The organism is Aliinostoc maniaoense (genome assembly GCF_058172895.1).
On sequence record NZ_CP187952.1, the window covers coordinates 5,073,064 to 5,130,734 of the forward strand.

The window sequence follows — 57,671 nt, forward strand, 5'->3', positions numbered from 1 at the left end:
CCTCAACACCAGCCCTTCCCAAATTGCCTGGATGATGGGTTTTTTAGCCGCTTTGATGAGCATTACTTATGCCTTTAAAGGTAAGCTCAAACTCGATCTCAGTTGGCCTCTCAAGCTAGTCTTTGTACCACTCTTTTTCTATGCTGTTTGGTTGCTTGCTCCTGAAGGTAGCCTTCCTTACATCTACTTTGATTTTTAATTATAATTAAATCTTATTATTTAAGATTTATACATAAGAAATTTAATCGAAAAAATCGCGTAAATTCATGTAAAGTTTATGAGCAGGCGTAAATTTTACACGCCTCCTTAATTCAAAAATCAAAGCAATCATAAAAAAATGACCACAACCTTACAACAGCGTCAAAACGCGAACGTATGGGAGCGGTTCTGTGAGTGGATCACCAGCACCGAAAACCGGATTTATGTCGGTTGGTTCGGCGTATTAATGATCCCCACCTTGCTAGCCGCAACCACCTGCTTCATCATCGCTTTCATCGCTGCACCTCCAGTAGACATCGATGGTATCCGCGAACCCGTAGCAGGTTCATTAATCTACGGAAACAACATCATCTCTGGTGCAGTTGTTCCTTCTTCCAACGCGATCGGTTTACACTTCTACCCCATCTGGGAAGCAGCTTCCTTAGATGAGTGGTTGTACAACGGTGGCCCTTACCAATTGGTAATTTTCCACTTCTTGATCGGATGCGCTTGCTACCTAGGTCGTCAGTGGGAATTATCCTACCGCTTGGGAATGCGTCCTTGGATCTGCGTAGCATACTCTGCGCCTTTGGCATCTGCAACCGCAGTATTCTTGATCTACCCCATCGGACAAGGTTCATTCTCTGACGGTATGCCCTTGGGTATCTCCGGTACATTCAACTTCATGATCGTGTTCCAAGCAGAACACAACATCCTGATGCACCCCTTCCATATGTTAGGTGTGGCTGGTGTATTCGGTGGTAGCTTGTTCTCTGCAATGCACGGTTCATTGGTAACTTCCTCCTTGGTGCGTGAAACCACCGAAACCGAATCTCAAAACTACGGTTACAAATTCGGACAAGAAGAAGAAACCTACAACATCGTTGCAGCACACGGTTACTTCGGTCGCTTAATCTTCCAATACGCGTCCTTCAACAACAGCCGCTCCTTGCACTTCTTCTTGGCAGCATGGCCTGTAGTTGGTATCTGGTTCACCGCATTGGGCATCAGCACAATGGCGTTCAACCTCAACGGTTTCAACTTCAACCAATCCATCATTGATTCTCAAGGTCGCGTTATTGCTACCTGGGCTGACGTAATCAACCGCGCTAACTTAGGTATGGAAGTAATGCACGAGCGTAACGCTCACAACTTCCCCTTAGACTTAGCTGCTGGTGAAGTTGCTCCTGTTGCTATCAGCGCACCTGCTATCAACGGTTAATCTTCTAGCTTCTAGCTAACTAAAAAGCGTTCCTCCTTGCGAGGGACGCTTTTTGCTTTTGACTAAGTTCGTAGTCAGGACTTTAGTCCTGAAAAGCATGAGGACTAAAGTCCTGACTACAAACTCGGCTAAAAATGGCATCATAGTTAAGGTGAGAATATACAGGAGATAAAGCTACGGTTTACGCACGTCCTTTAGCAAGATTAATTGAACAGTTGCAACGCCTGCCCGGAGTCGGCCCTAAATCTGCTCAAAGACTGGCTTTGCACATTTTGAAGCGTCCAGAATCTGAAGTAGAGGCTTTAGCACAAGCTTTGATTGATGCGAAAAAACAGGTAGGTTTATGTTCTGTTTGTTTTCATCTGTCGGCTGAACCTGTTTGTGAAATTTGTCGTAATCCCAACCGGGATAATCAGACTATCTGTGTAGTAGCTGATTCTCGTGATGTGATTGCACTAGAAAAAACCCGTGAATATAGAGGTAAGTATCACGTTTTAGGGGGAGTTATTTCTCCTATAGATGGTATTGGCCCAGAACAGTTAAATGTGCAAGCTTTGGTAAGGCGGGTAAGTCAACAAAAACCCCAAGAAGTAATTATGGCAATTAGTCCTAGTGTAGAGGGAGAAACTACAACTCTGTATCTAGGGCAACTACTCAAACCCTTTACTAAAGTGACGCGCATTGCCTTTGGTTTGCCTGTGGGTGGGGATTTGGAATACGCCGATGAAGTTACATTAGCAAGAGCCTTAGAAGGGCGACGGGAGTTAGATTAACCACAGGAATTTCAAAATAATTCACGTTTAAGCATCTGTTCCAGCTAAATCCACTGTGGAGTGAGCGTCAATATTACCAATTAGTCCAGCACCTTGAGCTTCAGAACGAGCTTCAACATCGAGATTGTCAACAATTGCTGCCACCGTCAGCGTTCTTGCTTCTAAGCGTGTATTACTCTTAACATCCGTCCGATTAGTGCTATCGATGTAAAATTCGCCATTAGCATCCGCATCAGCATAAAGTCCTACACCACTAGCTTTCACTTTGACCTTACCCTTGGTATTACTAGAAGAGCGAACTGCAAGGTCATCGTTAGCGATGATACTAGCATTGTCGTTAATAGAGGTGATGGTGTTTTGGGTGAGACGTACTACTACATCTGCATCCGCGAAAGTGATCAAAGAGCCAGCCCCACCGGAAGCGGAAATCTTAATATCATTATCTGAGTGAGAGTCAATAGTAACATTACCTTCAGCTTTGATGCTCGCAGAATTACCGACATAGGTATTGTTGTTATTTGTCACCGTCAGATTGATTTTGGATGCTCCCACAGCGATCGCGCCACCTGTTTCAGAAGTAGTTCCCCCTGATACCTCAATGTTAGATGTGGAGTTTACCGTGACATTTTCTGTGGCGGTTACAGACGCATTATTACCTATATAGGTATTAAAGGTAGGAATAATATTGATGTTGGTTTTTGTACCCGTACCTCCGACTAACGCCCCGGCTGAAGCTTGAGAATATGCAGAGAATACATTGTCACCTTGGCTGGGTAAAACTATGGATGCTCCTGATGATAACAGGTGTTTACTTCCCGTAGCCGTTCCGTTTTCCAAATCGATATGTAAATTGTGCGCTCCCGTACTGGTGCTAGTTAAATCGATTACCGATTGTTTGACAAAGATATGATTTGCACCTGTACCGGTTAATCCTGACGTATCGAGAGCCATCGCTGCACCACCCTTGGTTTTTGACAATTGGAAACTGGTGTATGTCCTATTGATAACGTAATAAGTTACACCTTCTTCTAATTCATTACCAATGACTGTCAGTAAACGTGTGCCAGCAGCAGCAGTTAGAGAAATTTCCGTACCACCAATACTAGAAGCAAGCTTAAAGTTGTTGCTATCAACATTAATTACATAGTAGTAGTCCACCAGAGTAATTTTGACAGGTAGTATTCTAAGTGAGAACATAGTCTAAAAACACTTAAGACACTATGCCAGTTAAATATACTGTTAACCTGACTCAAGAAGAACATAAACAGTTGGTTGATTTAACCAAGAAAGGAAAAAATTCAGCTCGTGTTTTAAAACGAGCGCAGATTCTACTGTTGGCAGATCAAGGTTATCAAGACGAGGCGATAGCTTCAATGCTAATGGTAGGAGAATCAACAGTTCACCGTACACGTCAAAGATATGTAGAAGAAGGAATCGAGTTAGCCTTAAGCGAACGGCCGCGTAAGGGGAGAGAGAAAAAATTAACTCCAGAAGCTGAAGTTTTTTTGATTGCAACAGCCTGTAGTGACCCACCATCTGGACGTGAGAGTTGGACAATGCAACTATTAGCTGACAAGCTGGTTAGCTTGGAAATAATTGACAGCATTTCGGACGAAACAGTACGTACAACACTTAAAAAAACAAGATAAAACCTTGGCTGAAACAGGAATGGTGTATTGGCGAAATAAATGCTGAATATATATATAGAATGGAAAACTTACTATACTTATATGCTGAGTATTTTACGCCGTTTAATCCGATTGTTTGTTTTGATGAAAGACCCTACCAATTATTGGCTGATATTGTAGAACCATTACCTTGTCAACCAGACCAACCACCACGCATAGATTATCAATAATCTCGTGAAGGAACTTGTAACTTATTCGTATTTTATGCTCCGCATTATGATTGGCGACACGTAGAGGTCACTTCATCAAGAACCAAAAAAGATTTCGCCCACCAAATGAGAGATTTGGTAGATACTTCCAAGCATGGTAGTTGGCTTAATCAAGTAGAAATTGAAATCTCTGTTCTCTCACGTCAATGCCTAGACCGTCGCCTTAGAGATATTGAGACTTTACGCCAAGAAATCAAAGCTTGGGAACAAGAGCGTAATCACCGAAAAGTAAAAATTGATTGGCGTTTTGTTGCTTCAGATGCCAGAGTTAAATTTCAACGATTGTATCCTACTTTAAACCTGTCATAATTTTCTTGGTACACTACTAGTAGTCAGTGTTGGACAGGTCAATGGTGTCAACCGTGCCTAAGTATTCGTAGACACTACCTGTAATTTGCCTGTGCCTGCTGGAGTTGTTTTTATGAGATGATAATCGTTATCAATATCATCCTTATTTTGATTATGACAGTGCAAGAATCCCTAGTCAAAACTGACAACCTAGTACATCGCCCTCGTCGTCTGCGTCGTACAGCTGCTTTAAGGCGGATGGTGCAAGAGACAACACTGAGTGTTAACGACTTGATTTATCCAGTTTTCGTGATGGAGGGAGAAGGGCAGAAAGTGGAAATCTCGTCAATGCCAGGATGTTATCGCTATACGTTAGATTTGTTACTAGAAGAAATTAAGCAGGCATTTGATTTAGGGATTAATGCGATCGCACTTTTTCCAGTCATATCAGAATCACTCAAAGACGACACAGGCACAGAAAGCTATAACCCAGATGGTTTAGTACAGCGTAGTGTCAAAGCTATTAAACAAGCAGTTCCAGAAATTGTAGTAATTACCGATATAGCTCTTGATCCTTTTACTACCCACGGACATGACGGTTTAGTTGATGAGCAAGGGACTATTCTCAATGATCCTACCGTCGAAATCTTAGTCAAAATGGCCTTAACACAAGCTGAGGCTGGGGCTGATTTTGTTGCACCTTCAGATATGATGGATGGTAGAGTCGGGGCTATTCGTCGAGCCTTAGATGCAGCAGGTTATATTCATGTAGGGATTTTGGCTTATTCGGCAAAATACGCCTCCGCTTATTACGGGCCTTTCCGAGATGCTTTAGATTCAGCCCCAAAGTTCGGCGATAAAAAAACCTATCAAATGGATGCAGCTAACGCCAGAGAAGCTTTAAAAGAAGTAAATTTAGATATTGCTGAAGGTGCAGATATTGTTATGGTAAAACCTGCCCTAGCTTATCTTGATATTATTCATCTCATCCGTAATCATACACAACTACCGATCGCGGCATATAACGTCAGTGGTGAATATGCCATGATTAAAGCTGCTGCCCAGATGGGTTGGATCGATGAGAAAAAGATTATTTTAGAAACTTTAACCAGCATGAAACGAGCAGGGGCTGATTTAATTTTGACCTACTTTGCTAAAGAAGTAGCTCTAATACTAAGTAGGTAGGGTTCATCAACAGCCCAAAGTTGAAAGTACAAGCCCCTTCTTTTAAGAATGGGGTTTTCCCTATTGCCTGTTCCCTCTTAAGAATTACGAATTACGAATTACGAATTACGAATTACTATAAAGCTCGACTTTTGGCGAATAGTTTTAGTGTGACAGATGAGCGTAAATTACCGTAAACACGCTTGTCAGCATTGACTTACCATGCCAGAACTCAATCAAAATCAGCATCGTAGTCATTTAGGCACGGGCTGGTCTTTTCCACTCAGGGTAAATGTCCAGGGAGGTTTACAACTCAGTACCAAGGAACGCAACATTGAGGAGTCGATTATGCTCATTTTGCGTACTGACTTGGGTGAGAGAGTGTATCGGCCTAATTTTGGTTCACGGTTGTCTGAGTTGACGTTTGCACCGATGAACACCCAAACTTTATTACTGTTGCGCCTACACGTTCAAGAAGCTTTGGAGATGTGGGAGCCTCGGATTGTTTTAGATGCAATATTTACAGAAGCTGATCCGTTACGAGGTCGGGTAGATATTCATATTCAGTATCATCCAAAAGATACCCATGATTCTCGTAGTTTAGTTTTCCCATTTTATCTCAACGGGGCAAATATTAACAGTTAACAGTCATTACCCCTGCCCAAAGTTCTCTAATTTTGAATTTTGAATTTTGAATTAATTAAACCCCTACCCTGGTTATCTATTGTGGAATTTGATTTTTTACCGAAGCTACCAAAGTCAAATCTTGACGATCGCACATTTAAAGATTTGGTCGATGAATGTGTGCTGCGGATTCCTCGTTATTGTCCTGAATGGACAAACTACAACCCCAGTGATCCTGGGATTACGCTGATTGAATTATTTGCTTGGTTGACTGACCAAATGTTACTACGGTTCAACCAAGTACCAAAGCGGAATTATATTACTTTTTTAGAATTATTAGGGGTGCGATTGCAAGCACCTGCACCAGCTTTAGCAGATATTACTTTTTATTTAAGTGCGGCTTTACCAGAAACTTATACAATTCCTGCTGGTGTGCAGGTGGCGACGGTACGCACAGAAACCGAAGCAGCGATCGCATTTACTACAGATAAAGATTTAATTATTGATAAACCCCTGATTCGTCATTTTCTCTCTGCCCAAACCACGGAAACTAAACCAACAATTTTACGCGATCGCTGGACTAATTTTTGGGCTGTGAATCCTGATGAGCAGTGGTACGGTAGGGAATTAAGTTTTTTTGATGAGCAACCAGAACCAGGTAATAGTTTTTATATAGTTATTGATGGTAATTGTCAGTGTGCAGGCAATGTTTTAGCACTGCAATTTAAAGGAGAAGCTGCCACCAGTACAGGGATTAACCCTGATGCCCCTCCCCGACGGTGGGAAGCTTGGAATGGTATGGAATGGGTATCAGTTTTACTGCAAGAATCTGATGATAGTACGAAGGGATTTAGTTTTAGTGAGTTGGCGGCTCAAGGTGCTAATCCCCTCCAAGGTGCAGATGTCGTCCTGCATTTACCCTCATCTTGGCCTGTGGAAACTTTTACTGCTTTCCAAGGGCGTTGGTTAAGGTGCATTTACACTACCCCCCAACTTAATCAGCCGGGGTTTAGCTGTTCTCCCCGGATTGTCGGTTTATCGGTGCGTGCCATTGGTGGGACAGTGGTAGCTAGTCAAAGTGAGTTAATTCATGATGAAATTTTAGGTGAAAGTGAGGGTACACCGGGGCAGACTTTTCAGTTACAACAATTCCCTGTGTTAAATCGTCAGGAAAATGAACATATAGAAGTATTACCTCCAGGAAGTTTATCTTCGCAGAGATGGTATGAAGTCAGCGATTTTGCTAATTCTGGCCCTTTAGATCGTCACTACACGATTGACTCCCGAACAGGTTTAGTTCAGTTTGGCCCCTTAATTCGTGAACCTGCCCAAATCCAACAACAGACGGAGTGGAGGAAGATATTAGGGGCTGAGAATCTTCCCCAAATCTCTAGTTCCCAGTCACTCATCCCTAATGCTGAGGAATTAGAGCGTCAATATGGGGCTGTACCTCCCCGTGGGGCAGTGATTCGGATGGTAGCTTATCGCACAGGGGGAGGACGGAAAGGAAATGTGCAGAAGGGAACGATTACTGTAGCAAAAACGGCTGTACCTTATGTTTCCCGTGTGATTAATCATGTACCGGCTCGCAATGGCGCAGATGCGGAATCTTTGGAAGATGCGGTGATCCGAGTTCCGGCGATGCTGCGTACACGCGATCGCGCCGTTACTCCCGAAGATTTTGAAGTCTTAACGCTGCAAGCTGGTGCTGGTGCGGTGGCGCGGGTGCGTTGTTTACCCCCTAATTCCACTAAAGAAGCTGGGACAGTCAGGTTATTAGTTGTACCATCTGCTAACACCAATGTGATTAATCGTGGTGAAGGTATCGATCCCGAATTATTAAGACTGACTCCCCAACTTTGCACCCAGATATTAGCTTATTTAGATGAACGGCGGTTATTGGGGGTGCAAGTGAAACTACAAGCACCAGAATATGTAGGTGTAGCAGTACAAACCGAAGTCGCCCTAGAACCAGAATACAATCATCCCGCCGCCCAACAAGAAATTTTAGGAAAATTGCGAGTTGCTCTTTACCGTTTCTTGAATCCTATCACGGGCGGACATGACGGCAAAGGCTGGCCGTTTGGTCGTCCTGTATATCCTTCTGATATTGTGACTCTATTCCAACAATTCCCGGCTGTGCGTTATTTAGGAGTTGTACAACTATTTGAACTACGTTACATCAGAGATCATTGGGAGCGATCGCTTCCCCAAAACCCCGTAATTGATCCAGGCAACTTAGGCTTAATTTGCTCCTGGCAAAATACTCAATTACGTTCCAGCCACGTTGTTAACTTAATACAATAGATTCCCCAAATCAAAAAAACTCAACCCGCCCAATTACGAATTACGAATTACGAATTACGAATTATTTATTATGCCTGGCTTAAGTTTACAATTAACTCCGATGCAACAGTCAGATGGCTTGCAACCATCGACAGCAAGCGCATCTCAAAATACGAGTTTAGTGCCGTTTAATTTGGCGACGAATACTAAACTTTCCGGGTGTGATGTAGTTATTTATCCCAGAGAACCCAGTGAAATATTATTGCAGTTAGAAAATTTAGGCGATCGCAGCTTAGATTTAAAGGTGCAAATTGAAGGTAATTTTCCCTTAGAGTGGTGTTCTATTCATAAAGAACCGGATAGACAAGGGCCTTATGCTTTTGATCCCCGCGCCCAGATGAATGTGGTACTGTGCTTTCACATTCCTGAAGACTTTTTTGAACAAGAAATGGCTGTCACACATCATCATCCTTTGATGTTGGATTTTCACAGCCGGATTCATGTTTATTACCAAGAGCAAGGCACAGGTAAGCAATTTGTAGAAACTGGGGCTTTGAATTTATATGTACGTCCCCGGAGTTTATATCTTAATTTTATACCTAGTTTATATCGGGAAGTAGATTTTATTGGTCGCTTCCTCAAAATTTTTGAACAGGCTTTTGAACCTGCGGTGCAAACATTAGATGTGCTTTGGGCATATCTAGATCCCATGACTGCACCCTCGGCTTTGTTACCTTTTCTCGCCCATTGGGTAGGCTGGCCACTTGATCAACGTTGGACTTTAGCTAGACAACGGTTTTTAATTCGTTCGGCTGTAGAACTCTATCGTTGGCGGGGAACAAGACGGGGTTTAAGACTTTATTTACATCTTTATACAGATTTGCCTTTAGATGATCATATTCCTCAAGAAACTGATAAACATATTTGTATTGAGGAAATTCGCGGTGAAGGTTTTGTATTAGGTAACACTCACCTAGGAGAAGATGCCATGATTGGCGGTGGTTTTCCCTATCACTTTATTGTCCGTCTACGTCCCCAACATCCCCAGCAAATAGATCAATATTTAGTCCGTCAAATTATCGAACAAGAAAAACCAGCCTTCTGCACCTACGAATTGTACATAGAGAATGAAAGTTACCAGTAATAAGGAATAGTCATTAGTTTTCCCCCTGCTCCCTGCCCCCTGCCCCCTGCTCCCTGCCCCCTGCCCCCCAATCCCCAGTTATGCACGAAATCCAACCCCTAGAACGATTAAAAGTACAAGACGGTTTGTTGATTAATGCTGAAAAATGGCAGCGATCGCATAATTATCACCGTCAGAGGCAAAATATACATTATCAGTCCCTCAATCAGCCAGGGATTGTTTATGGTTTGGGTGTGTGTTTAATTCCTGCACCCCAAGGGGTGTCTTCACAATATGACGATAAACGATGGTTACAAATTCAGCCAGGATTAGCCATTGATACTCATGGCAATCCGATTATTGTTCCCGAAGCTATTGAGTTTCATATAGCGGCTGATATTGCCGAAGATCAACCACGGTTGATTTATCTAGTCATCAGTTATGTAGATCCTGATGAGTTGCAACGTCAAACATCTGGGGAATTTGAACAGGAAACCTTTCGTCTAGAAGAAAAAACCACGCCACCAGATATTTATGAGGTGGAATTGTGTCGCATTTTATTACAACCGGGATTAATGCCTTTACAAAATCCCCAAGATGTGTTTCAGCCTGAGTTGAATAACTTAGACTATCGTTATCGTCCCATAGCGCGATCGCGTCATAGTGCAGTTGTCCGGGTAGCTTATCTAGAAACGACTGCACCGGAAGTTATTAATAGTTTTGAAAATCTCGGTTATTTACTCAAATCTGCTGAACATCTCAGCCAGACTATGCAAGGGTTTGAGACTGTGGATCGCATACAAAATATTAATCAGGCAAATATTTATGACTTGTTATTTACCACAGGCGAACAACCATTATCTTTAAGTACACAAGAATTAACTAATTTGAAAAACTATTTAGATGCTGGTGGCGTGTTATTAGTTGAATCGCCTACTGATGCTCTAGACAGATTAGAAAGCATTGTTGATATTGCCGATAAATTTAACACATCTTTAGAAGATTTACGCAAACTAGACCGCAATCACCCCATGCGGACACACCCATTTTTATTTGCAGCTTTACCTGTGATTAATCACAAGCCTATTCAAATCTTAATTGCAGGGGGCATTGTTTTAGTAATTGGGGATTTATCATCGGCTTGGGGATTAGATGAAAAACTCACATTACCCCGTGAAACAATTCGCACTGCCCAAGAATTAGGCATCAATATTTTACATTTTGCTTGGTCTAAAAAACAAATGACACAATTACAAAAACAACCAATTTTACCAACGCCAACTACACAATCTCTATCATCTAAACCCGATCCATTGCAAAGTGTATTCAAAAAACTTGGGGAATAAAAAATAAAATTTTCAGTTCGTATTCAGGACTTTAGTCCTGATTCCCCAAGCACGAAAGTGCTTACTATAAACCCTTATTTTTTATTATGCCTATTAAACTAGTCAACGCCAAGATTTCTACTCAAGTAATTACTTTTAAACCCGGTGGTGCGCCAGCATCCTTTGAGGTTACTGTTGTTAATGACAGTAATCAGTTTGCTTCTTTTCAATTAGAAATTGTGGCAGCTGGTGGTAGCTCAACTTTAAGTAATAACTGGTACAGTATCACACCTGCTTTTAGTGCCAAAAATCCACCAGGTGATAGCGTAACTTTTTGCGTGACTATTACTGATACTCCTCTGCCTGGTTTTATCGGCAAAATGAATTTAATAGTCCGCGTCTTTTCTGTAGAATTGCGCGAGGAAGATAGACAAGTTTTACGTTTAAATGTCGAAGCTGGAACTAATGCTATTCCTGTACAACTTGATTTACCCCAAAGAGAGTTGTCCGCTCAACCCCAAGGAGCAATTGACATTCGGGTGCGTGTCCGAAATCCTAGTCAATCACCTACTACTGTCACCCTGAGAATCATCGGAATAGAATCAAAATGGCTCTCAGGTAATCAGGAAAGATTATTAACAGTTAAGGGTGGGGATGAAGCAGAAACTGCTTTTGCTTGTCAATTACCTGTTCCCACAGAAGTCCCTAGTCAAGCATACCCTTTTAAGATAGAAGCTACCCACCTTAATGCTTTACCTTCCCGCAGTCCTGAAGGGATAATTAAAGTTACACCAGGGGGATTTGTAGATTTTCGCTGTATACCAGAAAAGCAACAAATTCCGGCTGATCGAATTTGGATTCCGCAATGGAAAAATCATTCTACAACATACCAACTCGAATGTTATAATGCCAGCAATTTAACTCAAACAGCACATATTGATATTCAACCAGGTCAGGAAAAACAACCGCAATGTTTTCTTGAAGTTCAACCAGAAAATGTTGAATTAATCCCTGGAGAAACTCAGCAATTACAACTGTTAGTAAGGAAGCGCAGACATTGGTTTGGGTTATCGAAAAAATTATTATTTATCGCTAAAGCAATTATATCAGATCAACGAGTTAATGTTACTAACGAAAAGCAATTTTTACAACTAACTATTCATCCTGTACTTCATCCCTGGTTACAGTTAGTTTTAGCAATATTACTGTTATATTTACTCTGGGCAATATCTTGGCTAAATCCTGATAACCCTTTATTTGGTCATACTCTGCCGGTGAGTTTTGTGCAGTTTAACGGTGTGGGTGATAAAGCTGTTAGTGGTTCTCAAGACCAAAGTATTATTCGCTGGAACGTAGCTGGTTTTAGGAATCTTTTGATTAATCCACATGATGGCAGAATCTCGAAAAATACAAGTAAGTCTGTGCGAGTTGTGCGCTATAAACCTGTAGAAAATGATGTGGTAGCAGCAGGTTTAGAAAATGGGGAAATTCAAATTTGGGATGTCTTAGGTCGTACTGGTAAGCCTAAAGCAACTTTCTCCTTTAATCAAGCTGATCGCGTTTTAAATTTAGCATTTAGTGAAGACTCCAGATTTTTATTTACTGCACATGGTAGCGGTTTATTGTTACAGTGGGATGTTTACAATGCTTTTTTAGGTAATCTTGATAGTTTGAAGAAACCTGTAAAAATACAGGATGTAAAATTTTCAGCTTATGGTTTAGCACTTGTAGGAGATGATAAACGCAAACTAGCCATTGGTGGCAGATATAATAAGTTAGCAATTTGGAATTTTGAGCAAGATAAATTGTGGGAAATTAAGCATAATTTCCCAGGTAGTCAAAATGATTATATTGTGAGTTTAGCTACTGCCGCTCACAAACCAAATCTCTTGGCAACGGCTGATACTATGGGACAAATTACTTTATGGGATATGAAGCAATGTATTAGTCAAAATAATCAAAAATGTGAAGTTATTGAACAATGGCCTGATGGACATGGGGGTAAACCTGTACGCTCAGTAGCACTTAGTAGAAACGGCTGTTATTTAGTGAGTGGTGGTGATGATAGTCGTGTGATGTTGTGGCCTTTAACAAAAGATGGCAGACGGGCTTTAGTTAATGGTAAACAAGTACGCTCTAATTCCCAAAAATTTAATAGTGTTGATATTAAAGTTGTGAGAAATCAAATTTTAATTATTAGTGGTAATGATGATAATCGCGTGAGGTTGAATGTGATTCCTACTAAGGATTATCAGGAGAATAGTGATTGTCAGGAGTAGGGAAGGGGCAGGGGGGAGGGAGTAGGGGGAGACAGGAGAGACAAGGGAGACAAGGGAGACAAGGGAAATGGGCTAAGAACTAATAAGTAGAACGACTTGAAAAAACCAAACTATGTAAAGTAATGTAAAAAACTTGAATTTAGTTCGTAGTAAGGACTTTAGTCCTCTCTTAAGGACTAAAGTCCTCACTACAAACCTTTAATTATTTACACCGTTCTACTTATCTAAATAATTAATATCTATGAAAATTATATTTGATTTCTGAAAAAACTCAGTACACTTTTATTGCTTCTAACCCCGTTCCCCCAACCCCGTTCCCTATTTAAATAAGTATTTTCAATAATCAAGTCGGATTCCTATAATATCTAATAAATTATGACTTTAACAAATTCTCGTAATAAAAAATCTCAAGTTGGTTTGACGATGGCAGATATGATCAATCTGTCAGAACCGCAGCGTAGGCTTGTGCAGTGGATGCTGAAAAATAAACCTGATGGTGTGACTTTATCGGAAGCTGCATATCATCTGGATTTAAATCAACAAGATACCTTAGCTTTATTAGATGAATTGCTGGAGCAAAATTTTGTCCAGACAATTTTGACTCGTGATGATGATCTTAAATATCGAGTTTATCTTGCGCCTAAACTGGGTATTCAACAGCAACATCTGCAACAAACTTTATCGCCTGGTAGTCCTTTAGCAGTAATTTATAATCCTTCTGGAGATTGTGCTGTACAAGCTGGTTCTCAGTTTGAAATTAATATTACTGTTACTAATAAAGGTACAGAAAGCGCATTAATAGATGTTTTTATTGATGATTTATCACCACAGTTAATTCAATGGTGTAATGCACCTCATCAAAGGTTAGCGTTAAGCCCTAACTCGATGGGTGAGGTACTATTTGAATTTAATGTGCCGGTGAATGCAATTCCTAGCACCTATAACTATGTGATAGTTGTAGATGCACCGATGCACTATCCAGAGGATACGCCAATTCGTCACAGGGCGAAACTTCAGGTATTACCAGCAATTGAAACTGTTGTTAGAGTTAGTGATCCTACCTTTAATGTTATTCCTGGGAGTAGTTCCCGATCGCCTGCACAAATTCCTCCCGGTGGTATACTACAGCTAAGTGTCAATGTCCATAACCGTTCTGAGAGAGTAGACAGGTTTCGGCTGACTTGTGCCGACTGCCCAGAAAGTTGGTATACTATCCGCTATCCTGAAGGCTTAGAAACAGTGGGGTTAATCATTCCCAATATGGGTTTGAACCTCAACCCTGGAGAAATAGGACAAATCTTACTACAATTTCACCCGCCATTAGGTGTAACGGCTGGAGTTTACTATCCCACTCTGCGTTTATACTCTGCTAACAATCCTGATTTAGTATTGTTGGATGTGGTGTATGTAGAAATTTTGCCTTCTTATTTACTCAATGCCGAATTATTGACGGTAGCGGGTAGAGTACGCAAGAAAGCTGGAATTTTTGAAATTAGGTTAACCAACGCAGGTAACACCGTTAGAGAAATTGTCTGTACACCTATTCCCGCCGATGAAGATAAAATCTGTACCTATGTCACCACTCCCCCTATAGTGCGCGTCTTACCGGGAGAAAAAACCATTTCCCAGGTGACAATCACCCCGGTAAAATGGTGGTTACGTCCGATATTTGGTGCAGGAAGATTACTTAACTTCCGGGTAGAATTAGAAGATCAACAGCAATTTCCCCTACCTAACGCCTCCTTACCGGGAACTGTAATTTGGGAAGCGCGCCCTTGGTGGCAGTTTTTGCTACTCTTACTCACAGTTTTAGGAAGTATAGTAGCGATCGCATTTCTGTTATGGTGGCTATTAAAACCACCCGCACCACCGAAAATTACCCGTTTTCAGTCTAGCGATGCTGTCTATCAACAAGCTAATAATGCTTCAATTCATTTAAATTGGCAAATCCGCAACCCCAAAACCCTGCAAACCCTAACCCTCACCGGAGTATTTGCAGACGGCACGGCAGCAGTACAACCCATAGTTTATCAATTCAACGGTCAAATTCCCGCAGAACTTCAGCCATTTTGTCAGTTACAGACTACATTAACTTGCAATAACATCCCCACCGATGCACGCAAACCGGGAGATTACACTTTTCAACTGCAAGCATTTAGCAGCAAAAATCCTGAAGAAGCCGCCGACACCATTAAAACCAATACTATTAAAATCCTGCCGATACCGCCAGCCAAAATTATACAATTTGCATCCACACAACCGATTTATCAAGAAACACCAATTAAAGTAAAAACCACTAATCAAATTAGCTCAGATAGGATTCGGTTAAACTGGAAAATTAGCGATTTAGACCAAATTAATCAACTACAAATAATTGGGCGATCGCCTGAAGGTGTAGTCAATAGTAAAGCACAAACTTATCAATTCAATCAAGGAAAAATCCCCGATGAATTAAAACCATTTTGTAACAACGCAGAAAATCAACTAACTTGTCGTAGTTTCCCAGCCAACAACCTTACCATAGGCGACTACATTTTTGAATTACAAGTATTTGCCAAAACCGACACAGATAAACCCAGCACATCCCAAAAAACAGATGTAATTAAAGTCCAACCATTACCCAGCCAAATTGTCGATTTTAAAATTAATGGTAGTGAAGCCCCAGCAAAATATCAAATTCTGATCAACCCACAAAACCCATCTACAGAACCAATTAACCTCAGTTGGCAAGTAGAAGGTAGCAGTGAAATGAAAGTAGAATTACTACCCGCACCAGGTAACATTCCCCGCAGTGGAACAATACTTTACCCCATCAATAATCAACCTAGCAGCGAAACCATCACCTTACAAGCTACCAGTCCCACAGGTGAAAAAATCAGTCGCTCAGTCACCATCGAAACCTTTTCACCACCCACACCCACACCCACACCTACACTTCCACAACTCACACCCACACCCCCAGTCATTCCCCCACCACCAACCACCACCCAACAAACTCCCTCAACAACCCCCGGAGGTGCTGCAAATTCTACCTCACCATCACCTACACCCCTACCCACAGCACCCACCCCATCCCAACCAGGGAAACTCTCACCCTTAGAACTCCCCCCAGGATTTGATTAAAAGGCAAAAGAAAATAAAGTTTCTCATCTGACTGACAGCAGATTCGATGTTTATGAAGTACAGCAACTGATTGAAAAAAGTAATGAGTAATGAGTAATGAGTAATGAGTAATGAGTAATGAGTAATGAGTAATGAGTAAGAAATTTACTTATAGCGATTCCCATTTAAGTGAGGTACAGATAATATTTTGAAACGCAGAGGTGCGCGTTCGCGCAGCGTCTCGCAGAGAAGTAAAGCGCAGAGGTACGCAGAGATTTATACGTCAGCAGACTAGGAAATTCTATATTACTCATTACTCATTACTTATTACTTATTACTTATTACTTATTACTTATTACTTATTACTCATTACTCATTACTCATTACTTATTATGTCCCTCACTTACTTCAAAACTGCTGTATCTTCCCTTTCTTCCTTTGCGTCTTTGCGCCTTTGCGCGAAACAAAAAATATGCTTAAAACACTTCCCAAAATCCTCCTTGCCATCCTCCTGATAGCCACCCCAGCACAAGCCAGCCAATACCGCGCCGACTTGCTACTCAGACTAGGAAATAGACAACTTCAAAACGGACAATTAACTACCGCCTTAACAACCTTAAAAGAATCACTCCAACTATACCAACAATTAGGCGATCGCACAGGTCAAGCCAATACCCTTTTAAGCTTAGGAGAAATTTATTTTACCCTCGGCAAATATCAAACAGCCATCAACTTATATCAACAAAGTTTAAACTTGATACAGGATAAACCCGGTACTGTCAAAACCTTAGAACTTCTCAGCAACGCCTACATTCATAATGGTGACGAAAAACGAGCGCAAGAACTCCGAGAACAAGCCGCCGCCTTAAGAAAAGAAATCGGGAATCCTCCCAGAACAGGATCATTTTTAGGTAACGTCGGCATAGAACATGAAAAACGCCAAGAATATCAACAAGCAATTGCTTTTCATAATCAACAACTCACAATTGCCCAAACAACCAAAAACCGCAACTTAGAAATATATTCTCTGCAAAACTTGGCGGCAGTAAATCGGGAATTAGAACAATATCCCCAAGCGATTAATTTCTATCAACAAGTATTAAAAATTGCCACCCAATCTAATGATACAACTTTAACTAATCTTACCTTAAAACAAATTGCCCAAACCTACACAAATCAAGGCAATTTACAGGAAGCGATCGCACTTTATAAACAACAACTAGAAACATCAAAAAATCCAACTCAACAAGCTGAATTAATTAAACAATTAGGACGAGTTTATACATCTGCCCAACAATACGAACCAGCCTTAAAATTATATCAGCAACAATTAGACACAGCCAAAACTAACAAAGATATTTACACCCAAGGGGTAGCCCTGAATAATTTAGCCTTTGTGCTGCTAAAATCTGGTAAAATTAATGATGCTGAAACTACCCTACAAGCTAGTCTTAAAACTTGGGAATCTCTGCGCTCAAACCTAGGCAATACGATTGATTACTCTATTGAACAAAAGAATACATATACTTTATTACAACAAGTCTTAGTTAGTCAGAAAAAGCCAGAAGCAGCCTTAGAAGTTGCTGAAAACAGCAGCATTATGGCTATTTTAAATTTACTCGGAATGCGCTTGGCAACAGAATCACCCGGCAGTGGTTTAAAAGCTGCACCTAAAGAAATTATCTTACCTAAAATCACCGAAATTCAAACAGTTGCCCAACAACAACAAGCTACCATTGTCAGATATTCATTAGTAGAAGATGATAAAATTTATGTTTGGGTAATGCCGCCAACAGGGAAAGTAACATTTCGCCAAATAGACTTAAAATCAGAAAAACCAATTATTCCTTTTAATTCTTTAGGGGAACTCATTAATCAAACTCGTACCGCCTTGGCAGGTAAAGATAATAAAAACCTCAATATTAACTATAAAAACTTATTATTACAACTCAATCAAATTCTGATTAAACCCATTGCAGATTTATTACCAGAAAACCCAGAAGCGCAGGTAATTTTTGTCCCAGAAAATGAATTATGGTTTGTGCCATTTCCGGCGTTAGTGGATATTTACGGCAAATACTTAATTGAAAAACATACTATTACCAGTATACCAGCAATTCAGCTACTCAAATTAACCAGAGAAAAACGTAATAATACAGGAGGTAGTCAAGTTGTGGTTGTGGGTAATCCTACCATGCCCAAACTTAGCCAAAAATCTTTACCACAACTGATTAACGCTGAACAAGAAGCCTTAGAAATCGCAGATTTTTTCCAAACAACTGCTTTAGTTGGTAACAAAGCCACCAAAGCAGATATTCTACCTTTATTACCCAAAGCTAAGATCATTCATCTCGCAACTTATGCTGTTGTAGATGATACCAAAAGACAGGGCATACCGGGCGCGATCGCACTAGCTAGTGTGGGCGACAATAACGGGTTACTAACAGCCAGTGAAATCCTCAATCTTTATACCCAACCCAAAGGCCAGCGTTTACGAGCCAGGCTAGTATTTTTGAGTGCAGGGGCAACAGATAATGGTAGCATTGGTAACGGTGTGATTGGTTTATCCCAAGCACTAATTCATGCTGGTGTTCCCAGTGTGATTATCTCCCAATGGGCATTACCTGATACACCAAGCCATGTTTTAACTACACAATTTTATACTCAGTTAAAACAGAATCCCAATAAAGCCCAAGCCTTACGCAATGCCATGTTAACCACGATGAAACAACACCCAAATCCTCAAAATTGGGCAGGGTTTACATTAATTGGTGAAGCCCGTTAAGTCAAAAGTAGGGTGTAGGGTGTCGGGGGTAGGGTGTAGGGAAAACTGCATTAGTAGTAGGAGAAGGTTTATTAGGATCTTCATCCAAAAGCAACGATATAGGTGAACTCGCCCCTTTCAATGAACACTGTTAAAAAAAAGAAAACAGTAAAAGGTAAAAGGTGAAAGCAAGAAATAATAGTTACACATAGTATTTTAAATTCACTATTAAAAATGCCACAATCTCAAAATTACACTAAAACTATTCTTTTTACTTTTGACTTTTTACTATTTAGGAAAATAAGATTCAAAGCCGTATTTCTTTCTGCTCCCCTACTCCTCTGCTCCCCTGCCCTCCTGCCCCCCTGCCCCCCTGCCTTTGCCCAAGCACCAAACCCATCAGGAAATACTAATCAAGAACGCTTTCCCCAACCTCAATCAACACCAACACCTTTATCTCCCACCTCACCAACTTTAGAAACAACTCCTAGCCCAGAAACTTCACCTAACCCGGCATCGGGGAAGATTCAAGTAGAAAGAATTGAAGTTACAGGCAGCAGTATTTTTGATGAGCAAACATTCACACCTTTGACTCAACCATTAATAGGGCGTGTTGTCAATTTAGAAGAATTAACTAACCTAGCAGATAGCATTACCCAATTATATTTAAATAGAGGATATATCACAACTAGAGCCGTTTTAGTAGACCAAAAAATTACTAATGGTGTGGTTGAAATTCGGGTAATTGAAGGTAGTCTAGAAAAGATTATCATTGAAGGGACAAAACGTTTAAACCCTAATTATGTGCGATCGCGGATTAATTTAGGTGCAAGTAAACCCCTATCTTCAGCTAATTTAGAAGACCAATTAAGATTACTCCGCAATGACCCCCTATTTACCAATATAGAAGCTAGTCTACGTCCTGGTAGCGGACTTGGGCAAAGTATTTTAATCGTCCGTGTGACTGAAGCTAACCCTTTCCAGGGGAGATTGAGTATTGATAACTATTCTCCCCCTAGTGTTGGTTCAGAAAGGTTGGGTGTTAACCTGACTTATCGCAACCTCACAGGTAGAGGTGATGAAATTGCCGCCTCCTATTATCGCACTACCCAGGGAGGAGCGAATATTTATGATTTGAGTTATCAACTACCGTTAAATGCCATGAATGGCACTTTACAACTAAGAACCGTCATTAATCGTAACGAAGTGATTCAAGAACCCTTCAAAACCTTCGAGATTAGTGGAGAATCGCAACTATACGAAATTAGTTACAGACAACCATTAGTGCGATCGCCCCGTGAGGAATTGGCTTTATCATTAGGTTTTACCTTCCAAGATGGGCAAACCTTCACCTTTGCCGGAGCTACACCCTTCGGATTTGGCCCTGATAGCGAAGGTAACAGCCGTACCCGTGTGATTAAATTCGGTCAAGATTATATTAGCAGAGATGTGCAGGGTGCTTGGGCAGTGCGATCGCTCTTTAGTTTCGGTATCGGTGCATTTGATGCTACCATCAACTCAGACCCCATTCCCGATGGCCGCTTTTTTAGTTGGTTAGCACAATTCCAGCGCGTCCAACGCTTAAATCAAAACAACTTATTAATTGCCCAAGCTGAAGTCCAACTCACACCCAACGCTTTGTTACCTTCTCAACAGTTTGTAGTCGGTGGTGGTCAGTCAGTCCGTGGTTATCGGCAAAACATCCGCGCTGCTGATAATGGTATCAAATTCAGCTTAGAAAACCGTATTACTACTCAACGTGATGCCGCCGGGAATCCCAGTTTACAAATTGCCCCATTTGTTGATTTAGCATACGTCTGGAACGTTGACGACAACCCCAACAGCCTACAAAGACAGAAGTTTTTAGCAGGTTTAGGCATGGGTATTTTATACCAACCAATCCCCAGCCTCAATCTCAGACTAGATTACGGTCTTCCCCTAGTCAACTTAAATGACCGGGGAACAAATGCCCAAGATGATGGTTTTTACTTTAGTCTCACCTATGCCTTTTAAGTCTACTGTGAGGAAGTAGGGTGTGTTAGGCGTAAACCGTAACGCACCACAGGCCTTGGTGCTAAGTGCTGTACTATCGCTGCTAACACACCCTACTGGCGTGAATACCTATCTGTTCAAAAATCAAGTAAGCATCTTATATATATTTAACGTGAGTTCGACGACTGGAAAACCCCTCTCCAAACCTCTCACGCCAGTTGCTTCAAGTCGGCAAAGCCGCCCAACGCACTGGCTCCCCTGCAAGGAGAGAGGCTTTAAAACCTTGATTTTTTCTTGATATATTATGCTTTTTACTCCCCTCTCCGCATCGGAGAGGGGTTGGGGGAGAGGTCAGAAAAGACTTGTCGAACTCACGTATATTTACCTTGCTGAATATTGTGCAATCTTTACAAACACACTCATCATCTAGAGGATTTAATCAAGTATTAATCAATAGGTGTAAAGACATTATTGTTCACTCTCATAATATAGATAGATATGAAATTAATTTAATCATCAACTAAGAGGTTATATTAAAATGCCTAAATGGAAAGTTGTAACAGAATTTACATTTAATGCTGCTCACTACATTAAAGATTACAATGGCCCTTGTGGTCGGATGCACGGACATAATTATCAAGTCCGCATTGAAGTTACATCTACAAAACTGCACGCTTCACAATACTGTCCACATCCGGTAATGGTAGCCGATTTTAGAACTTTACGCTGGGCAAAGCAAGATTCTACAAAAGGAGGGCTTGATCATGGTGTTCTTAATGAAATTATGCCTCCTGAATACGAAACAACTGCGGAAATGATTGCTAAGTATATCTACGACGAAACTAAGAAGAAATTACCGCCAGAAACACAGCTAAAAGTTCATGTTTCTGAAACAGCTAATAGTTGGGTAGAGTACGAGGAGTAAATGTATGTGCTGATTCGCACTTAAATCTGGGGTGGGGAGTGGGAGATAGACAAGGTGGACAAGGTAGACAAGGTAGACAAGAAATAATTTCTTGATTTTTAAGTTTTGAATTTTTCTGTCTCCACAGCTTATTTGCAAAATAATGCTAATTATCTAATTTTTGAACAAAAATGCTATAATTTCCTTAAATCAATCAGTTATTTAATTATTGTCTAACCAGTATTTATTCTGAGTACATTTGGATGAAATGTGCTTTATGGTGTTAATGTTTTAAATTTTATTGACTTTTCCATCAAATTACGAACTCAGCAATTTAGTGTATTTGAATTTTTGTGAATCATTTAATGTAGTGCTGACATTCTTAAACTTAATCAAGTTTTAAAACCGTATATTAAGTTTTTAATAATACTTGTCTCAGCTTGTACGTTAATGTCGTGATCTGCTGCTGTAATTGTGTAATGTGAAAACAACTAAGCGAAATAATTCAATTGAGGTCTGATGACTCCTAAAATTCTGCGTCAACTCTGGGCTGTGGTTGAAAACTCCCAAACCAAAATGCTCTTGCAGATGGATGATGCTACCTTGGTACAATGGTTAACACACCAAACAAAAACACAAGCATTTCTAGAGCCTGGTGAAACTGATTTCCTGAGTGAGTACATCCAATCTCGGCTATCTTTAATACGTGATATCGCTTATGAGAGACAGTGTTGATAGTGGTATGCACAAATTAAGTAGGTTGGTGTTAAAAATTGTTGTTGGGATAAGGCAGGGAGCAGGTAGCAGGGGGAAAAAGGGTTTTAGCCTTGTTTACTTTTTTCTTACACAGTTTGGTTTTATTCTGCCTACCTACTTAATAGTCCATAGCCAATAGTTATTGTCATTATTGACCATGAACTATATCTAATTAATTTTTTTGTAGTAAATAACCCTCTACCAGACAATCGCCATCCACAACACGCCAACTAACACGTTCTAAAAGCAAAGCCTCTGTCATAGTATTTAAACCTAAGTCACCTACAGGTGTGGGTGCATGATTACCACCGATAATTTTGGGGGCTATAAAGGCTAATATTTTCTGCACTGCACCTTCAGATATGGCTTTGGCTGCTAAAGTCCCGCCACATTCCCACAACACACTACAAAAACCCCTGGTATATAAATGATCTATTGCTGCTTGTGGTGTAAGAGAGGGTAATTCTAATACTTCTACCCCTTTTTCTTGCAAGAATTTTTGGAAGTCTGGGTTAGCACCAACTTCTGTTAATACTAACGTCGGTGCGTCTGCTGTTTGCCAGAGGCGGGCATCAGTAGGTAAATTGAGTGAGCGACTCATAACCACCCGCAGGGGATTATGCGCCTCTGGTTGATGGCTAGTCAGATAAGGATTATCTTGCCGTACAGTATTACCACCGACAATTACCGCATCACAACCAGCACGGAGTTGATGAACTTCGCTACGGGCGGCTTGGTTTGTTACCCAAGCACTATGACCGGAATTGGTGGCAATTTTGCCATCTAAAGTCATAGCGTATTTTAAAATGCCTAGGGGTCGTTTGTGTAGAATGCGATGTACAAAACCTTCATTGAGTTTTTGACAAGCTTCGGTTTCTACACCTACTAATACCTCAATTCCCGCCGCACGTAAGGTATTAATTCCACCACCAGCTACTAAGGGGTTAGGATCAACCATGCCTACGACTACCTTAGCGACACCAGCCGCTACTAAAGCTTGAGAACATGGGGGAGTACGGCCGTAGTGGTTACAAGGTTCAAGACTAACATAGACGGTAGCACCACGGGCTAGTTCGCCGGCGGCTCTCAGGGCAAAAACTTCTGCATGAGGTTCGCCTGCACGGGGGTGAAAGCCTTCTCCGACAATTTCCCCATTTTTAACAATTACTGCCCCTACTAATGGATTAGGTGAAGTGCGCCCCAAAGCACGGCGGGCAAGTTCTAAACAGCGTCGCATCATCGCCCGATCAAACTCACTACCTACAGGTTGTGATATTTGTGAATGAGAATCATTTGACGATCGCACTAAAAATTCATTCTCCTGAGTGTTATTTGCTGGAGAGGTATCTGCTTGAGCAACCACTGGCAAGTTATCCATAAATCTTGGGGAATACTGTAAATATTCTGCACGTTAACTGCTTGAATAGCGATACTTACACGGTAATATCCCTGGGGGATGTTGGGGAGGGGTGGGAGGTATGGGGGCAGGGGGCAGGAAGCAGGGAGCAGGGGGAGAAACATTATTGACTGTTGATTAGCGATCGCATTCACAGAGGATATTTCTTATCACCACACGTAAGTATTGATGATGAAATATTGATGAAATTGTAATGCTTGTATGAACTTGGCTAGAAAAAACCACAGAAAAATATAAAGTAACTGTAAAGTTTATTGTGAAGGTTGTAACAATCGTTAATGAGCTAGTAAGCTAGTATGCGGTTGCGAGTCATTATTACTAATAATATTTAGTAACTAAAAATCTCAGCTAAACCAATGTTTCATCAGTGTGTTTCCCTAATGGCTATGTCAGTATCAAAATTCTTCAATTCTCTCAGCATTAACTGCTGTTTTGATCAGTTTCAACTATCTATGGTGTGTATTAGTTAGTTGTAGTTTTCCAAAATAAATTTTTTTACTCTATATCCAATAATAATTCTCTCGGTGTTGTGATTAATATTTGGTAGCAATGCACATATAAGCTAGCTTTATTAAGCTTAGTTTTATGTTTCGCTGTTAGGATATTTTAACACTACTGTTATAGAGAATCAGTGTATGTAAATGCGGCTTTGTTGCGGCAATATTTTGCATATCTATGAGATATAGCACAATAAAGTTTAGACAATTCCAAAACTCATGTATAAAGCCGATTTATTGCGTCTGAGATACCAATTATCCACACCAATAAATCAGGATTTACGCAAGTGTCACAATCGATGATTGGTGCGTGACGCTATAAGTCTAATGACTACCTTCAAATACTTGCGCCGACTTATACTCATATTTCGTTTTTGACATATATGTAGATTAAATTATGCTGACTAAAATTGAGGGTTAGCATAATCCTACATTGACAGTTTTTCATATCAGTAAGAAATCAAACTGTTAATCTATATCATTAGTAAAGCTTGTAATGGAATCTCCAAAACCATCATTGAATTTACGTCGAAAAGCTCTTGTAGGTGTATTTTGGTCGGCAATTGAAAGCTGGGGTCGCCAATTAATTTCTTTTGGGGTTTTCTTTCTCTTAGCAAGATTACTAGGGCCGGAAACATTTGGGTTAGTTGCTTTATCTAGTGTCTTCTTAAATTTTTTGCAAGTATTTGTTGACCAAGGGTTTTCACAGGCCATTATTCAAAGGAAAGATTTAGAGCCAGAGCATTTAGATACTGCTTTTTGGACTAATTTAGGGATGGGTATTTTTCTAACAACAATCACTATTGCTAGTGCTAATTTAATTGCAGTTTTTTTTAAAGAACCAGCAATTATACCAATTATACGCTGTTTATCTGTAACTTTTTTATTAATAGCATTTAGTAGTGTTCAAAATGCTATTCTTCAGCGACAATTAGCCTTTAAATCTCTTGCTAAACGGACACTAATTGGAGTGTTGATTGGTGGTGTAGTAGGGGTAACTATGGCGTTGAGTGGTTTTGGTGTGTGGAGTCTTGTGGCTCAACAAATTACAACTAGCTTGGTACAAGTTTTTGTACTTTGGCGGGTAAGTGATTGGCGGCCAGGATTACGCTTTTCTCAACGGCATTTTCAAGAGCTATTTTCCTTTGGCATTAATGTCTTAGGCATGAATATATTTAATTTTTTTAATCGTCGTTCTGACGATTTTTTAATTGGTTATTTTTTAGGTTCAGTCGCATTAGGATATTATACTGTAGCTTATAAGTTGTTATTAGTATTGACCGAACTATTAACTAGTGTAATTGCTAAAGTTTCTTTGCCAACATTCGCAAAATTACAGGAAGAACCAGAACGCTTACGTAATGCCTTATATCAAGCCATAAAACTTACTAGTTTAATTACTTTTCCTGGTTTCTTTGGCATGGTAATATTAGCACCCGAAATAGTAAGAGTGATATTTGGAGAGCAATGGCTGCCAAGTATTCCAGTTATGCAGGTTTTAAACTTAATTGGGATTCTTTATGCTTATTTCTACTTTAATTCTGCTGTGATTATGGCAATGGGAAAACCTGCATGGAAGTTAGCATTAGATGGTGTACAGGCTGTTACTAATATTTTAGCTTTTGCTATAGCTGTGCAATGGGGAATTGTCGCTGTTGCGGCTGCTTATGTGATTAGAGGATATCTCATGTCTCCTTTAACTATTTGGGTAGTTTGGAAATTAGTCCGCATTAATGTCATAACTTATTTACGCCAAGGTGCTGCACCTTTAGCGGCAACAGTTACCATGTTAGGGGCTATATTTACAATCAAATATTTTCTGAGTAATTTGATAAATCTTCAAGGTCTATTAGCAATTTCTATATTAGTTGGTGCATTAGTGTATGTTTTGTCAATATTCTTAATTGCACCGAAACTTTTTTGGCAAGTGGTTAATATTGCTCGTTAAATCAGCAGAAATAGGACTTGTAAACATGACTGAACAAATTACCGCAAAAATCCAAAATTCTCAAGTCAATCACTTATTAGAAACAGTAATAGAGGGTGGTTATTGTGTTGGTTGTGGTGCTTGTGCTGCCATCAGTGACTCACCGTTTCAGATAAAATTAGATGCAGATCAAAAGTTACAAGCAACTATCAATAAATCTGCTACACCAACATTATCTAATCAGTCAATATTATCTGTTTGTCCTTTTTCTAGTCACAGTTTAAACGAAGATCAAATTAGTCAAGAATTATTCAGTGATGATGGTAAATATCACGAACAAATCGGTTATTATTTAGATACTTACGCAGGTTATGTTGTAGAAGATAATTACCGCGATCGCGGTAGTTCAGGAGGAATGGGTACTTGGATTGTTACTAATCTGCTGAGTCAAGGTTTAGTAGATGGTGTTATCCACATTCATCAACGCCAACCCTCTCCCACCGACCCCCGATTATTTCACTACCAACTTTCCACAACCATAGAACAGGTACGCAACGGTGCAAAATCCCGTTATTACCCTGTGGAAATGTCGGAAGTAATGCAGCTAATTCGCCAGCAACCGGGACGTTATGCCATTGTAGGGATTCCCTGTTTTATTAAAGCTGTGCGTTTATTGATGCGCCAAGACGAGGTATTAGCTGAACGCATTGCCTTTTGTGTCGGTCTAATTTGTGGTCATCTTAAGAGTATGCGCTTTGCACAAATGTTTGCATGGCAATGCGGTATTGAACCAGATAATCTCTTAGCCATTGACTTCCGTAAAAAATTACCCGGCGCAAACGCTAACCGCTACGGTGTGGAAGTGACAGGAATGCAAGGAGGTGAGATAGTTACTCGTATTAGTCCTGTTCATGACCTCTACGGTACAGATTGGGGTTTGGGTTTTTTCAAGTATAAAGCCTGCGATTATTGTGACGATGTAGTTGCAGAAACCGCAGATATCACCGTCGGTGATGCTTGGCTACCCCAGTATCTCAAGGATAGTCAAGGTACGAATGTAGTGATTGTACGTCATCCAGTCATTCGCCACATGATTGAGAGTGCAATGACTGCGGGAAAGTTGCAGATGGATAGAATAAGTGCGGATGAAGTTGCTAAATCTCAAAAATCAGGCTTTCAGCATCGACGAGAAGGTTTAGCTTATCGTTTGTATTTAACTCAACAAAGCGGTGAGTGGTATCCCCAAAAGCGGGTACAACCAAGTGCTAATCATCTCAATAAAAACTTGCAAGCACGGCAAATGATGAGAGTGGCTTTAGCTGCACAAAGCCATATTGCTTTTAGAAATGCTGTGGATATTGGTCAATTTTTTGTCTTTAAACAACAATTAGACCCCTTAGTAAAGAAATACAAACAGCTATATCAAGGGTCTTTAGGTCAAAGAGTTGCCAGACGAATTAAACGCGTCTTGGTAACTTTTATCGGTACTTTTAATAAAGGTTAAACTATCATGAAAGCAATCATTACTGGCATCACTGGACTACGCAATCGAGGTGTTGAAGCCTTAGTTATACCTACAGTTGAACAGTTGCGAAAACGTCAGCCTGATTTGGCTATTAGTGTATTAACTGATTCTCCTGATTATGATGAATTGCGTTTGCAGTCTCTTGGTGCAAAGCCAATTAAAGATTACTTACGAAGATTTAGTAATAAACAATGGCTGAAAACATTAGCTCCTGTTTTAAAGTTTTATCAGCCTTTGTCACAAGGTTATCAATCAAATTTACAGGATATTTCTACAGCATCAATTGTGATTGCATCGGGAGGAGATGTTTTTAGTTCAGATTATAGTGCTTTAGATAAACATTTGTATCCCTTAAAATTAGCTTTAGATGCTGGTGTACCAGTTGTTTTTTTAGCGCAATCAATTGGCCCATTCAAAACTCAAAAAGAGGCTGACAAATGGTTAGAAGTGGCGAGTCAATGCCAGTTTGTTTCAGTCAGAGAACAACTGTCTTATAAGTATGTTACTAAAGATTTAGGTTTAGATCCTGCATTAGTTAAGCATACTGCTGACCCAGCCTTTTTATTACAACCGCCATCTGCCGAATTTGTGGTTAAAATGCTGAGTAATTATGGTATTGATTCAGATAAACCAAAAATTGCGATCGCACCTAGTCAAGCCATCTGTCGTTATGCTGCTCAAGACTATGAAAAACACCTCCAAGTCTGGTCTGAAGTAGTTAAACTAATGGTAAATGAATTACAAGCTGAGGTGTTGATTATTCCTCATGTCCAAGAAACTCTGGCTAAGAATGATGATCGCATCTTTGCTACTCAATTACTCCAAGCATTAGACTACAATTCTCAGGTGCATTTAGCTGGTGCAGATCATTCTGCGGCTGAATTTAAGGGTTTAATTGGAGCTTGTGACATGATTGTAGCTGAGAGAATGCACCCTGCGATCGCAGGTCTTTCTAGTGGCATCTGTACCATGCCAGTTGGTTATTCTGTCAAGGCTGAAGGTATCATGACTGATCTTTTAGGTGCGGCAGCACTTCATGATGGTTTATTAGTATCAATTCAAAAATTTCTCGATATTAATCTTGCTTGTGAAGCTGTCTCTAATTCTTGGCAAAAACGCTATGAAGTAGCCAACCATCTCCATCAAGTATTACCTTCAGCAAAACAGGCTGCTGCTGATAATTTTGACATGATTTCAGCTATTCTCAAACAATAGAATATTTGGCGTTGCTGATATTCGGAAATATCATCATCAGCAACGTCTATATTTTATGTTTATTCCATTTATTTAACAGTGTTGGCTAAAATTTAAAATGGAAAAAATCACATCAATTTTTTTACCCCGCGCACCGGAAGAAAACCCATATCAAAAACAATTGATTGATAATTTGAAAAAGATAGGAGTGCAAGTAGAGATCCAAAAACCCTCAGCTTCTTCCACTTTCTTCTTTCCCATTGTTATTTCCCATTGGAAACCGGATATTCTCCATTTACATTGGCTAGAGCCTTCATGTATTTCTGCCAATTGGTTTTTATCACTATTGAAATCAAGCGCATTTTTAATTCAGTTAGCCATCCTCAAAATAATTGGTGTTAAGCTCGTATGGACTGTACATAATCTCAAAAATCATGATAATTTAAATTTAGTATTAAATAATATATGTACTAAAACAGTAATTAGATTCGCTGATGCCATCATTACTCACTGTGAAGCTGCACAAACAGAATTAATTAAAACTTTCTCTATCAAAAATAAAGATAAAATTTTTGTAGTTCCACATGGTAATTATGTAGAATGGTACGAAAATAAAATTACTAGAGAAGTAGCACGGACACAATTAAAAGTAACAACTTCGGAGACTGTATTTTTATTTTTTGGTTTAATTCGTCCCTACAAGGGAGTACCAGAACTGATTGACACATTTCAACGTTTAGATAACGAAGATATTCGATTAGTAATTGCTGGTAAGATTAATAGCCAAGATGCAGCCTTAACAGATTTAATTAACCAGAAAATTGCTGAGGATAAACGAATTAGTTTTATTCCTGGTTACATTGCACCAGAAAAAATCCAAGTGTATATGAATGCTTGTGATGTCGTTGTCTTTCCCTACCGAGATATTTTGACATCAGGCGCAGTCATGTTAGCTATGTCTTTTGGAAAGGCTTGTATTGCTCCCCGGAAAGGTTGTTTAGGAGAAGTGCTAGATAACCAAGGAGCATTTTTATACAATTTAGCTGATGAAAATGGCTTAATGCAAGCTATGAATGCGGCATTACACAAACAACCGCAAATCTTGACAATGGGAGAGCATAATCAGCAATTAGCCGCAAAATACAACTGGAAAAATATTGCAGAATTAACTTTAGAGGTATATCTTTCCTGTCTCTAGATTAGCGGATATTTTTGGCGATCGCTATCATATTTATCCCATTGCTAACCGCAATTCCAACTATCATAATAATTAGTTATATTATTAATAATAAAATCTAATTATTTTCCGTCATTTGTGGACTAGTTGATCCTTAAAATCACCTGCCATAATTTTCTAGAAAAATTTCTTTTCAAAGCCCTTGACATTACCTAGGTAGAACCTGCTATATTAATATAGTGCCTGCGTTGGGACGTCGCCAAGCGGTAAGGCAGCGGGTTTTGGTCCCGCCATCCCTAGGTTCGAATCCTAGCGTCCCAGTTTTAATTAATCGAAATCAAAAAGTTAATATCTAGACTGTCAAGAGTTAGATATCTATAGTATAACTCTGTTTTATCGTTAAGCAGTCTAAAACAAAAACCTACTTATCCTCTGACTTCAAAGCCTGATCTAAAACTTGGCGGGCGTGTTCTGCCTTGGTGCGTGCTTCTTGATAACGCAAATTAGCTTGAGCAAAATTCTTGAGAACCTTAAAACCGTCCTTGAGGCGAGTAATTTCCTCCTCTGCTACTGATTCATCTGAAAACAGCACATCGAGAGCTTGACGAATCTCTAATGCTTCACTACGGGATTCCTGTACTTTTAACTTCAACGTAGCGAGATTACTAAGAACCTGTACTGCCTGGGTAATTGCATCTTCACCACTACCAGAGTCATTTGCTGGCTCTTTGACTTCTATTAATTGTTGAGGCCCAAATCCTTCTTCTAATTCTGTTGGCAACTTGCCAGCGTTCATTAGCTCTAAGAGCTGATCCATTGCTTTATCACGGGCTTTAGCTGAATCTTTGCCAGCAACAGTCAGGATAATTTCTGGGCTTTGAGCGAGAGTGTACTGAACCATATTAGGGACTTGCAATTAACAATTTAATCAATCGCTCTGCTCTGTAGGCAGGGGGCAGGGAGCAGGGGGCAGGGGCAGGGAGCAGGGAGCAGGGAGCAGGGAGCAGGGAGGCAGGGAGCAGGGGGTAGGGAGCAGGGAGCAGGGGGGCAGGGGACAAAATAAGAAGATTTTGGAAAGAAATTACTTAATTTCTTCTCTGGAAGTTCCTTACGTACAGGGAATCACCTATCTAATATATTAAAGCTAGACGCGCTACTTTAACATCAAAAAGTTTCCCATCGTTCACACTCAACACTCAACCGTCAATCATCAACTATCACCACACTTTTCGAGACAGATACACAAGTAACCCAAAATCAAACTTTATACTGAAAATAAAGGCGAATAAATTTCAATAGGAGAGGAGAGCAATGACTCCCAATCCCCATGTTATGCAAGCTGTGGAAAAACTGGGCTACCGCGTCACTGTTGGTGATGTAGCAACTCAGGCTGGATTGAACTTAGCACAAGCCAACCAAGGACTATTAGCGTTAGCTAGTGATGCTGGTGGACATTTGCAGGTAGCAGAAAGCGGTGACGTTGTTTACCTATTTCCTCGTAATTTTCGAGATATTTTAAGAAATAAATACTTTAAACTGAAATTGCAGGAATGGTGGCAGAAAGTATGGGGCGTTCTGTTTTACTTGATTCGGATTTCCTTTGGGGTTTTTCTGATTGCTTCCATTGCTTTAATTACTATCACCATCATTGTGATCATTACTGCACTCAACTCCAGTAATGACAATGACAACCGCAGCAGTAATTCTGGCGGTGGTTGGGGATTTTTCTATATTCCTGATTTATTTTGGTATTTTAACCCCAATCATCAACATTATCCCGAACAACGGCGGCGGACTAGGGAAGAAGACAGCCAAATGAATTTTTTTGAGGCAGTCTTTTCCTTCTTGTTTGGTGATGGTAATCCTAACGCCCGTCTAGAAGAACGCCGTTGGCAAGAAATAGCCGCAGTGATTCGGAGTAACCGGGGTGCAGTAGCAGCAGAGCAAATTGCTCCTTATCTTGACGATTTAGGTGCAACATATCAACAGGAATATGAAGATTATATGTTGCCTGTGCTGTTGCGATTTAACGGACAACCAAAAGTTAATTCCGAAGGACAAATTGTCTATTATTTCCCAGAATTGCAGGTGAGAGCCAGCCAGAAACGGCAAGAATCTGTGTCATCGTATCTAGAAGAATTACCTTGGCGATTTAGTGCGGCTGGTTCTGGGCAAATTATCCTCAGTGCCGGATTAGGTGTAGCTAATCTTGTAGGTGCTTTAGTATTGGGAAGTTTATTAGCAGATGGTACAGTTGCGGCTCAGTTAGGTGGACTAGTAGCCTTTGTGCAAGGAATTTACTGGCTACTATTGGCTTACGGTATAGGATTTTTAGGGATACCTTTAATCCGTTATTTTTGGATACAGGGACGTAATCGTAAAATTTTAACTCGTAACCGCGATCGCATTTCTAGAGCCAGACTACTAGCCGATCCCAATCCAGCCTTACAACAAAAAATTGATTACGCGCGTCAGTTTGGCAATGAAACCGTGATTACTAATGAAAATTTAGTCTACAGCACTGAAACCGACTTACTAGATCAAGAAGTAGAGCGTTCTGCCCAAATTGAAGCAGAATGGCAAAGGCGATTGGAGCGAGGGAGTGGGGAGTAGGTTTTGGGGCAGGGAGTAGGGGGCAGGGAGCAGGGGGCAGGGGGCAGGGAGCAGGGGGTAGGGAGCAGGGGTAGACAAGGGGGACAAGGTAGACAAGGGAGACAACGGAGAAATATTTACGCCAATGCCCAATGCCCAATGCCCAATGCCCAATGCCCAATGCCCCATGCCCAATGCCCAATTCCCAATGCCCAATGCCCAATTCCCCGATTACTTCGCTTTAATCGGTGTGAGGGCGACACCACGATAATAATGTCCGAGGATTTGTAGATGGTTAGCACCACGTAAGGCTAAATTATAAGCTCCCCATTGGCTCATGCCTAAACCATGACCAAAACCTAGTCCTTGAAGGACAAAATTACCATCGGGGGCTTTGGTGACGTTAAACCGAGTGCTTCTGAGTTTGAGGGCTGTACGGACTTCTTCGCCACGTAGTACCTTTGTACCTTTATCCCCAACGATTCTTAAGGATTTTACGCTCTTAAAGGGGGAGAAGTCTTCTGGAACTATATTTTGGACATTACCAATTCCGGCAATTCGGCTACTAATTTCTGTGGGTGAGAAGGTGCGTTGCCAATTACATTCTTTGATATTTTGATCGTAGTCTTCCACGGCACGCAGGTAAGGGAGGGGATTTCCCCAAACGTCTTCTACGTTTTCGGTGTGTCCACCGGAACAAGCATGAAAGACGGAGAGAATCAGATTATTTTGATAAGTTAATACTTGCCCGGCTGTAGTATCAACTGCGCTGTAAGTTGCGGGAGATTCGCTGCTGACACCTTTATAAATTTGCCAGCGATCGGGGGTATCACCCAAGTCATAGACGGGGTTTTTGCGCTGTTGTTCTCGCTTGTAGAGAGCATAGGTACGGGCAGCGATCGCTTGAGCTTTCAGGGCTTCTTGTGGCCAGCTAGAACTCATTTCTGCCCCGATGACGCTGTAGAGATATTCTTCTAAATCTACCCAGTTAACGACATCTATACCTTTGTCTGAGGGAACAACTAAAGTTCTACCGCGATACCAGCGATCGCCAATATACACGAATCCTTTACCTGAGGGTTCAATCCAAAATAACCCTGATTGCCATTTATCTAAAGCTACACCCCCTGGTACAGCTTGAGCGTAAAATGCACTCATGGCTGGTAATTGTCCTAGAGTCCGCCCGGTACTGTCCTTGACAATTGCAGCTGTAGAACTACCCACCTTGGTTTGATTGACTCCCCTCTCAATCGCCACACGCAAGATCACAGAAGCTTGCGCCGGAGCAACCAAAGCTATCCACAATAAAGCACCTAACCACCAATGACGTATTTTAAGCTGGGATAATAAAGAGCCGAATAAAAGTTGAAATTTCATGCTGATTATCTGATCACAAGTATCTGTTGGTAGTTATGCACATCATTGTCCATAACTGAAGATAAGACTATTTCCCACAGTTGGAGGTTGCCACTTCCCTCATAATTATGCAATGGGTTTTAGTTAGCTTCCTGTGTAGAAATCAGCATTTTTTATGTCATTTTTTTATCTTCTTGCTGGAGTAAGCTGTATTTAACTATACAGAACGGTAGGTAATGCGGAGACTTTGTACGAGAATGATTAAAGATGCGATCGCCATTAATCCACCCCAAAACCAATAAGGTAGCAACAAGTATTTTTGCATTTGGGCTGTATCAGAAAGTCCCAAAGAGCCAGCCGTACTGCTAAATAAATAATCTAGTTGGTGGTAGGTACTCACACAGGCTTGCACCCCTAAAAATTGGATAGCAAATCCTTGCGCCCATTGCGGAGCTTTCAACCCAATACCTAGAATGATGAAACCCAATAGGGGAATTGCCACAAATCCAAACGGGGAACGTACCCAAATTAATGTCGAAACTAGTAAAAAACCTCCGAGAATTTTCAGACTCAAGGAGGCAGTTTTAAAATTACGAGAGGCTAAAATCAAACCTGCACCAGCTAGTGGTGGCCCCATTGGCCCGGCTGCGGCAACTAAGAACGGCCCAATCGGTGCTAATGATGACCTCAGAGCATAAGTTGCTACTCCAGAACCATTATTAAAAATTTGGAGTTTCTGGAATTGTCCTCCCAGTAGTAAGGCCATTAACCCATGACCCATCTCGTGAAACCACGTAGCTAAAATACTGAATGGGTATAAAATATAATTGCCAATTGGTAATTGCCAGAGGACGACTGTAGCGATCGCTGCTCCTACTAGCCAAGTCAACCCCATACGTTCCACAACTGGCGGAGCTTCATCACTAAATAAGTTCTGAAAATCTTTCCCTGGTTGGCTCATGGTAATTCGTAATTGGTAATTCGTAATTCGTAATTTTTAATTCCCTACTGTTAGGCTTGCACCTAAGTAATTCGTAATTATGAAGATTATTACTATTTTGGACGGATTTTAGATGATAGGGGTTTCAGGATTTTAACAGTTATCAGTTAAATCAACCACTATTAGCCTTGATTCACTGTTCACTGTTAACTGTTCACTGATTTACACCCCTACATCGATAATTAGACGAGTTTAAAGAGGAAAGTTACCAAATCACCTTTACCAAGGCTGATGCGATCGCCTGGTCTGAGTCGGTGTCTGTTCCCTGGTAATAAGGGCAAATTGTTAATGTAAGTGCCGTTAGAACTGCCCACATCTTCTATATAATGAGCATCTCCCTCGACACGAATATCAGCATGGATGCGGGAAACAATTTCTGAGTTAGAAAATCCTGAAACATCTATATCTGGGGGAATGCGGTCATTAGGCTTACCAATGTGAATTACAGACAAACTGGGGGGTAACTCAATTTCCCTATCGCTTTGGACGTGAACCAATAAAGCTGTAATTTGCTGTAATTGAGTTACGGATGGAGAAGGGGGTGCTGGTGCTGGTGTTGGTGCTGGTGCTGGTGCAGGTGCTGGTGCTGGTGCTGGTGCTGGTGGTGCTTCCTCAGCTTGAGGGGCTGCCGCTTCAGGGGGTGCAGTGGGAACAGGTTCTTCTTGTTCTAAAATTGGTGCTGGTACTGGAGCAGGTGCAGGTGCAGGTGCAGGTGCAGGTGCAGGTGCAGGTGCTGGAGCAGGTGCTGCCATTTCTGTGGGTGGTAAGGGTGCAGCCCCTGGATCAATACCTAAAGCATTAGGTTGTAGTAATTCTAACATTGGATCGGGAGTGACCAATGGCGGAACTTCCACAGGAACATCAGGAGCAACAGTAGCAACAACAGTAGCGGGAGCGGGTGCAGCAGTTGAATGTAGGTTAAAGCCACATTGACCGCAAAAAGCTGCATCAGACTGTACAGTTGCACCACAATTGGGACAGTTGCTAGTAGCGGGTAAAGGTGTGTAGCAAGCTTCACATTGAACCGCGCCGTCTGGATTTGAGTGATTGCAATTAGGGCAAACTATCATTGATTTAAGCCTTTGTTCAAGAGCATCCTAAAATATAGTGCTGGTAATTAACTAGAATTTGGGGATTGGGGATTGGGGACTAGGGATTGGCGACTGGCGACTGGCGACGGGGAAGTACAGGAGATTTCATCTCACAACCCAACCCCCGCCAGTTAACCCTTCGGGTTAGGTAGTTCGGACTTGACGGAAACCGACAAGACTCAGACTGCCTCACAGTCAACAGTCAACAGTTAGCAGTCAACACCCCTGTTTCTGGCAAGCAACTCTAGCTTTTGATTTTAACAACTACTTGTGATACAACAATCAAGCTGAGAGTTCCGCACCTGCGGCAGCATCAAGTAACCACACAAGTTCACCTTGGGGTTGAATCAGGCGGGATGGGTAGGTAGAGTTATCTGCTTGTGGGGCAAAGACTTGAGCTAGAGCCGGTCTTTTGTTCGCGCCAGCAACTACAAAGATGACACTACGAGCCGCATTAATGAAAGGGTATGTAAAGGTAATGCGGGGGTTGCCGTCTTTGTAGCCTACGGTAATTAAGCGATCGCGGACTTTTAAAGCCTCTGTATGGGGAAACAACGATGCTGTATGAGCATCATCACCCATACCAAGCAGTACCACATCCAAAGCCGGAAATTGTCCAGGTTTCGAGCCAAAGAATGATTGCAGGTGTTGTTCGTACTTCGCAGCAGATAGCCCTGGATCGTTATCCAAGGTGGGTGTAGCATGAATATTGGCTGGGGGGATATCAACTCGATCTAACCAAGCACGACGCGCCATTAATTCATTACTATCGGGATGATCTGGGGAGACATAACGCTCATCTCCCCAAAACACATGAATTTTATCCCAAGGTAAATTTTGCTGTGCGATCGCTTCATACAACGGCTTAGGTGTGCTGCCACCAGACAAGGCAATTGTAAATTGTCCTCGCTCTTTGATCGCAGTATCTAACTTAGTCAAGATCAAATCTAACGCGCGGGCGATTAACGCTGATTGATCCGGTAATACTTCAATCTTTTTGTTCATGGCTTCATCATCACATTGCCGTCTTCCAGCAATACAATACCTAACTTATGACAACTCACCTTTTTAACTTTTGAAACTTTTAACATCAGGATGTTAGTAGGCATAAGTCAACACACTTCATCCTTATCACTTTCTCTAGTCAGTTGTCAGTAGTCATGGGTACGGAAAGGGGGATTGGGGGCAGGGTAGGAGGGAGCAAGGGGGCAGGGGGCAGGGATAGACAACGGAGACAAGGTAGACAAGGGAGAAATATTTACCCCGATGCCCGATGCCCAATGCCCGATGCCCAATGCCCGATGCCCAAAATTCTTTAATTTTGAATTTTGAATTTTGAATTTTGAATTGATATGCCCAGTTAACCCTCAAATAAATTTTCCCAATCACTAATGGCCTCTCGTTGAGCAATGAATAATTGCTGAATGCCTTTTTCGGCGTAATCTAATAGGTGATTTAGTTGGGTGCGGCTAAAACTGCCTTCTTCGGCTGTACCTTGGGCTTCGATGATGCCAAAATTTTGATTCATTACTACATTGAAGTCTACTGTTGCGGCGACATCTTCTATATAGTTCAAATCTAAATATGGTTCTTGTTCTAATAAACCGACGGAGACAGCTGCTATTTGTCCGCAGAGGGGCGATCGCTCTAATACTCCTTGCTGCAATAATTGAGCAATAGCATGGGCTAAAGCCACAAACCCACCGGTAATTGCTGCTGTTCTTGTGCCTGCATCTGCTTGCAACACATCTGCATCTACTGTTAAAGTCCGTTCTCCCAAAACCTCAAAATCTATAGCAGCCCTTAAGCTCCGCCCAATTAAGCGTTGAATTTCTTGGGTTCTTCCAGACAACTTCAATAATTCTCGCTCCTGGCGTTGTTGTGTAGCAGATGGTAACATCCGGTACTCAGCAGTTAACCAACCCTTACCACTTCCTAGTAAAAACTTGGGAACTCCTGCCGCTACGCTGACAGTACACAATACCTTAGTATCACCACATACTGTCAGCACAGAACCAGGCGCAAAGCGAGTAAATTGAGATTGAAACGTTACAGGACGTAGTTCGTAAGGTTTTCGACCATCGGGACGCTGCCAAACCATTAAAGCTGCCTCAAAATTTTTATTGTGAAACCATGCCTTAAAGTTACTATAGTCTTGCAACTCATGCTGGTTCTGTATCTGAGGGTTAGCATCTCCATCTCAAGACAAAGTAAGAAGACTGAAGTTAGAGTATAGGATTTATGGTGAAATATACACTAGCCAGAACAAAGAAATTTTAGAATAACTAAAGATTTTTTTAAGGGACTTCCAACAAGGTCAGAATATTTTGCAGTACTAATTCCGGTGACTGGTCGCCATTAATCGTTAGCAGGCGACGGCGACGATCATAATACTCTAAAATGGGAATAGTGCGGTCATAGAAAATTTCCACTCGACGTTGGACAATTTCCGGTTGATCATCTGGTAAAGAACGCCCCAAAGAACGACTTACCATCACTGCTTCTGGTACTTGTAAATAAATTGCCCAATCTAATTTCTGCCCCAACTCATCTAACAAAAAATCTAACTCTTCAGCTTGAAAAGCCGTCCGGGGATACCCTTCTAAAATCCAACCAGCACTGACATCACTCTTATTTAACCGCAAGCGAATTAGTTCGATAATCATTTCATCAGGAACTAGTTCCCCCTTAGAAACATAAGGCTGTGCATAGCGACCAAGTTCACCCAGATTAGCATAGACGCTTTCTAATGTCTTATTGCCAGAGATTGCTTCCCGCAAAATATCACCCGTAGAAATTTCAGGTATTTCCAAGTATCTAGCTAACCTTTGTGCTTGCGTGCTTTTCCCCGATCCTGAACCTCCTAGAATCACTAATTTCACGACTATTCACTCCTCAACCAGTAACATTGACCACATAATAAGTTTGTTTTGCCCAACCTCAGAGAAAATCTAACATCTAGGCAAAGAGTAAGAAATTTCCCAGTCCCCAGTCCCCACTTCCTAACTCAACTCTTGACTTCAGCACAAACCTAGTGTTTGACTTATAGAGCAGATTGCTACATCCATTAAATTGAGCAAAAACAAATTGATTATACAGGTGATTTTCTAAAAGGAATCTCTGCCAAATCTAGTGAATTTATTGTAATTTTTTGAAATTTCTCATCCTATGGTTGCCCAGTTAGAAACACCCACTCCCAATTCAACTTTTCACCTACCGTATCCAATTGCAGGCTTAGTGCAAGTTTTTACTAGCACACACCGGAACTTTTTCACCAGCGTGATGGGGGAAGCACTCAGAATTGCTGGTCAAGGTACGCCAGTACTAATAGTACAATTTCTCAAAGGTGGTATCAATCAAGGACAAGATCGTCCGATTCAGTTAGGGCAAAATTTAGATTGGCTACGCTGTGATTTACCTCGCTGCATTGACACACCACAGTTAGATGAAGCTGAACAGGAAGCTTTACAAAAATTGTGGCAGCACACACAGCAAGTGGTAGAGCAGGGTAAGTATTCTTTAGTTGTCTTAGATGAGTTAAGTTTGGCCATTCACTTTGGTTTGATTCCTGAAACCGAGGTTTTGGCTTTTCTCTCAAAACGCCCTTCCCATATAGATATTATTTTCACAGGCACGGAAATGCCCCAGTCTCTTTTAGATGTAGCCGACCAAATTACAGAGATTCGTCGCAGTCATCGCCCTTAATACGCTGTTAAGTCTTGAAACTCGGTAGGTGCGGGTTAACAAACATCATTAAAGATTTTGGTGAACCCACTCCTACAAATATGTAGTTAGGGATTTAGAAGATTTTAAGTAATCAGGACTTACGCAAGTTTCACAACTGATGGTTGGTGCGTGACGCTATCAGTCTCATAACTACGTTCAAATACTTTGGCAGCGTCACACACCCTACTTAATATTTACTTTATAAATAGGCTCTAAACAAAAGACACAGTTCACGATATTCTAGTATTTCTGTTTGTATTAACTTGTGAACTTGTGATTAAGAATGACATCTGGATTACTGAAATGGCTCAAAAAGGAATGATTTCTCCTTTTGAACCCAGTTTAATCCGCAAAGTGCAGAAAGAAGCATCTGGTCAGCCTCAACCTGTGATTAGCTATGGTTTATCTTCCTATGGTTATGACATCAGACTTTCATCGGCTGAGTTCCGTATTTTTCGCCACATTCCCGGAACTGTAGTTGATCCCAAAAATTTTAATCCCCAGAATCTAGAACCGACACCATTGCATACAGATCACAATGGTAGTTACTTTATCTTGCCTGCTCATTCTTACGGCTTGGGTGTAGCTTTAGAAAGGTTGGAAGTTCCTAATAATATTACAGTGATTTGCATCGGTAAATCTACTTATGCAAGATGTTTTAGAGGAGATACCCGTGTAGCTCTGGTTGATGGGACATCTCCAACATTAGAGGAAATGGCCAAGCGCGCTGAAAATGGTGAAAAATTTTTGGGCTACGGTATTGCTCAAGATGGAACAATCATAGTCACTCTCTTGGAAAATCCCAGATATATTGGTCGAGATTCTTTGTTAGAAGTAATTTTAGACAACAAGCAATCTATATTTTGTACACCAGATCATCTGTTTATGACTAGAGATGGTCGAATGGTTGAGGCTCATACTCTCAGACCTCAAGATGCTTTAATGCCTCTTTACCGTCAAGTTGCTCATGGTTATGAAATCGTCTACCAACCGGTTCACGAGCATTTTTCTCCATCCCCCAGTAAATCTTTAAAAAATCACAAAGTGATCTCCATCAAAGATGTACCCGGTATCCATGATGTCTATTGTTTAACAGTACCTGAAACGGGTAACTTTGCTTTAGCAGCAGGGGTTTTTGTCCATAATTGTGGCATCATAGCCAACCTTACGCCTGCTGAAGCTGCTTGGCGGGGTCATTTAACTCTAGAATTTTCTAACTCTTCTAGTGCTGATTGTCGCATCTACGCTAATGAAGGCGTGGTGCAATTACTATTCCTAGAAGGTGAACCCTGTGCTATCAGTTACGAAGCAAGACAGGGTAAATATCAGGATCAGTTAGAAATTGTCACACTGGCTAAAGTTTAAAATCAGAAACGAATCACGAAAGAAAAAAGGATACAAGCCTCTATATTTATTTATGGAGAAGAAAAAAAAGTGAAACAGCATTAATTCAAGCCCCCTGATTTATACGTGGGGTATTTAATTTTGAATTTTGAATTTTGAATTGGAGCGTAGCGACTTGACTAATTGTTATTAGCACCCACAGAAATCTCTGCGGCTTCGTCTCTGATTTCTGGGTCTTCTCCTAATAAAGATTCATCGGATGGCGGTAAAGTGATGTTAATATCAGCACCGTTGATAATAACTCCTAACAAACCCAATTCATCTTCTAATAATTGATCAATAGCTTCACCGAGCATATTTTCTTGGGTGAAGTTTGGTCTTGCTACCAATACAATGCCATCACTGTAGGGTTGAATTAAGAGAGGATCGTTAGATAAACTGAGGGGATTAGTATCTAAAATGACTAGATCGTAACGTTGCCGGACATCTTCCATGAGTCGCCGCATTTCGCTGGATTCTAGAACAGCCGCAGATTGACGCACTGGCCCGGGGCTAGGAATAATATAGAGGTTTTCAACTTCAGGGACTAAGCGGATACATTCGCTCAGACTGCCGTAATAACGCAGGGGTTCTAGGGTTGCGTCAGGGTCTGGGTTGACTTTTAAAGATAAACAGCGTGAAGGCGATCGCAAATCTGTTTCAATGATTAAAGTTCGTTTGCCTGCGCGGGCTGCTGCTACACCCAAGTTGTAAGCACTGGTGGTTTTACCTTCCTGGTTGCTTGTACTTGTAATTAAAATTACCTTGGCATTTTTGCCACCAATCCGCCGTAAATTACTGCGAAACTTCTCATAAAACTCTAAATACAGGGAATCGGGAGATAAAACTACTGGTATGCCTTCTGGTGGTAAATCATCCACAGGCATTAAAGGTAATTCCCCTAGTAAGGCTACTTCGCGCTGTTTGAGACTGTCGCGGATATCTTCTCTGGTTCTGAAAGTGCCTTCTAGAGAACCTAATAAGAAGATTACGCCACCACCAACTAAAAATCCTAAGAAACCACCTACACCCAAGGTTAAAGGTATACTCTTGGGTTTTTTGGCATCAGCTGTTATGGAAGGCAGTCTAGCAACACTAAAACTACTGACTGTTTCTGCTTCCGCAGTGCGCGCATCAGTTAGTTTGGCTTGCATTTGGTCAAAAACAGCTTTTTTAAGTCCTACTTCCTGTTCTAGACGCGATCGCTCTAGTTGTTTGTTGGGTATTTGGGAATATTCCTGGCGCAGTTGTAGTTCTTCGCGCCTTTGCTGCAATAACTGTTGTTCTAGGGTTTCCCGTTGGGTTTGCAACGCTACCATTTGGTTGGCTAGTTGCTGTCTAGCTGGGTCGAGGTTGCTTTGGGCGCGAATCCCGACTATACTTCCCGCCAGAGGTGCAGCCGTCCCATCACCACCCATCACCTCTGCTGCTCGTTGTTGCAGTAATTCCTCTGTGGATTGTTTTTGACGTTGTAACTGAATCATTGTAGGGTGTTCTGGCCGCAGATCCTTTTGCAGCAAGGTCATCTGTGATTCAGTTTGATAAAGTTGTGTGCGTAAGTTGGCAATAATTGGGTCTGCGCTTAAGGCTGAGGAAACATAAGCTTGACCTACATTTAAACCTAATTTGTCTTGTAAACTCCGAATTTGGGCATCAATTCCCGTAATTGTTTGTTGAATTAGACGCTGTTGGTTTTGGCTATTGGTGACAGCACTCAATAGACTACCGTTTTCTGCTGCTAATATAGCTGGACGTTCGCGGCGATCGTAAATTTCTAGTTTCTGTTCGGCAGCTTGTAGTTCTGATCTTGCTTGGGGTATCCGCTCATTAATTTTTTCAATAATTGCTCTTAAACGCCCTGTATTGATGTCGCTACTCAACTTCACCATTGCTTGCATCAATGCCACTAATACTTCTTGGGCGCGTTTGGGATCGGTGTCCCGATATCTTAGTTCAATAATATTGGATTCTAATTGCCCAGTCCGAGCGTTGCGCCTTGGTAGTTTCAGGTTGACGCTTGCTCCCAGAGTTTGGGGTTTAATATTCATTTTTGTGGCGACATTTTCCACCAATTGGTCTGAGAGCAGAACTTCTTCGTTGAGTTCTTGACCTTGTTGTTGAATTTCGCTACCAGTAGCCGAGAAAGAAACTGGTGGACGGGAATAAGTTAATGCACTGTCGGCTACATAGGTAGGTGGGGGATCGGGTTGGATAGCCACCACTGTTGACCCCGCCACAATTAAAGCAAAGCTGGCTAGTCCAACCCATTTGTATTTTTCAAAAGCAATAACGTAACGCTTAACAATTGGTGGGGTCATAACACAGGCAGAGATAAACAAACAAGGGTGAATAGAATCGGCGATCGCTACTTGTCATTATAGTTACTGTTATTATTCATGATGGACGATTCATTAGTCACCCCCGTTATTTTATTTTGCTACATTCTTGATTTAGTCTTTATCAGTTCAATATTGTCACAAAAATATCTTAATTTCTTCCGCCAAAGTTTTCAAAGAAATTCAGGAAGGAACGCACATTGAAAAATGGCTGGGTGATTGTACTAAGAAAGTTGGTAATTCTGCCAATCAAATTGCGACCAACTACAATTACATCATTATCTTGCAGTGGTACATTTTGCGCTACATCACCACTCATAGCTTTTTTGGCATCCAAGGATTGAGTGACAGCTTTACCTTTCTCTGGGTCAAAGCGCACTAAAGCAATGTCCCGCAGATTCGCAGTATCAAGATTAATCCCACCCAAGGCATCTACAAAAGTGCTGCCATTGGGTAATGCTTGGGTGACAATTCCCCCAGCCGCATAATTTAAGATCCTGACTCTAATCTGAGGTATAGCCAAAGAGGAACGAGATACTAAGGTGCGGTCATAGCCATCATCTGTACCAATTTCACGCCGTGGCACAATAATTGCATCCCCATCTTGCAACCGTAAGCTAGGTAGTGCGCCGTCATTTTGGAGTGTTCCATACAGGTCAATATTTTGTGCAATGGTAGAACCATCCATCAACCGACGACGTACTTTTACTTGTCTCAAGTCAGCACCAATGCTAGAACCCCCAGCTAACAGCAAAGCATCAGCTACCCGTGGTAAAGCGGCGGAAATATTATAAATACCCGGTCGAAACACTTCCCCACTAATAGTTACCTGTACAGGACGGGGACTCGCCAGAGACACGACTAACAAGGGGTTGACAGTAATACTACTTAAACTCAAACGAATTTTCTCTTGGGCTTCTTCCAAACTCAGACCTTGCACAGACACTGTACCAACTTGCGGCACAACAATATTACCTTCTGGACTAACTTGAGCTTGAAAACTTAAATCTTGACGCTGTGATGTTAAAGATAAAACAACCACAGGATCAATCACATATTTATTCAGCAAAGAACGAATTTTTTCTTGGGCTTCCAGTAATGTTAAACCTTGCAATGGTACTGTTTCTAGCAGTGGAACAATGATATTACCTTCTGGGTTAATTGCCGCTTGAAAGCTCAAATCTGGAAAGCGTTGCACAACCACACTAATTGCGTCTCCTGTACCTAACCGATAAGGGCCAGGAGGACGCTGAAAAGTCACATTAATCACATCTCCCGGCCCTAACAAGTAACGGATGAATTGGGGCGAAATTTCGCTATTCGTGCTGGGTGGGGTAACTTCATTCTCTGGCGGAGGAGCAGGAAACCTTAGTGGTAATTCCCCTTGAGGTGGTAAATTTTGAGCAAAAACAGGTTGCAAAGTTTGTAAAACAAGCCCTAATTGAAAACTTACACAACACAGGAGACTCAATGCACGCATAGAAGAACTGGTAAATATTAACATTGCTGACTTAACAATATATGGAAAGAAGTGATCAAACTCATTGAGTAGTCCGAAAAACTTCTGTCATTAATGTGGATTGTACTGTTTCACCAATAGACTGTACTAAAGGCCAAGTAGTTTCCACATTACCTAAAGGTTCCATCGGCACAAGAATACTCACAGCAACCCAAGGCGCACGATGTTTCTGCCATTGTGCCAGTTGATCAGCTAAAAACCAACGAAACGGAGATGAATATCCACTATTTGGTAAAGCATACCATTGTAAGACCGCAAAGGTGTCTTGTCTGGTAGCAACGCGAAAGAATTGGGCTTCTACTTTAGTTTGGCTATTGCTTTGATTAGCTGATTGTTTAACAATCAACTCAGCTGAACGCTCTTGAGCTATATCCCATTTTCCCCAACGAGACTTTCCCCAACCGCTAATATCTGTCCATTCAATTTCCGGTTGATCCATTGGGCCATTTTGGGGTAATAACAGCAATATAGCTTTTTTTTGTGAGTTTTCTTGTTCAATCAGTTGCAAAGACCATTTATTTGTGCCAATTTCTTGTTCTACTTGTTCTACAATTTTCCAACCAGATATATTTAAACCCTTGCTACGGATTTCTTTCAATAACTTGAGATTAGTGACAGGTGGTGGTTGTTTCCATTGCCATTTTCCTGTTAAGTATCCGGGAACTGCCCCTGTTACTAGTAGCAGTAATAAAAGTAACAGAACGCTGAAATAAGTAAAATACTTGTATTTAAAAAATTTAGATAAGGAAGTCATTGGTAAAATTTGCTATATTTACGCAAAATTTTACATGAAAAAATGACACTCTAGGTTCAGTAAAAGTAAGGCTTAATTGGAAAAAGCAGGGAGCGGGGGGCTAATTAATTCAAAATTCAAAATTCAAAATTCAAAATTAGAGAACCTGGGCAGGGAGCGGGGGAGACAAGGGAGACAAGGGGTAGGCTGTTGACTCTGTACTTTTTTTAGGGGTAAAAGTTCATGCAGTTTCTGTGTCTTCGTAATCAGGAGAAAATAATATTTTTCGTTTCGAGAGCGAAGACTGACCAAAAACCTGAAGAAACCATGCTTCAACATCAGCAAAGCTAATATTTAAAAGTGCATTTTTAACAACAGTAGTTGTTAAATCCATAGTCGATAGACATATGGTTAGTAGCATTTGACTGATTTCTTTAAATGGACAGCGAGCAGAAAATTGCTTGTATTTTCCAAAGAGTGATTCAATAACATCAGAAGTAGCCAAAAAAGTACCTTCATGCTTGATTTTGTTACATTGAACAGCTAGATAACCCAAAATATCTTGCTGAAGCTTCTGGAGACAATTATCATCATAATTATCTTGATTATTTGCGAAATGCACAAGAGAATCATGATTGATTCCTGATTGTTTAAGCTCAGTTTCGATACGGCGTGTTAGCAATACCATTTGATTCCATTTAATTAAATCTGATTGATAATCATTTAACCACCCCAACTTATCTCTGACTTTTTGATAAATCACTGTGGGGGCAATATCTGGAATCAGGCTAATTAGAGTTTCCACTGATGAGTTTAATAACTTAATTCCCCAATTAGTTAGCCTTTCAATATTAAAATAACGACATTGAGAACGCTGTGATGGCGGAGCTAAAAAAGATAATTCTGTTTGCTGTAATTGCTGCCTACATATGCTACACTTTTGGATAAATGATTGATATCTCTTATCTGATTCTAATTGATATTTTAATAGTAATGCCATTGCGTGAGTCACATCATGCGTATAAATTACCTCTGGATTATTTTCTTGATATAGCTTGATTCCACGCGCTAGGTCACTACTATTATCTGCAACGATTTGTCTTGGTACTCCCACCCTTTGGCTAATTTTATCTAATTGCTTTTCTATGATTTCTCCTTTGGTAGACTCCATTATTTCTATTGCTAGTATTTCTACGTCTTTATGTGATAATCCCCTCTTTTCCTCAATTACATTTGATAATAAGTATTCCTGTGACACCCCTAGCACAACTAAAGCTTTATGTTTTCCCAATGCTAAAGTAAAATCCACAATGTAAATCCAATCCCTGCGATACTCTTTTTCTCTTTTTAACTCATATATTGCTATTCTTCCTAACCATTTTCTAATACAGCTAAAGCTAGGAGTTGCCTGTGATTCACAATCATTAAATAATTCAAAAACTTTCTCTACACCTCTAAAACTAATCCCACTGTTGATTAACAAATGTATCGCTTGCTGAATTGTTTTTACATCATAATAGTGACCCTTAATCTTTAAGTCTGTTTCACCCATCTCCGATTCTATGTCGGCTGATTGGTTTTCGATTTCTGCTTTTTTTCGCTCTCCTCCTCCAACTTCAGTTTTTTTAACCTTGCTTCTGCCGCCATCGCACGCTTTTTCCACTTCTCTCTCGAATCCGTTAAGTCTCTCACTTTTATTTCTAAAGCTCTGATTTGCTTCTGTTTTACGACCGCCTTCTCTTTCCAGTTTTCTCTACCTTTCTTGAACAATCTCGCTAATCTACTCACTGGGCTTTTAAACTCTTGCATAGACTTTGACTTTGCTGGATTTTTCCGACACAATTATTGTATGAACTAATTCTGCCTTAAAACCGACAAAGTCAACAGCCTAGACAAGGGGGACAAGGAAGACAAGGAAGACAAGGAAGACGGGGAGACAAGGGAGACAAGGAAGACGGGGAGACAATTATATTTTTTTCCTAGTCCCCAGTCTCCAATCACTTGTTTACAGTATCAGGAGCAGAAAGCCCAGTGGCTTTAGTTCTGGGATGAATGCGATGCACCTTTAGGTGCAGTCGCTGTACCACTTATTCAAACTGTCTACTTTACTTTTACCTTAACCGTATGGTAAAGCTAAGATGCAATAAAAGGAGGTGATGAATAAGTGTTTTCTTTGACTTATGAATTTCGACTACAACCAACTAAGCAACAAATAGAGATTTTTCAAGACTGGCTAGAAATTAATCGTAAAGTCTATAATCATGCTCTTGCTGAACGCAAACATTGGTATAAATCGCGTTCATGTCAAATAAACGCTTGTTCATTGCATTCTGAGTACATAATCCCAGTAGACGCACCTCGTCCAACATATGCTAGTCAGTGCAAGTCACTAACTGCTGCAAAAAAGTTATACCCAGAGTTGAAACGGGTTCAGTCACAAGTATTGCAACAAACTCTAAAGCGGGTTGAAAGTGCTTTCACATCAATGTGGGAACGTAATTTTGGTTTCCCACGCTTTAAGAAGGTAGGACAACTACGCTCTTTCGTTTTCCCGCAACTTGGGAAAGAGTTTTTGAAATCTAAGGCTGTTAAGCTTCCTGTAATTGGCTGGGTTAAGTTTCGTCAATCACGAGATATTCCAACTGATGCAGCTATTAAACAAGCTCGAATTGTCAAACGGTCATCTGGTTGGTATGTGCTATTGACGTTGCAATGGGATGTGTCTGTACCTCAGCCTACGCCTCAACATGATGCGTTAGGTATTGATGTGGGATTAATGAGTTTTATCGCTGCCTCTAATGGTCTTTGTGTCAAACGCCCTAAGTTTTTTGTTGACCTTCAGCGCAAGCTTAAATTGCTGCAACAACGAGTAAGTCGCAAGAAATTAGGTTCAAACAATTGGCGCAAAGCTCAAATGAAAGTGGCAAAACTGTATGAACATATCACTAACACAAGAAAAGATTTTCACTGGAAAGTAGCACATCAACTCTGTGACCAAGCCAAAACAATATTTGTTGAAGATTTAAATTTGGTTGGGTTGTCTAGGGGGATGCTGGGTAAGCATTGTCTAGACGCTGGATGGGGTCAATTCTTTCAAATTCTTGAACAGTGTTGTTTTCAGCGTGGTATCTACTTTCAAAAAGTCGATAGTAGAAAAACAAGTCAAATTTGTCCTAACTGTCGAACAGAAACAGGAAAGAAAGATTTGTCAGAGCGTGTTCATGTTTGTGAAACTTGCGGATATACAACCGATAGAGATGTTGCATCCGCTCAAGTCGTCCTCCTTAGAGGGTGTGCAGCCGTAGGGCATACGGTCAAGATGCTTGATGAGGGTAAATTCAGTGGAATCCCAATGAGTCAAGAATCCCACGGCTTTAAATCAAAACGAGCTAATGCCTAGTTTTGATAGCCGTGGGAGTGTCAAGCTTCTATTTCTGGTTCAATTTCTGGGGGTGCTGAAAGATGTTGATCTAGCCAATTCAATAGAGGCACTAAGGAGAGTAACATCAGAGCGGAATAAAGATCGCCGCCCCAACTATCGTGTAACCATGTAAAAGCAGCGTTCTGACCAGTACCATGAAAAAAGCTGAGTAACGTGTTACGAATGATATTAGCGATTACACTAATGATCATCGCCAGTGATAAAAACCAAATTGTTACCCGACGAGAAGATAAAGCTCCTGTCCAATAGAGCAACATCAAACTGACGTAAATAGTGGTAAAGAGCATTTTTAACCCTGCACAATAGGGTGCTACTTCGACGATTTTGCCCCCAACATAAATGTTGATGCCATCGACAACTACTTCCATGCCAGATTGATTGAGGATAAAACCTGCTGTCGCAGCAATGAAGCTTTGCAGAGGAAATGTATAAGGGGCTATCAGGTAAGGTAGTGCGGTGGGAGTGGCAAGAAATACTAAGATGAGGGGAAATCCTTGTAGTCGTAACCCTGGCAAACCCTTAAACCACAGGCATAATGCTGCTAGTATTATGGGGAAGGAAAGATTTACCCACTCTGTTACACCACTTAAATAAAACACTCCTCCAATTACTAATAAAGCTATACCTAAAGGATGGTTTTTGTTGGGTAGCCTTTGCCACTGTTTTCGATGTTTCCAACTCAGATAACCTGCAAATGGCAAACCAATTAAACCATGACTGAAATATTCATGTTCGATACTAATAGTTTTGTGTAGCCAACCGTCTACCCAATGAAGTAAGACAGGGGCATACAGCAAGACTAACAGACTAAAAATTCCTATACCTAGTAATTGGGTTGTGTCTGGGTTTTTTATTTGTTGTTGAAGTGCCATAATTTTCAACAAGTGAGTTAATAATTTCTCAGTGTCCCTATGGTGCAGTAGGCATTTTTTAACCACAAAGACACTGAGATAAAGAAGAAATATTGTAACTTTTAATATATTACACTACTTCAGTAGTGGATGTAGATTTTGCTGCTAGTCCACTAATAACACTGGTGATAGTAGCTACAACCTCTCTAGCTTGACTATGGCTCAAGCCAGGGTACATTGGTAAGGATAATATTTGCTGGGCTAGTTTTTCGGCGTGGGGGAAGTCTCCATTTTGATAACCGAGGTTAGTAAATGCTGGTTGGAGATGACAAGGAATTGGGTAGTGAATACCAGTTTGAATACCTGCTGAAGTTAGTTCTGCTTGGAGTTGCTCACGGTCTATAGGGCAAGTATGATCAACTTTAATTACATAAAGATGATAAACATGACCGTCACCACTGTGGTTTTGTATGGGGATAATACCAGCAGAGGCTAAGGGTGCTAGTTCTAAATCATATTGTTGGGCTATGGTGAGGCGATCGCTATTCCACTCCGATAAATATGGTAATTTTTCTAATAAAATAGCTGCCTGTAATGTATCCAAACGGCTATTCGTACCCATTTCGATGTGAACATACTTTTGGGATGAGCCGTAATTTCGTAACCGCCTAGCTTTTTGCGCTATTTCTGCATCGCGGGTGAGTAGCATTCCCCCATCTCCCAATGCTCCTAAATTCTTACTGGGATAAAAACTAAAAGCTGCGGCTGTACCGACACCACCAGCTTGGTATCCTTCTCTGTGTGCTAGATGGGCTTGGGCTGCATCTTCAAAGATTAACACTTTGTAAGTATCAGCAAAATCTAATAGTTCCTTTGGTGATACCATTTGACCATACAAATGCACTGGAATAATGGCTTTAGTTTGGGGTGTAATGGCTTTGGCTGCCGCTTCTAAGTCAATTAAAGCTGTTTGCGGATCACAATCTACAAAGATGGGTTTTGCTCCCGCTTGTAAAACTCCAATGAGGGTAGCAACAAAAGTATTGACTGGTAAAATTACCTCATCTCCAGCCCCGATGTTACAGGCTTGCAAACCTAATGCGATCGCATCCGTTCCCGATGCTACACCTACTCCATATTCTACTCCTGACGCTTGAGCAAAAGCTATTTCAAATTCTGCTAATGCTTTTCCTAAAATAAAATCCCCCCGCTCTAATACACTCTCTATTGCCTGCTGGATTTGAGTTTGAATTAAATCATGTTGTAATTTCAAGTCTACAAACGGAATTATTCTCTTAGTCATTGATTTTTTAACCTCTCAAGTTTAGGTAGGTATAAGCTAGTTAAGTTGGGAACTCGGAGCAGAGGAAGCAGAGCGGAAAAAAATCTGCTCATCATCTTCTTTTTTGATTATTGGATAATTTATTGTTAGGACTTACGCAACTGGCATATTTTTGATGTAGGATGTGTGACGCTGCGAAAGTATGTGAACGTAGTCATGAGACTTATAGCTTCACGCATCAAAGATCAATTGTCACAATTGCGTAAGTCCTGATTGTCTGCAAGTCCCTAATTATAGAGATTACTTTATACTGAAATATATAGGACTTACGCAACTGGCATATTATTTAAACTCAGTTCGAGTTAAGACGATTTCGCTGTTAGTTACACGAAAGAATAGGAGTTTCAGGCAACGATAGAATCATGGTTTGAGCTTATCCCGAACTCAGGATACATTACTTAACATAAGTTGTTTTTTCCCAGCCGTTTTACTTGCAACCAAAAATTTGAGTTGAACCAGCCACAGCCACATTTCCCGCACATATAGGAATCCGATTTGATTTCTGAAAAATTCTAAGTATATGTAGGGGAGGTAAATTGCAATGTGGATTTTCCTCCTGCAATATTGCCGTTGTGTTAGGCGTAAGCCGTAACGCACCAAAATCCTGGGTGGTAGGTGTTGTACTCTCGCTGCTAACACACCCTACGTATTTACGTATCTGTTCAAAATTCAAGTAGGAATCCCATACCACAAAAATATATTCATTTACTTATTATTTCAATAATAGATATTATAAGAACTATCAATAGTTTCGGTTGTTAATTATTTCTCAAAATAGGATTTACTATAATTTGATACTTGCATTAGTTAATAATGCCTTGATAAGTAAATTTAGCCAGCATCATGCAGAAATAATCAAGTTAAAGCTTAACTAGATTAACTTGATCAACTGACTTTAGATTTACTTATCGATAACATTAAATAAGGCTTTTGATTGCATACATCTTGGAATCACTCATGAACAAACATCTGCTTGCTTCTTCTGGGGGAGTAATTTTCTTATGCTTATTTTCTGGGATTTTACCCGTTAAAGCCATCACTAATTCAGAGCTTAACGACCAAAAATTAGCTAACAATAAAGATAATATAAATAAAACTAATTCAGAGACAATTCTTGCTGATGAATTACTACTAACAGATAACACCTATCAGCAAGACTTATCCTCAGCACAACCACAACAAAACAATGCAGATACAAAATTAGACTCTGCAATTAATGCTGCACAACCTAAGCAAACATCAGACGCATTTGCACAAGTTACATCTGTATCTCAATTATCTGACGTACAACCCACTGACTGGGCGTTTCAAGCCTTGCAATCTCTAGTTGAGCGTTATGGTTGTATTGCAGGCTATCCAAATTTGACCTATCGTGGCAATCGTGCCATGACTCGCTACGAATTTGCGGCTGGTTTAAATGCTTGTTTAGACCGCATTAATGAATTGATAGCCACCGCAACTGCCGATTTAGTTAACAAAGAAGATTTAGCAACCTTGCAAAAACTGCAAGAACAATTTGCCGAGGAATTGGCAACATTAAGAGGTCGAGTAGATGCCCTAGAAGGCCGAACTACACAACTAGAAGCCAATCAGTTTTCTACTACTACTAAACTTAATGGAGAAGTAATTATTGCTGCTCTTGCTGCTACTGGTGGCGCGTCTGGGAGAAGTGACCCCAGCCCCATCTTAGTAAATCGAGTGCGGTTAAATCTGACTACTAGCTTCACAGGGAAAGATTTATTGATTACCGGTTTACAAGCCCACAATTTTTTGGGTGGAGCAACTGGTGAAGGTAGCTTACAAAATAGTTTAGGATTATCTTCTGATTTACTCAGTGCTAGTAGTGCGCGTACTAGTTTTGAGCCACAGTTTCCAGGAATTAACGTCAAGGATTTGTCAAGTGTTGGGGCAAATAATCTTGAAATTTATAAATTGCTCTATATCTTCCCCGTTAGCAAGAAATTAACTTTGTTTGCGGGGACTGCGGCCGAAACATCCGATGCTTTTCCAGCAATTACACCTTTTTATGGTGAAGGACAAGAATCTATTTCTCGTTTTGGCGGGTTAAATCCTGTGTTACGCGTCTCTGGGGGAACTTCTGGTTCTGGTTTAGCATCGGCGGCAGGATTTATTTACAGTATTGCCCCGAATCTCGATTTTAGAGCTTTATATGGTAGCGTCAATGCCAATCTCCCAGAAAAATCTCCTAATGAAGTAGCTCCAGGCGTTTCTACTACACCATTAGGTGGAGGATTATTTAGTGGTAGTAGTGTGATTGCTGCTCAGTTAACCTTCAAACCTAGTCGTGATTTAGATATTGGTTTAAATTACGCTCATAGCTATCACGAAATCAATATCTTAGGTACAGGCTTAATTAGAAATGATATCGGTGCTTTAGCGGGTGTGCCATTGGGAACACCAGTCCAACTTAATTCTGTTGGGGGGACGGTGACATGGCGATTTTCTCCCCAAATAGCCTTATCTGGTTATGGTGCAGCGTTATTTGTGGATGATTCCTCAAATAGTGTAAACGCTTCCACTAACTTTACTAGTTGGATGGTAGGGGTTCATTTTAACGATTTATTTCAAGAAGGGAATGCGGCGGGGATTCTTTTTGGTCAACCACTCCACCGTGTTGATGCTAGTGGTGGAGCTTCACTCACCCCAGAAGGTGAAAATCGGGCTACTCCTTACCATTTAGAAGCCTATTACCGCCTGAAAGTTAGCGATAATGTCAGTATTACCCCAGGGGCGTTTGTTTTATTTAACCCAGAAGGCAACAGCAATAATGACACTACTACTGTAGGGGTATTGCGTACAACTTTCACTTTTTAACAATACATGGATGAGATCCTATCTCATCTATGTTGTAGCAACAGCGATCGCCTGCTTAAAGCTATGATTAGTCAAATGTCCACCGTCAAAAGCCTCAGTTTCAAACTTGACTATTGACTGTTGACTACTGACTGTTGACTATCTACTTTTATGAGTATTGTATTCAGGGATCTGCTGAAAAAGGTAGGCAGTGGCAATCATACAAGCGAGAGTTTAACTCGTGCAGAAGCAGCCACCGCCACTAAAATGATGTTATTGGGCGAAGCTACACCAGCCCAAATTGGTGCGTTTTTGATTGCCCACCGCATTAAACGTCCCACAGGAGAAGAATTAGCGGGGATGTTAGATGCTTATGAGGAATTGGGGCCGAAACTGTCGGTAATTACCTCTACACGTCCGGTTATAGTATTGGGTCAACCTTATGATGGCAGAACCAGAACAGCACCCATTAGTCCGATTACAGCCCTGATACTTGCTACAGTAGGTCAACCAGTCATTATGCACGGTGGCGATCGCCTGCCGACTAAATACGGTTTACCATTAATAGAGATTTGGCAGGGTTTAGGAGTAGATTGGACTGGTTTATCACTAGCAAATACCCAAACTGTCTTAGAAAAAACTGGCATCGGCTTTGTTTACACCCCACAGCATTTTCCCTTAACTAATAGTCTTTGGGAATACCGTGATCAATTAGGTAAACGCCCACCATTTGCCACAATGGAATTAATTTGGTGTCCCTATGCTGGCGATGCTCACGTTATAGCGGGGTTTGTTCATCCACCCACAGAGGGGATGTTTCAGACAGCCTTGGAATTACGAGGAGTGACAAATTTTACCTTAATTAAGGGACTAGAAGGGAGTTGTGATTTACCACGCGATCGCACTGCCATTATCGCCTTATCTCAAGCACCCCAAACCATAGAAAGATTGCTTTTATCTCCCCATGATTACGGTTTTACTACTAAAAATGTACCTCTAAACAGTACGGAAGAATTGCTAGCCCAGATGCAGGAAGTATTAGCCGGAAAACCCAGCGAACTCATGCAAACAGCCCTATGGAATGGAGGATTTTACCTCTGGCGCAGTGGAATTTGTAGCGATATGTCAGCAGGTATAGCCAAAGCCAAAGAATTATTAACCACTGGCGCAGTTGCTAAAAAATTACAGGAATTAGGGAATTGGGAATAGGGAATGGGGAATGGGGAATGGGGAATGGGGAATGGGGAATGGGGAGACAAGGGGGACAAGGTAGACAAGGGGGACAAGGTAGACAAGGGGGACAAGGTAGACAAGGGGGACAAGGTAGAAATATTTACGCCAATGCCCAATGCCCAATGCCCAATGCCCAATGCCCAATGCCCAATGCCCCATTCCCTATTCATTCAACAATCCTAAAAATCGACGAATCAGCCCGATAGTGACGGCAGGTAATTCTAATTGTGGTGTTAAACCTACGTCTTCTAGAGGTTGAAAAACGCGGATGGCTTGGGGATTTTTCTCTGCTAGGCGACGGCCTATATCTGGCCCGGTAAATTGGGACTTTTGACCCCACATAATGGCGGTAGGAGTGAGCAATTGTTGAATATATAGTGATAAATCAAAACACAAATCACCCCTGACAAAAGATAAGGCTGCATACTCAGCATTTTGTTGCTGGGCTGATTTGAGATAGGCTTCTACAATCTCTTCATAAATGCGGTTAGGTTGGGCAAATTGTCGCTGTTCTAGGAAACTGCGAATACCTCCGCCAGTAGCGATCCCCGTACTGTATAACAAACGATCAACAATCGGAACACTGACAATTTGAGCAAATAAACTGCGAGAATAATCTTCGCCAAAATCAGAAAGTCCCGCAGGTGTGACCAGAATTAAAGATTTAAATAAATGGGGATGAGTAATTGCCACTCGAATTGTAAACGCTGCCGTGAGGGAAGAAGCGATCGCTGTAACTGGAGTTGTACAAGTCTGCTCCAAAAACTCCCGAATAGTCTTTAAATAATCATCAATCTTGTAATTTCTAGCCGGATGCTCAGATTCACCCCACCCGATTAAATCAGGAGCGAGAATCCGATATTCCGCCGCAAAAGCTGGATAAACTTTTGACCATTCATAGGCAGAAGATCCCCCACCAAAGCCATGCAGAAACACTAAGGTTTCTTGTTCTGATGCTGGGGTTGTATTATCTTGCCAAAGTGAACCAGTAGCTGTGTAGTAGACCATTTTACCCAGCGACGTAATTATAGAGCGTTGCTCAAATCCCTGTGGTTTCAACATAGTTTTCGTTAGTTAATAGTCAATAATTACTTGATGAGTGATGACCTATTCCCAACTATTATCAGTGAAGTCATCATCTAGAAACCTCTGGCCAGCGTCAGATTAAGTAGATGTGAAATCACTATGTTACTTGTAAAGATTCAGTAATTTTTTTTTTCTGTATAAAACTAGATTTTGGCTGTAATTACTATATCGTCAGGTTTCCTTAGATTTTATTTTAGTAGCGAGTATCACTTAGATCATACTTCGGGCTAAGTTTTTTGTGATAGTCTACAGAAAACTTACGGAGATTTTTGTGCTTCTTACCTGTTAGATAGTCCAAATATTCTCCGAGGGGGCTGTAAATCATCAGCATGAAAATGCAGAAAAATATTTGTTGGTGTATTTACTTGTTTGGTGGTTCTCTGGTTAATGATAAGGCGGGGTATTGTGGGCAAGCAGGCGACTCTTCAATCAGATCAAGTACCGAGATTTGAAAATCCTACATTTGCACTTGATAAATTGGGTGTGGAGAATCAAATCATAGCTTCAGTTAGGCGTGGCCAACTAGAAGAAGCTCCTCAAAGCATTGATCTTGATGTACCTACGTGTATATCTCTGAGTTTGGAAGAGTTGAAATGTTTTGAAGTAGTAGAGCATCAGTATGAGCAATGGGGTGTGAGTTTTCACAATTGCCTAGCCATACAACCATCAAATCCAGCCTTTCCCACCAAATCAGGGATGACTGTATTAATGGGTTCACCGAAGAATGGATTTT

43 protein-coding genes, 1 tRNA gene and 4 pseudogenes (2 of these 48 only partly in view) are annotated in these 57,671 nt (G+C 40.9%); 32 read left to right on the plus strand and 16 right to left on the minus strand.

What is annotated here, in order from left to right:
* From ACPZ3T_RS22025 to recR, 3 genes are all read left to right on the plus strand, one after another.
* Positions 1-199, plus strand: partial view of an MBOAT family O-acyltransferase gene (locus ACPZ3T_RS22025; protein WP_490271579.1) — the end only. Its footprint begins 1,301 nt before the window's first position; 199 of the gene's 1,500 nt are visible here — the last part of the coding sequence; the start codon falls outside the window, past its left edge; it ends in the stop codon at positions 197-199.
* Positions 200-337: 138 nt separating this feature from the next.
* A complete protein-coding gene (gene psbA / locus ACPZ3T_RS22030) occupies positions 338-1,420 on the plus strand; it encodes a photosystem II q(b) protein (RefSeq protein ID WP_490271580.1) in 1,083 nt (360 codons plus the stop codon).
* A 215-nt stretch (positions 1,421-1,635) separates the two neighbouring features.
* The gene (gene recR, locus ACPZ3T_RS22035) at positions 1,636-2,193 is read left to right on the plus strand and encodes a recombination mediator RecR (protein WP_490271581.1); all 558 of its coding nucleotides are present in this window, start codon (positions 1,636-1,638) and stop codon (positions 2,191-2,193) included.
* A gap of 27 nt (positions 2,194-2,220) precedes the next feature.
* Here the strand turns inward: recR and ACPZ3T_RS22040 are convergent, their stop codons facing one another.
* Positions 2,221-3,351 (minus strand): hypothetical protein, encoded by a 1,131-nt coding sequence (locus tag ACPZ3T_RS22040; protein WP_490271582.1) that lies wholly within the window; start codon positions 3,349-3,351, stop codon positions 2,221-2,223.
* Positions 3,352-3,413: 62 nt separating this feature from the next.
* On the opposite strand from ACPZ3T_RS22040, the pseudogene ACPZ3T_RS22045 reads away from it, so the two are divergent.
* From ACPZ3T_RS22045 to ACPZ3T_RS22100, 12 genes and pseudogenes are all read left to right on the plus strand, one after another.
* Positions 3,414-4,399, plus strand: a pseudogene (locus ACPZ3T_RS22045) (IS630 family transposase).
* 153 nt (positions 4,400-4,552) lie between these two features.
* Positions 4,553-5,563 (plus strand): porphobilinogen synthase, encoded by a 1,011-nt coding sequence (gene hemB / locus ACPZ3T_RS22050; RefSeq protein ID WP_490277327.1) that lies wholly within the window; start codon positions 4,553-4,555, stop codon positions 5,561-5,563.
* 201 nt (positions 5,564-5,764) lie between these two features.
* A complete protein-coding gene (locus tag ACPZ3T_RS22055) occupies positions 5,765-6,187 on the plus strand; it encodes a GPW/gp25 family protein (RefSeq protein ID WP_490271583.1) in 423 nt (140 codons plus the stop codon).
* Positions 6,188-6,268: 81 nt separating this feature from the next.
* Positions 6,269-8,473 carry a putative baseplate assembly protein gene (locus tag ACPZ3T_RS22060; protein WP_490277329.1) on the plus strand — a complete coding sequence of 735 codons (2,205 nt, stop codon included), beginning with the start codon at positions 6,269-6,271 and terminating at the stop codon, positions 8,471-8,473.
* Between the two features lie 70 nt (positions 8,474-8,543).
* Positions 8,544-9,596, plus strand: coding sequence for a phage tail protein (locus tag ACPZ3T_RS22065; protein WP_490271584.1), 1,053 nt, complete (start codon positions 8,544-8,546; stop codon positions 9,594-9,596).
* 80 nt (positions 9,597-9,676) lie between these two features.
* The gene (locus ACPZ3T_RS22070; protein ID WP_490271585.1) at positions 9,677-10,921 is read left to right on the plus strand and encodes a DUF4159 domain-containing protein; all 1,245 of its coding nucleotides are present in this window, start codon (positions 9,677-9,679) and stop codon (positions 10,919-10,921) included.
* 86 nt (positions 10,922-11,007) lie between these two features.
* Positions 11,008-13,179 (plus strand): hypothetical protein, encoded by a 2,172-nt coding sequence (locus ACPZ3T_RS22075; RefSeq protein ID WP_490271586.1) that lies wholly within the window; start codon positions 11,008-11,010, stop codon positions 13,177-13,179.
* A gap of 375 nt (positions 13,180-13,554) precedes the next feature.
* Positions 13,555-16,302, plus strand: coding sequence for a COG1470 family protein (locus ACPZ3T_RS22080; RefSeq protein ID WP_490271587.1), 2,748 nt, complete (start codon positions 13,555-13,557; stop codon positions 16,300-16,302).
* 451 nt (positions 16,303-16,753) lie between these two features.
* Positions 16,754-19,066 (plus strand): CHAT domain-containing protein, encoded by a 2,313-nt coding sequence (locus ACPZ3T_RS22085; RefSeq protein ID WP_490271588.1) that lies wholly within the window; start codon positions 16,754-16,756, stop codon positions 19,064-19,066.
* A 213-nt stretch (positions 19,067-19,279) separates the two neighbouring features.
* Positions 19,280-21,058, plus strand: a complete 1,779-nt coding sequence (locus ACPZ3T_RS22090; protein WP_490271589.1) for a ShlB/FhaC/HecB family hemolysin secretion/activation protein — start codon at positions 19,280-19,282, stop codon at positions 21,056-21,058.
* Positions 21,059-21,575: 517 nt separating this feature from the next.
* Entirely contained in the window at positions 21,576-21,962 is a 387-nt protein-coding gene (locus ACPZ3T_RS22095) for a 6-pyruvoyl trahydropterin synthase family protein (RefSeq protein ID WP_490271590.1), read from the plus strand.
* A 498-nt stretch (positions 21,963-22,460) separates the two neighbouring features.
* Positions 22,461-22,676: a hypothetical protein gene (locus ACPZ3T_RS22100; protein WP_490271591.1), complete on the plus strand. Its 216-nt coding sequence runs from the start codon at positions 22,461-22,463 to the stop codon at positions 22,674-22,676.
* 193 nt (positions 22,677-22,869) lie between these two features.
* On the opposite strand, the gene ribD is transcribed toward ACPZ3T_RS22100, so the two are convergent.
* Positions 22,870-24,075, minus strand: coding sequence for a bifunctional diaminohydroxyphosphoribosylaminopyrimidine deaminase/5-amino-6-(5-phosphoribosylamino)uracil reductase RibD (ribD, locus tag ACPZ3T_RS22105; protein ID WP_490271592.1), 1,206 nt, complete (start codon positions 24,073-24,075; stop codon positions 22,870-22,872).
* Positions 24,076-25,107: 1,032 nt separating this feature from the next.
* On the opposite strand from ribD, the gene ACPZ3T_RS22110 reads away from it, so the two are divergent.
* The 5 genes from ACPZ3T_RS22110 to ACPZ3T_RS22130 all read left to right on the plus strand — a co-directional run bounded on the left by ACPZ3T_RS22110 (position 25,108) and on the right by ACPZ3T_RS22130 (position 30,755).
* A complete protein-coding gene (locus ACPZ3T_RS22110) occupies positions 25,108-26,559 on the plus strand; it encodes an MOP flippase family protein (RefSeq protein WP_490271593.1) in 1,452 nt (483 codons plus the stop codon).
* Between the two features lie 25 nt (positions 26,560-26,584).
* The gene (locus ACPZ3T_RS22115) at positions 26,585-28,042 is read left to right on the plus strand and encodes a Coenzyme F420 hydrogenase/dehydrogenase, beta subunit C-terminal domain (RefSeq protein ID WP_490271594.1); all 1,458 of its coding nucleotides are present in this window, start codon (positions 26,585-26,587) and stop codon (positions 28,040-28,042) included.
* 6 nt (positions 28,043-28,048) lie between these two features.
* Positions 28,049-29,278: a polysaccharide pyruvyl transferase family protein gene (locus tag ACPZ3T_RS22120; RefSeq protein ID WP_490271595.1), complete on the plus strand. Its 1,230-nt coding sequence runs from the start codon at positions 28,049-28,051 to the stop codon at positions 29,276-29,278.
* 97 nt (positions 29,279-29,375) lie between these two features.
* Positions 29,376-30,455: a glycosyltransferase family 4 protein gene (locus ACPZ3T_RS22125; protein ID WP_490271596.1), complete on the plus strand. Its 1,080-nt coding sequence runs from the start codon at positions 29,376-29,378 to the stop codon at positions 30,453-30,455.
* Between the two features lie 228 nt (positions 30,456-30,683).
* Positions 30,684-30,755 (plus strand) — tRNA-Gln (locus ACPZ3T_RS22130).
* A gap of 100 nt (positions 30,756-30,855) precedes the next feature.
* On the opposite strand, the gene ACPZ3T_RS22135 is transcribed toward ACPZ3T_RS22130, so the two are convergent.
* On the minus strand, positions 30,856-31,335 hold the full coding sequence (locus tag ACPZ3T_RS22135) for a hypothetical protein (RefSeq protein WP_490271597.1): 480 nt from the start codon (positions 31,333-31,335) through the stop codon (positions 30,856-30,858).
* A 410-nt stretch (positions 31,336-31,745) separates the two neighbouring features.
* On the opposite strand from ACPZ3T_RS22135, the gene ACPZ3T_RS22140 reads away from it, so the two are divergent.
* Both ACPZ3T_RS22140 and ACPZ3T_RS22145 read left to right on the plus strand, forming a co-directional pair.
* Complete coding sequence (locus ACPZ3T_RS22140) at positions 31,746-33,047, plus strand: hypothetical protein (protein WP_490271598.1); 1,302 nt, start codon at positions 31,746-31,748, stop codon at positions 33,045-33,047.
* Between the two features lie 3 nt (positions 33,048-33,050).
* Positions 33,051-33,317, plus strand: a complete 267-nt coding sequence (locus tag ACPZ3T_RS22145; protein ID WP_490271599.1) for a hypothetical protein — start codon at positions 33,051-33,053, stop codon at positions 33,315-33,317.
* Here ACPZ3T_RS22145 and ACPZ3T_RS22150 read toward each other — a convergent pair.
* From ACPZ3T_RS22150 to pgl, 4 genes are all read right to left on the minus strand, one after another.
* Positions 33,258-34,403, minus strand: a complete 1,146-nt coding sequence (locus ACPZ3T_RS22150) for a SpoIID/LytB domain-containing protein (protein WP_490271600.1) — start codon at positions 34,401-34,403, stop codon at positions 33,258-33,260. The genes ACPZ3T_RS22145 and ACPZ3T_RS22150 overlap by 60 nt on opposite strands.
* A gap of 196 nt (positions 34,404-34,599) precedes the next feature.
* The gene (locus ACPZ3T_RS22155) at positions 34,600-35,343 is read right to left on the minus strand and encodes a M50 family metallopeptidase (RefSeq protein ID WP_490271601.1); all 744 of its coding nucleotides are present in this window, start codon (positions 35,341-35,343) and stop codon (positions 34,600-34,602) included.
* A gap of 221 nt (positions 35,344-35,564) precedes the next feature.
* Positions 35,565-36,452 carry a double zinc ribbon and FHA domain-containing protein gene (locus ACPZ3T_RS22160; protein WP_490271602.1) on the minus strand — a complete coding sequence of 296 codons (888 nt, stop codon included), beginning with the start codon at positions 36,450-36,452 and terminating at the stop codon, positions 35,565-35,567.
* Between the two features lie 303 nt (positions 36,453-36,755).
* Complete coding sequence (gene pgl / locus ACPZ3T_RS22165) at positions 36,756-37,478, minus strand: 6-phosphogluconolactonase (protein WP_490271603.1); 723 nt, start codon at positions 37,476-37,478, stop codon at positions 36,756-36,758.
* A gap of 155 nt (positions 37,479-37,633) precedes the next feature.
* Between pgl and ACPZ3T_RS22170 the strand changes: the two genes are divergently transcribed.
* Entirely contained in the window at positions 37,634-37,792 is a 159-nt protein-coding gene (locus ACPZ3T_RS22170) for a hypothetical protein (protein WP_490271604.1), read from the plus strand.
* Positions 37,793-37,833: 41 nt separating this feature from the next.
* Here the strand turns inward: ACPZ3T_RS22170 and rph are convergent, their stop codons facing one another.
* Positions 37,834-38,574, minus strand: a complete 741-nt coding sequence (rph, locus tag ACPZ3T_RS22175) for a ribonuclease PH (RefSeq protein WP_490277331.1) — start codon at positions 38,572-38,574, stop codon at positions 37,834-37,836.
* Positions 38,575-38,770: 196 nt separating this feature from the next.
* Complete coding sequence (locus ACPZ3T_RS22180) at positions 38,771-39,355, minus strand: adenylate kinase family protein (protein WP_490271605.1); 585 nt, start codon at positions 39,353-39,355, stop codon at positions 38,771-38,773.
* A gap of 286 nt (positions 39,356-39,641) precedes the next feature.
* On the opposite strand from ACPZ3T_RS22180, the gene ACPZ3T_RS22185 reads away from it, so the two are divergent.
* From ACPZ3T_RS22185 to dcd, 4 genes and pseudogenes are all read left to right on the plus strand, one after another.
* Entirely contained in the window at positions 39,642-40,178 is a 537-nt protein-coding gene (locus tag ACPZ3T_RS22185) for a P-loop NTPase family protein (protein ID WP_490271606.1), read from the plus strand.
* 294 nt (positions 40,179-40,472) lie between these two features.
* A pseudogene (locus tag ACPZ3T_RS22190) lies at positions 40,473-40,856 on the plus strand (dCTP deaminase); the annotation flags it as partial.
* Positions 40,830-41,315: pseudogene (locus ACPZ3T_RS22195) on the plus strand (Hint domain-containing protein); the annotation flags it as partial. The pseudogenes ACPZ3T_RS22190 and ACPZ3T_RS22195, both read left to right, overlap by 27 nt.
* A 30-nt stretch (positions 41,316-41,345) precedes the next feature.
* Positions 41,346-41,564: pseudogene (gene dcd, locus ACPZ3T_RS22200) on the plus strand (dCTP deaminase); the annotation flags it as partial.
* A 158-nt stretch (positions 41,565-41,722) separates the two neighbouring features.
* On the opposite strand, the gene ACPZ3T_RS22205 reads toward dcd, so the two are convergent.
* From ACPZ3T_RS22205 to ACPZ3T_RS22220, 4 genes are all read right to left on the minus strand, one after another.
* Positions 41,723-43,900 carry a GumC family protein gene (locus tag ACPZ3T_RS22205; protein ID WP_490271607.1) on the minus strand — a complete coding sequence of 726 codons (2,178 nt, stop codon included), beginning with the start codon at positions 43,898-43,900 and terminating at the stop codon, positions 41,723-41,725.
* A 169-nt stretch (positions 43,901-44,069) separates the two neighbouring features.
* Positions 44,070-45,398 (minus strand): polysaccharide biosynthesis/export family protein, encoded by a 1,329-nt coding sequence (locus tag ACPZ3T_RS22210; protein ID WP_490271608.1) that lies wholly within the window; start codon positions 45,396-45,398, stop codon positions 44,070-44,072.
* Positions 45,399-45,459: 61 nt separating this feature from the next.
* The gene (locus ACPZ3T_RS22215) at positions 45,460-46,191 is read right to left on the minus strand and encodes a cyanoexosortase B system-associated protein (RefSeq protein ID WP_490271609.1); all 732 of its coding nucleotides are present in this window, start codon (positions 46,189-46,191) and stop codon (positions 45,460-45,462) included.
* A 220-nt stretch (positions 46,192-46,411) separates the two neighbouring features.
* Positions 46,412-47,833, minus strand: coding sequence for a hypothetical protein (locus ACPZ3T_RS22220; protein WP_490270384.1), 1,422 nt, complete (start codon positions 47,831-47,833; stop codon positions 46,412-46,414).
* Between the two features lie 501 nt (positions 47,834-48,334).
* Here ACPZ3T_RS22220 and ACPZ3T_RS22225 point away from each other — a divergent pair.
* Positions 48,335-49,570: an RNA-guided endonuclease InsQ/TnpB family protein gene (locus ACPZ3T_RS22225; RefSeq protein ID WP_490271610.1), complete on the plus strand. Its 1,236-nt coding sequence runs from the start codon at positions 48,335-48,337 to the stop codon at positions 49,568-49,570.
* A 20-nt stretch (positions 49,571-49,590) separates the two neighbouring features.
* Here ACPZ3T_RS22225 and crtB read toward each other — a convergent pair whose 3' ends face one another.
* Complete coding sequence (crtB, locus tag ACPZ3T_RS22230; protein WP_490271611.1) at positions 49,591-50,484, minus strand: cyanoexosortase B; 894 nt, start codon at positions 50,482-50,484, stop codon at positions 49,591-49,593.
* A gap of 109 nt (positions 50,485-50,593) precedes the next feature.
* On the minus strand, positions 50,594-51,766 hold the full coding sequence (locus tag ACPZ3T_RS22235; protein ID WP_490271612.1) for a DegT/DnrJ/EryC1/StrS family aminotransferase: 1,173 nt from the start codon (positions 51,764-51,766) through the stop codon (positions 50,594-50,596).
* Positions 51,767-52,762: 996 nt separating this feature from the next.
* Between ACPZ3T_RS22235 and ACPZ3T_RS22240 the strand changes: the two genes are divergently transcribed.
* From ACPZ3T_RS22240 to ACPZ3T_RS22250, 3 genes are all read left to right on the plus strand, one after another.
* Positions 52,763-54,640: an iron uptake porin gene (locus ACPZ3T_RS22240; protein WP_490271613.1), complete on the plus strand. Its 1,878-nt coding sequence runs from the start codon at positions 52,763-52,765 to the stop codon at positions 54,638-54,640.
* Positions 54,641-54,790: 150 nt separating this feature from the next.
* A complete protein-coding gene (locus ACPZ3T_RS22245; RefSeq protein ID WP_490271614.1) occupies positions 54,791-55,828 on the plus strand; it encodes an anthranilate phosphoribosyltransferase family protein in 1,038 nt (345 codons plus the stop codon).
* Positions 55,829-55,831: 3 nt separating this feature from the next.
* Positions 55,832-56,035 (plus strand): hypothetical protein, encoded by a 204-nt coding sequence (locus ACPZ3T_RS22250; RefSeq protein WP_490271615.1) that lies wholly within the window; start codon positions 55,832-55,834, stop codon positions 56,033-56,035.
* On the opposite strand, the gene ACPZ3T_RS22255 is transcribed toward ACPZ3T_RS22250, so the two are convergent.
* A complete protein-coding gene (locus ACPZ3T_RS22255) occupies positions 56,015-56,914 on the minus strand; it encodes an alpha/beta fold hydrolase (protein WP_490271616.1) in 900 nt (299 codons plus the stop codon). The two genes, ACPZ3T_RS22250 and ACPZ3T_RS22255, sit on opposite strands and share 21 nt — an antisense overlap.
* Positions 56,915-57,325: 411 nt before the next feature.
* On the opposite strand from ACPZ3T_RS22255, the gene ACPZ3T_RS22260 reads away from it, so the two are divergent.
* Positions 57,326-57,671, plus strand: the 5' portion of a protein-coding gene (locus ACPZ3T_RS22260) for a hypothetical protein (RefSeq protein ID WP_490271617.1). 257 nt of this gene lie beyond the right edge of the window; 346 of the gene's 603 nt are visible here — the first part of the coding sequence; the start codon lies at positions 57,326-57,328; the stop codon falls past the right edge of the window.

Coding starts and splice junctions, on each gene's coding strand:
- psbA (WP_490271580.1), top strand. CDS start 338: ATGACCACAACCTTACAACAGCGTCAAAACGCGAACGTATGGGAGCGG.
- hemB (WP_490277327.1), top strand. CDS start 4,553: ATGACAGTGCAAGAATCCCTAGTCAAAACTGACAACCTAGTACATCGC.
- ACPZ3T_RS22055 (WP_490271583.1), top strand. CDS start 5,765: ATGCCAGAACTCAATCAAAATCAGCATCGTAGTCATTTAGGCACGGGC.
- ACPZ3T_RS22065 (WP_490271584.1), top strand. CDS start 8,544: ATGCCTGGCTTAAGTTTACAATTAACTCCGATGCAACAGTCAGATGGC.
- ACPZ3T_RS22070 (WP_490271585.1), top strand. CDS start 9,677: ATGCACGAAATCCAACCCCTAGAACGATTAAAAGTACAAGACGGTTTG.
- ACPZ3T_RS22075 (WP_490271586.1), top strand. CDS start 11,008: ATGCCTATTAAACTAGTCAACGCCAAGATTTCTACTCAAGTAATTACT.
- ACPZ3T_RS22080 (WP_490271587.1), top strand. CDS start 13,555: ATGACTTTAACAAATTCTCGTAATAAAAAATCTCAAGTTGGTTTGACG.
- ACPZ3T_RS22085 (WP_490271588.1), top strand. CDS start 16,754: ATGCTTAAAACACTTCCCAAAATCCTCCTTGCCATCCTCCTGATAGCC.
- ACPZ3T_RS22090 (WP_490271589.1), top strand. CDS start 19,280: ATGCCACAATCTCAAAATTACACTAAAACTATTCTTTTTACTTTTGAC.
- ACPZ3T_RS22095 (WP_490271590.1), top strand. CDS start 21,576: ATGCCTAAATGGAAAGTTGTAACAGAATTTACATTTAATGCTGCTCAC.
- ACPZ3T_RS22100 (WP_490271591.1), top strand. CDS start 22,461: ATGACTCCTAAAATTCTGCGTCAACTCTGGGCTGTGGTTGAAAACTCC.
- ribD (WP_490271592.1), bottom strand. CDS start 24,075: ATGGATAACTTGCCAGTGGTTGCTCAAGCAGATACCTCTCCAGCAAAT.
- ACPZ3T_RS22110 (WP_490271593.1), top strand. CDS start 25,108: ATGGAATCTCCAAAACCATCATTGAATTTACGTCGAAAAGCTCTTGTA.
- ACPZ3T_RS22115 (WP_490271594.1), top strand. CDS start 26,585: ATGACTGAACAAATTACCGCAAAAATCCAAAATTCTCAAGTCAATCAC.
- ACPZ3T_RS22120 (WP_490271595.1), top strand. CDS start 28,049: ATGAAAGCAATCATTACTGGCATCACTGGACTACGCAATCGAGGTGTT.
- ACPZ3T_RS22125 (WP_490271596.1), top strand. CDS start 29,376: ATGGAAAAAATCACATCAATTTTTTTACCCCGCGCACCGGAAGAAAAC.
- ACPZ3T_RS22135 (WP_490271597.1), bottom strand. CDS start 31,335: ATGGTTCAGTACACTCTCGCTCAAAGCCCAGAAATTATCCTGACTGTT.
- ACPZ3T_RS22140 (WP_490271598.1), top strand. CDS start 31,746: ATGACTCCCAATCCCCATGTTATGCAAGCTGTGGAAAAACTGGGCTAC.
- ACPZ3T_RS22150 (WP_490271600.1), bottom strand. CDS start 34,403: ATGAAATTTCAACTTTTATTCGGCTCTTTATTATCCCAGCTTAAAATA.
- ACPZ3T_RS22155 (WP_490271601.1), bottom strand. CDS start 35,343: ATGAGCCAACCAGGGAAAGATTTTCAGAACTTATTTAGTGATGAAGCT.
- ACPZ3T_RS22160 (WP_490271602.1), bottom strand. CDS start 36,452: ATGATAGTTTGCCCTAATTGCAATCACTCAAATCCAGACGGCGCGGTT.
- pgl (WP_490271603.1), bottom strand. CDS start 37,478: ATGAACAAAAAGATTGAAGTATTACCGGATCAATCAGCGTTAATCGCC.
- ACPZ3T_RS22170 (WP_490271604.1), top strand. CDS start 37,634: ATGGGTACGGAAAGGGGGATTGGGGGCAGGGTAGGAGGGAGCAAGGGG.
- rph (WP_490277331.1), bottom strand. CDS start 38,574: ATGGTTTGGCAGCGTCCCGATGGTCGAAAACCTTACGAACTACGTCCT.
- ACPZ3T_RS22185 (WP_490271606.1), top strand. CDS start 39,642: ATGGTTGCCCAGTTAGAAACACCCACTCCCAATTCAACTTTTCACCTA.
- ACPZ3T_RS22205 (WP_490271607.1), bottom strand. CDS start 43,900: ATGACCCCACCAATTGTTAAGCGTTACGTTATTGCTTTTGAAAAATAC.
- ACPZ3T_RS22210 (WP_490271608.1), bottom strand. CDS start 45,398: ATGCGTGCATTGAGTCTCCTGTGTTGTGTAAGTTTTCAATTAGGGCTT.
- ACPZ3T_RS22215 (WP_490271609.1), bottom strand. CDS start 46,191: ATGACTTCCTTATCTAAATTTTTTAAATACAAGTATTTTACTTATTTC.
- crtB (WP_490271611.1), bottom strand. CDS start 50,484: ATGGCACTTCAACAACAAATAAAAAACCCAGACACAACCCAATTACTA.
- ACPZ3T_RS22235 (WP_490271612.1), bottom strand. CDS start 51,766: ATGACTAAGAGAATAATTCCGTTTGTAGACTTGAAATTACAACATGAT.
- ACPZ3T_RS22240 (WP_490271613.1), top strand. CDS start 52,763: ATGAACAAACATCTGCTTGCTTCTTCTGGGGGAGTAATTTTCTTATGC.
- ACPZ3T_RS22245 (WP_490271614.1), top strand. CDS start 54,791: ATGAGTATTGTATTCAGGGATCTGCTGAAAAAGGTAGGCAGTGGCAAT.
- ACPZ3T_RS22250 (WP_490271615.1), top strand. CDS start 55,832: ATGGGGAATGGGGAATGGGGAATGGGGAATGGGGAATGGGGAGACAAG.
- ACPZ3T_RS22255 (WP_490271616.1), bottom strand. CDS start 56,914: ATGTTGAAACCACAGGGATTTGAGCAACGCTCTATAATTACGTCGCTG.